Raw genomic sequence first — 57,671 nt, 5'->3', positions numbered from 1 at the left:
TACTTCGAGATACGGTCGCTGCGCGACAGCGAACCCGTCTTGATCTGACCGGCGTTCAGGCCGACCGCGATATCCGCGATCGTCGAATCTTCCGTTTCGCCCGAGCGGTGCGAGATCACGGCCGTGTAGCCTGCGCGCTTCGCCATTTCGATGGCCGCGAACGTTTCGGTCAGCGTACCGATCTGGTTGATCTTGATGAGAATCGAGTTCGCGATGCCCTTCTCGATGCCTTCCTTCAGGATGCGCGTGTTCGTGACGAACAGGTCGTCGCCGACCAGCTGCACCTTCTTGCCGAGGCGGTCGGTCAGCAGCTTCCAGCCTTCCCAGTCGCTTTCGTGCATGCCGTCCTCGATCGACACGATCGGGAACTTGTCGGCGAGCGTCGCGAGGTAGTCGGTGAATTCGGCCGACGACAGTTGCAGGCCTTCGCCCGCGAGCTGGTACTTGCCGTCGTGATAGAACTCGGATGCAGCGCAGTCGAGCGCGAGCAGCACGTCTTCGCCCGCGCGGTAGCCGGCCTTCTCGATCGCCTGCAGGATCGTCGACAGGCACTCGTCGTTGCTGCCGAAGTTCGGCGCGAAGCCGCCTTCGTCGCCGACTGCCGTGCTCATGCCGCGGTCGCTCAGGATCTTCTTCAGTGCGTGGAACACTTCCGCGCCGCAACGCAGGGCTTCACGGAACGTCGGCTGGCTCACCGGGACGATCATGAATTCCTGGATGTCGAGGCTATTGTTCGCATGCGCGCCGCCGTTGACGATGTTCATCATCGGCACCGGCAGCTGCATCGCGCCCGAACCGCCGAAATAGCGGTACAGCGGCAGGCCGGCCTCTTCAGCCGCTGCCTTCGCGACGGCCATCGACACGGCCAGCATCGCGTTCGCGCCGAGGCGCGACTTGTTGTCGGTGCCGTCCAGCTCGAGCAGCGTCTTGTCGAGGAACGCCTGTTCCGACGCGTCGAGGCCCATGATGGCTTCGGAGATTTCGGTGTTGATGTGCTCGACCGCCTTCAGCACGCCCTTGCCGTTGTAGCGGCCGGCTTCGCCGTCGCGCAGTTCGATCGCTTCACGCGAGCCGGTGGACGCGCCCGACGGCACGGCCGCGCGGCCCATCGTGCCCGATTCGAGCAGCACGTCGCATTCGACGGTGGGGTTGCCGCGCGAATCCAGAATCTCGCGGCCGATGATATCTACGATTGCACTCATGGGTTTCCTCTGAGAATGACGATGGATTCTTCAAACTGCGACGGCGCACGCGCCTGAACCGCTTTCGCTACTGACGCGCGAAACCGTCGCAAGGTTCATTCGATCTTTAATTGAAATCGTTTTCCAGGAACGGATGGCGCTTCACCGCCTGGTCGAGCGTGACGAGGGTCTCCAGCAGCGCGCTCATCCGGTTCAGCGGTACCGCGTTCGGGCCGTCCGATTTTGCCTCGGCCGGATTCGGGTGCGTTTCCATGAAGAGGCCCGCGACGCCCGTCGCGACTGCCGCACGGGCAAGCACCGGCACGAATTCGCGCTGGCCGCCCGAGCTCGTGCCCTGCCCGCCCGGCAACTGCACCGAGTGGGTCGCGTCGAACACGACCGGGGCGCTCGTCTCGCGCATGATCGCGAGCGAACGCATGTCCGACACGAGATTGTTGTAGCCGAACGAGACACCGCGCTCGCACGCCATGAAGCGGTCTTCCGACAGCCCCGCTTCACGTGCGGCGTCGCGCGCCTTGTCGATCACGTTCTTCATGTCGTGCGGCGCGAGGAACTGGCCCTTCTTGATGTTGACGGGCTTGCCCGAGCGCGCGCACGCCTGGATGAAATCGGTCTGGCGGCACAGGAACGCGGGCGTCTGCAGCACGTCGACGACCGACGCGACCTGCTCGATCTCGTCGATCGAATGCACGTCGGTCAGCACCGGCAGGCCGAGCTGGCGCTTCACCTCGGACAGGATCCGCAGGCCCTCGTCCATTCCGAGGCCACGAAACGACTTGCCCGAGCTGCGGTTCGCCTTGTCGTAGGACGACTTGTAGATGAACGGAACGTTCAGCTTCGCGCAGATTTCCTTCAGGCGGCCTGCCGTGTCGATCGTCATTTGCTCCGACTCGACGACGCAGGTACCCGCGATCAGGAAGAAAGGCTTGTCGAGACCGACCTCGAAATCGCACAGCTTCATGCTTGCACTCCGCGCGCTTGCTTGTTGGCGAGCGCGGCTTCGACGAACGACTTGAAGAGGGGGTGACCGTCACGCGGCGTGGACGTGAATTCCGGGTGGAACTGGACGCCGACGAACCACGGGTGCATCGAACGCGGCAGCTCCATCATTTCCGGCAGATCCTCGCTCGGGGTACGGGCGCTGATGATAAGGCCGCCGGCTTCGAGCTGGGGCACGAAGCGGTTATTGACTTCATAACGGTGGCGATGGCGTTCGTTCACGTCCTTGCCATAGATTTCTTCGGCCATCGTGCCCGGCTTGATCGGGCAGCGCTGCGAACCGAGGCGCATCGTGCCGCCGAGGTCGGATTCCTCGGTGCGCGTCTCGACCTTGCCGTCGCGGTCATACCACTCGGTGATCAGCGCGACCACGCGTTCCGGCGTGTCCGGCTCGAATTCCGTGCTGTTCGCCTGCTTCAGGCCGACGACGTCGCGTGCGAATTCGATCACCGCGAGCTGCATGCCGAGGCAGATGCCGAGATACGGCACCTTGGCTTCACGCGCATAGCGGATCGCCGCGATCTTGCCTTCCGTGCCGCGACGGCCGAAACCGCCCGGCACCAGCACGGCGTCGAGGTGCTTCAGGCTGTCGACACCGTTCGACTCGATCTCTTCCGAGTCGATGTATTCGATGTTGACCTTGGTCGACGTATGCAGCGATGCGTGGCGCAGCGCCTCGATCAGCGACTTGTACGACTCGGTCAGGTCGACGTACTTGCCGACCATGCCGATCGTCACTTCGTGCTTCGGGTTCTCGAGCTTCTCGACGAGCTCCGACCACATGCTCAGGTCGGCGTCCTTCGGCGACAGCTTCAGTTCCTCGCAGATGATCCGGTCGAGGCCCTGGTCGTGCAGCATCTGCGGAATCTTGTAGATGCTGTCGGCGTCCCACACCGAGATCACGGCGTCTTCCGGCACGTTCGAGAACATCGAGATCTTCTTCGATTCGTCGTCCGGAATGCGGCGGTCCGCACGGCACAGCAGCACGTGCGGCAGGATGCCGATCTCACGCAGCTTCTGCACGCTGTGCTGGGTCGGCTTCGTCTTCAGCTCGCCGGCGGTCGCGACGTACGGCACCAGCGTCAGGTGCACGAAGCACGCGCTGTTGCGGCCGAGGCGCAGGCTCATCTGGCGCGCGGCTTCAAGGAACGGCAGCGATTCGATATCGCCGACCGTGCCGCCGATCTCGACGATCGCGACATCCGGCTCGCCGCAGGTGGCCGATGCCGCCCCGCGCTCGATGAACGCCTGGATTTCGTTCGTGATGTGCGGAATCACCTGCACGGTCTTGCCGAGATAGTCGCCGCGGCGTTCCTTGCGGATCACCGATTCGTAGATCTGGCCGGTCGTGAAGTTGTTGGCCTTGCGCATCTTCGTGCTGATGAAGCGCTCATAGTGGCCGAGGTCGAGGTCGGTCTCCGCTCCGTCTTCCGTCACGAACACTTCGCCGTGCTGGAACGGGCTCATCGTGCCGGGGTCGACGTTGATGTAGGGATCGAGTTTGAGGAGGGTGACTTTCAGACCGCGCGATTCTAGGATCGCGGCGAGGGAGGCGGCGGCAATACCCTTGCCGAGGGAAGAAACTACGCCGCCGGTGACGAAAACATATTTGGTCATCGCTGAATGCTCGCGGGAAAAACGGATTATACCGTAAAGCCCGCCCTTCTCTCAGCAATTGACTCGATGATCGCGCCCTTTCGCGCCGTCCCGCACCAGCCGTGGGCGCCGGGGCGAAGCCCCCACCGCCGGCCGGCGCAGCCGCACGCACCGGCGGCGCGGCCCGGTCACCGGGCCCGGGGTCAGGCGCGCTTCGCGAGCGGGGCGCTGCCCTGCGACACGTCGCCCTCGGCCGCCTTCAGCGAATTCAGCATCCGCTGCAATGCGCGGGCCGTCTCGAGCGGCCGCTCCATCGGGAACAGGTGGCTGCCTTCCAGCCATTCGACGCGGCCGCGCGCCGCTCGGCGCGTCGCATCGAGCCCGACCTGGCGCACCTCGCGCGAACGCGTGCCGGCGAGAAAACCGAGCGGCACCGGCGCGCCGTGCGCGAGCCTCGGGCCGAGCGTGTGCGGCAGCGTCCGGTAGATCAGGTATTCGACCTGCCGGTCGAACGCGAGCGCCCGCTCGCCGTCGGCCCCGGCCTGCGGGATCCCGTAGTCGATATAGTCGGCGAGCATCCGCTCGTCCCAGCGCGCGAACGCGGGCTTCTCGCGGAAGTGCCGCCACACTTCGTCGCGGCTCGTCCAGCGCGTGCGCCGGTTACGCGTCGCGGCGGCCGGCGACAGCCGCTCGTCGAGCCCCGCCCACTGGCTCGCACGCAATGCGCCGGCGCGCCAGCCCGCGATGATCGGCGAATCGATCATCACGACGCCGCGCACCCATTGAGGCTTCTTCAGCGCAGCCATCAGCGACAGGTAGCCGCCGAGCGAATGGCCGACGAGCCAGACGGGACGCTCGTAGCGGCTGCCGATGTCGTCGAGCAGTTGCTCGACGAGATGCGGCCAGTCGCGCGTCACCGGGTAGCGTCGGTCGTGGCCGATCCGTTCGATGTAGCGCAGCTCGTAGTCGTCGGCCAGTTCGGCGAAGATCGTGCGGTACGTCGACGCCGGAAAGCCGTTCGCATGCGAGAAATGGAGGATGTCCTTCAAACGCCGATGTCTCCCTTGTCGACCGGAATTGACGCGGCCCTTGCCGCGATCACCGATCCATCCAGTATCGCCGCCGGACGTCGCGATGACGCTCGAAGGCAAACCCGCCGTCGGCCGGCGCGACGTCGAACCGCACGGCGCCGTCGCGATCGGTGCGCGGCAGCGGAATCCCGCGCGCCTCGTAACGTGCGAGAACCGCCCGGTGCGGATGCCCGAAACGATTGCGATAGCCTACAGGAAATACCGCGACGCGCGGCCCGACCGAATCGAGGAAAGGCTCGACCGACGACGTGCGGCTGCCGTGGTGCGGAACGACCAGGATCTGCGCGGCCAGCGTGTCGCGCGCAGTGCCCACGAGTTGGCGTTCGACGGGCGCTTCGATGTCGCCCGTCAGCAGCGCGGACGTCCCGCCCGCGTCGATACGCAGCACGCAGGACTGCCCGTTCGACGAACCCGCGCCCGGACCGCCCGATGGCCAGAGCATCGTGAACACCACGCCGTCCCAGGTCCAGCGCTGCCCGGCCGCGCACGGCAGCCGGTCGGCAACGCCGGCGGCCATCGCATCGCGCCACAGCCCGCTCGTCGGCGGAATGCCCGCCAGCAGCTGGCGCACGTCGGCAGCCGCATAGACGGCCGGTGCGCCGCCCGCGTGATCGGCGTGCGCGTGACTGAGCACGAGCGAATCGACCACCGCGATGCCTCGCGAGCGCAATGCCGGCGCGACGATCCGCGCACCGGCATGCGTCGACTCCTCGCCCGGTCCCGCGTCGAACAGCAAGGTTCGTCGGGCGGTCTCCACCAGCACCGACGCGCCCTGCCCGACGTCGAGCACGGTCAGCCGGAAGCCGCCCGGCGGCGGCGCATCGGCTGCCGGCGCGACGAGCGGCAGCCACGTGAGCGGCGCAGCCCAGCGCAGCGGCCAGCCGCGCGGCATCAGCGCCCATGCGACGCCCACGCAGGCCAGCGCCAGCACCGGCCAGTCGGGTATGCGCAACCAGAACACGCCGGCCGGCCAGTCGGCGAGGTATCCCAATAACGTCATCATCGGTTCGAGCGCCGCGTGCGCAAGCCGGAACGCATAGGCGTCGAACGGCGCCGGCAGCGCGATGCCGGCCAGCACGACCGGCGTCACGACCGAGCTGACCCAGGGAATCGCGAACGCATTGCCGAACGGGCCCGACAGCGATATCTGCGCAAACCAGGCGGCCGTCAGCGGCGCGAGGCCGATCGTCACCGCGTACTGCACGCGCGTGGCCTCGGCGATGCGGCGCCCGGCGCGTGCACCCCACGCGCGCAACCGGCTGGACAAGCCCGCCGGGCCGTCGCCTTCGTCACCGTCATCGCCTTCCGCATCGGTTTCGCGCGCGGCGCGCCGGCCGGCAACCGCCAGCAGGATCACGGCAACCGCACCGAACGACAACCAGAACCCGGCCGACAGCACCGCCCACGGATCGGCGAGCAGGACGCCGCCGAGCGCCGCGCACAGCACCGCCGACGTCGGTACGCTGCGTCCGGCCAGATACGCGATGCCGCCGCCCGCGATCATCCACCACGCGCGCTGCGCCGGCACGTTGAAGCCGGCGAGCGCCGCATAACCGGCCGCGGCCGTCAGCGCGGCGAGCGCGGCCGCGTACGGCGCCGGCAACACGAGCGGCGCGGCCCGCGCGCGCCACCGCAGACGGCGCCAGACCATCGACACGAGCCCGCCCGCGATCGCGCCGACGAGCCCGACATGCAGGCCGGAGATCGCGACGAGGTGGCTCGTGCCCGTGTTGCGCAGCACGCGCCAGTCGTCGTCGCCGATGCCCGACTGGTCGCCGATCGCGAGCGCGGCGACGATGCCGCGATGGCCGGCGTCGCCGCCAAGCGTCTCGCCGATACGCGAGCGCAGCACGTCGCGCAGCCGATCGATCGATGCACGCCATCCCGACGCGCGCGCATCGAGTAATACCGCCCGCCGGGGCGCGCTGACGTAACCGACGGCGCGAATGCCCGCGGCAAGCCAGGCCGCCTCGCTGTCGCGCACGCCGGGATTGGATTCCGCATGCGGGCGCTTCAGGCGCACGACGAAACGCCAGCGCTGCGCGGCGCGCAGATCGGGCAGCGCGTCGCGCGTCGCGGCCGCGTCATACGCGCGCCACGACAGACGGATCAACGGCGGGAAACGGGCCAGCCCCGCATCGTTCGACTCGACCGCGAACAGCAGCCGCGCACCCGTGTCGTCGACCACGGGCAGCCCCCGGATCACACCGGTGACGACGATGTCGCGCCCTTCCCACTCGACGGGCAGGCTGTCGCCCAGCCGCCATTCGGCCCGTGCGGCCGCGTAGCCGAATCCGGCGACGCAGGCCGCGAGCACGCAAAGCATCCATCCGAGCGCGACGGTCATGCGCATACGCCGGCGGCGCACGCACCATGCGCCCAGGATCACGCAGCCCGCGAGCACGGCCGCACCGATCGTCCATGCGAACGCACCCGGCAGCGTCGCCTGCCGCTGCAGTACGACCACGCCGAGCGCGAACGCGATCCACCACACGCGCATCGCCCCTCCTCGTCGATCCGGCGCCGCCATTGCGAATACGGCGCCTTCCGGCAACGATTATGCGGACGAAAGGGCGAGTCGCGGCAGCGCGGCGAGCGCGTTAGCCGAAGTGCATAGGGAGAGCGCGCCGGTGTCGATCCCGCGCAGTTCGGCGAGCACGTCGCCGATGCGCGGCACCTGGTCGGGCGTGTTGCGGGATTTGTATGCCCATTCGGGCGCGATGTCGGGCGAGTCCGTCTCGACGACGATCGCATCGAGCGGCAACTGCGCCGCGAGCCGGCGGATCTGCAGCGCCCGCGTGAACGTCACGTTGCCGCCGAAGCCGAGATGCAGCCCATGCGCGAGATACGCTTCGGCCTGCTGAAAACTGCCGTTGAACGCATGCGCGATGCCGCGCCGCACGCCGAAGCGGCGCAGCCCGGCCAGTACGCGGTCCTGCGACTTGCGCACGTGACACAGCACGGGCAGGTCGAATTCGCGCGCCAGCTTCAGCTGCCCCTGGTAGAAGAACTGCTGCCGCGCGTCGTCGAGCCCCGGCACGAAATAGTCGAGTCCGATCTCGCCGATCGCGACGAAGCGCGGATCGTCGAGGCTCGCCTCGATTTCCATGCGCAACAGGTCGAGATCCTCGTCGCGTGCGCGCGGCGTGTACATCGGATGGATACCGAGCGCGTAGACCGCGCCCGGCGTGCGTTGCGCAAGCTCGCGCACCGTCGTGAAGTTGTCGCGCCCGACGCTCGGGATCACGATGCGCGACACGCCGGCCGCGTGCGCCGCCTGTACGACCGCATCGCGGTCGGCGTCGAACTCGGCGGCATCGAGATGGCAGTGCGTATCGATCCACATGGCGATGTTCCAGCACGCTGGCGCCGCGCCGGGACGAACCCGGCACCGGCCAGCGGCGATCACTTACACCGGCAACGCCGGCTCCTCGTGCAGCACGCCGTCGCGCAGCCGCATGATGCGGTCGCAGCGCGCGGCGAGATCGGGATCGTGCGTGACGATCACGAAGCTCGTTTCGAGCGTTTCCGACAATTCGAGCATCAGGTTGAACACCGTATCGGCCGTCGTGCCGTCGAGGTTGCCGGTCGGCTCGTCGGCGAGCACGCACGCGGGCTTCGTGACCAGCGCGCGCGCGATCGCGACGCGCTGCCGCTCACCACCCGACAGCTCGCCCGGCCGATGCTTCGCCCTCGGCCCGAGACCGACGCGCTCGAGCATCGCCTGGGCCTCGGCACGCGCGGCCTCGGTCGTCATCCGGCGGATGCGCAGCGGCATCGCGACGTTGTCGAGCGCGGTGAACTCGGGCAGCAGGTGATGGAACTGGTAGACGAAACCGAGCGCACGGTTGCGCAATTCGTTGCGCTCGCGCTCGGCGAGTTGCGTGAACGGCTTGCCGAGCAGCGACACCTCGCCCGCGCTCGGCTCGTCGAGCCCGCCCAGCACGTGCAGCAGCGTGCTCTTGCCGGAGCCCGACGCGCCGACGACCGCAAGCTTCTCGCCGCGCCGCACCGTCAGCTCGGTATTGTCGAGCACCTGCACGTTGAAGCCGCCCTGCACGAACGCCTTCGTGATCCCGCGCGCCTGAAGCACGTATTCCTGCATACCTGCCGAATCCTGTCTGTTGTGTTGTCGTGAATCCGCGAATGCGGTCGCGCGATCATTCATAGCGAAGGGCCTCCGCCGGCTTCACCTTCGCGCCGCGCCAGCTCGGATAGAGCGTCGCGACAGCCGACAGCGCGAACGCGATCAGCCCGATCCGGATCACGTCGCTCGCGACGAGTTCGGACGGCAGCTCGCTGATGAAGTACACGGACGGCGGCAGGAACTGCACACCGAACAGGTGCTCGATCATCGGGATCAGCCACGGGATGCTCCATGCGATCAGGCAGCCGAGCGCGACGCCCGACGCCGTGCCGACGAAGCCGATCGTCACGCCCTGCACGACGAAGATCTTCATGATCGACCCCGGCTGCGCGCCGAGCGTGCGCAGGATCGCGATGTCGGCCTGCTTGTTGGTCACCGTCATCACGAGCGACGACACGAGGTTGAACGCGGCCACCGCGATGATCAGCGTGAGGATGATGAACATCATCCGCTTCTCGATCTGCACGGCCGAGAACCACGTCTTGTTCTGCTGGGTCCAGTCGCGGATGTACAGGCTGCCCGACAGCGTATGCGACAGTTCGACCGCCACGTCCGGCGCCTTCTGCATGTCCTTCAGCCGCAGCCGCACACCGGTCGGCGCGGCCATCCGGAACAGTGCCTCGGCATCGCGGATGTTGATCATCGCGAGCGTGCTGTCGTATTCGTAGTGCCCGGACTCGAACACGCCGACGACCGTGAACTGCTTCAGCCGCGGCATCATGCCGGCCGGCGTGATCGAACCCTCCGGCGCGACGAGCGTCACCTTGTCGCCGACCGTCACGCCGAGGTTGCCGGCAAGCGCATCGCCGAGCACGATGCCGAACTGGCCCGGCACGAGCGCGGCGAGCTGGCCGGCCTTCATGTCCTTGCCGATGTCCGACACCTGCGGCTCGAGCGTCGGCTCGACACCGCGCAGCATCACGCCGCTCACCGCGTCCTGGCGAGTGAGCAGCGCCTGCGCGTCGACGTACGGCGCCGCGCCGATCACCGACGGATTGCGGCGCGCTTCCTGCGCGGTCAGCTGCCAGTCGGGCATCGAGCCCGTCGGCGAGAACACCTCGACGTGCGCGAGCACCGACAGCATGCGGTCGCGCACTTCCTTCTGGAAGCCGTTCATCACCGACAGCACGACGATCAGCGCCGCGACACCGAGCGCGATCCCGAGCATCGACACGAGCGCGATGAAGGAAATGAAGCCGTTACCGGTCGTGCGTTTGCCGGCGCGCGTGTAGCGCCAGCCGATCTGCCATTCGTACGGAAGTTTCAAGCGAATCCTTTCTGCTGGTTACGGCGGGGAGGCGCCCCGCGGCGGACCGCCGCCCGGTGGCGGGCACCGGCCCGGGCACGGTCGAAAAACGGCCGCCGGACGCGAACGGGCCGTCAGCCGGCCCGATCACGCGCGCAGTTTGCCATACAATGCGCACCATCATGCACGACCGACGCCTCCATTTTCTCGTTCCGTTCGCGCTGCCGTCGGCGGCCGATGCGGCCTCGTCCCTGCACACGCTGGACAGCCCCGCGCTCGAAAAGTTGCTCGCCCGCGCGAGCCTCGTCGAGCGCGTGGCTGGCGAGGACTTCCAGCGCACGCTGCCGCACGAGCGCTGGCTGGCCCGCCAGTTCGGCGCGACCCAGGGCAACGCCGCCGACGAGGCGCCGCTCGCGCCCTACATGCTGCTGGCGGACGGCGGCGATCCGGGTGCCCGGGCCTGGGCCTGCGTCGAGCCCGTGCACGTCGAAATCGCGCACGATCACCTGGTGCTCGTCGATCCGGCGGCCCTTGCGCTCGACGACGGCGACGCGGCCGCGCTGCTCGCGGTCGCCCGGCCGCTGATCGAGGAGCTCGGCGTACGGCTCGAAGCGCCGAACCCGTCACGCTGGTACCTGTCGAGCGAGCAGCTCGCCCGGCTCGCCGGCGCCGCGCCGCTGCGCGCGAGCGGCCGCAACATCGAAATCTGGCTGCCGCACGAGGCGCATACGGGCGAACGCTCGCGGATGTGGATGAAGCTGCAGAACGAAGTGCAGATGGCCTGGTTCCAGCACCCGGTCAACGAAGCGCGCGAAGCGCGTGGGCTGCCGGCCGTCAACTCGATCTGGTTCCATGCGCAGGGCACGCTGAAACCGGTCGGCCAGCCGTTCGCGCGCGTGCTGTCCGCATCGCCCGCGGCGCTCGGCCTTGCGCGTGCCGCGCGGATCGACGCCTCGGGCGTGCCCGCCGCATTCGGCGCACTGCCCGCTGCCGACGGCGCGACGCTCGTCGAACTGCCGGCGCTGACCACCCCGTTCATCGAGCAGGACTGGGCGCGCTGGCACGACGGACTCGCCGCGCTCGAGCGCGACTGGTTCGCGCCGGCCCTCGCCGCGCTGCGGAACGGCGAACTGGCGGGCGTCGATTTCACGCTGTGCGGCGACACGAGTTCCGTGACGCTGCGTGCGACGCGCTCAGACCTGCGCAAGTTCTGGCGCCGCCGCGCGCTGGCCTCCCTGTTCGAATAACAACAAGCACACCCCGTATGACCCGGATCGTTACCCGCCCCGTCGCGCCCGCCGACGCCGAAGCGCTCGCGCGCCACGGCCTGCATCCCGTGCTCGCGCGCCTGTACGCGTCGCGCGGCGTGCAGTCCCCCGCCGACATCGAGACCGCGCTGGCGCGGCTCGTCCCGCCCACCGAGCTGAAAGGCTGCGCCGACGCGGCGTCGCTGCTCGCCGACGCGATCGCCGACAAGCGGCGCCTGCTCGTCGTCGCCGACTACGACTGCGACGGCGCGACCGCTTGCGCGGTCGCGGTGCGCGGCCTGCGGATGTTCGGCGCGCAGATCGACTACCTGGTGCCGAACCGCTTCGAATACGGCTACGGCCTCACGCCCGAGATCGTCGAACTCGCCGCCGCGCGCAAGCCCGACCTGCTGATCACCGTCGACAACGGGATCGCGAGCGTCGCGGGCGTCGAGGCCGCGAACGCACGCGGCATCGACGTGCTCGTGACCGATCACCACCTGCCCGGCGACGCACTGCCCGCCGCACGCGCGATCGTCAACCCGAACCAGCCGGGCTGCGCGTTCCCGAGCAAGCACCTCGCCGGCGTCGGCGTGATGTTCTACGTGCTGCTCGCGCTGCGCGCCGAGCTGCGCCGCCGCGGCGCCTTTGCGAGCAAGGAAGCCGAGCCGCGCCTCGACGGCCTGCTCGACCTCGTCGCGCTCGGCACCGTCGCCGACGTCGTGCGGCTCGACGGCAACAACCGCGTGCTCGTCGCGCAGGGGCTGCAGCGCATCCGCAACGGCCGCATGCAACCGGGCGTCGCCGCGCTGTTCCGCGCCGCCGCGCGCGAGGCGCGCACGGCATCGGGCTTCGACCTCGGTTTCGGCCTCGGCCCGCGCCTGAACGCCGCCGGGCGGCTCTCCGACATGTCGCTCGGCATCGAGTGCCTGATCACCGACGACATCGGCCGTGCATGGGACCTGGCGCAGCAGCTCGACGTGATGAACCGCGAGCGTCGCGAGATCGAGGCCGGCATGCAGCAGCAGGCGCTCGCCGATCTCGCCGACGTCGACCCGGCCGACGCGTGCACGATCACCCTCTTCAACCCCGAGTGGCACCAGGGGGTGATCGGCATCGTCGCCGGCCGGCTCAAGGAAAAATTCCACCGCCCGTCGTTCACGTTTGCGCACGCGGACGACGAAGGCAAGCGGGTCAAGGGTTCGGGGCGGTCGATCCCGGGTTTCCACCTGCGCGACGCGCTCGACCTCGTGTCGAAACGCGAACCGGACCTGATCGTCGCGTTCGGCGGCCACGCGATGGCGGCCGGCCTCACGCTCGACACCGAGAACGTGCCGCGCTTCGCCGCCGCGTTCGAGGCGGTCGCGCGCGAATGGCTGTCCGACGACGCGCTCGCCCGCGTGATCGAGACCGACGGCGAACTCGAGGACGCCTACTTCACGCCGCAGTTCGTCGGGCTGCTCGACGAGGCCGTCTGGGGGCAAGGTTTTCCGGCCCCGCTTTTCTCGGGCGAATTCGACGTCGTGTCCCAGTCGCTCGTGAAGGAAAAGCACCTGAAACTGCAGCTTGCACGTGGCCGCCAACGCTTCAACGCGATCTGGTTCAACCACACGGAGCCCCTGCCGGAAAGCGCGCTGGTCGCGTACCGGCTCGTCGCCGACACGTGGAACGGCGTCACGCGCGTCCAGCTGATCGTCGAACACGCGGCCGGCTGAGCGCGGGCCGCCCGGCCCGCGGCGCCCGCCGATGCATGCGCGCCGCGCCGGACAGGGCCGCGGTGCGCGTGCGAGCACCGTTTGCGTCACCGGGCAACCCTGCCGATCGGCTATAATTCCGCTTTTTTACGAAGCAAGAATAGCGAGCGATCATGGAAGCGGAACGTCTCAACGCGATCGAAAGCTCCCTGCTCGACCTGCGCAATCGCGCGGGCGAGCTCCGGGGGTATCTTTGACTACGACGCCAAAGCTGCGCGTCTGACCGAAGTCAACAAGGAACTCGAAGACCCGAACGTCTGGAACGATTCGAAGAACGCCCAGGCGCTCGGTCGCGAGAAGAAGCTGCTCGAAGGCGTCGTCACGACGCTCACCGCGCTTGATGGCGACCTGCGCGACGCGCTCGACCTGTTCGAGCTGGCCCGCGAGGAAGGCGACGAAGACACCCTCGTCGCGTCGGAAGAAGACGCCGCGAAGCTCGAGGCGCGCGTCGGCGACATCGAGTTCCGCCGGATGTTCTCGAACCCGGCCGACCCGAACAACTGCTTCATCGACATCCAGGCCGGCGCCGGCGGTACCGAGGCGTGCGACTGGGCATCGATGCTGCTGCGCCAGTACCTGCGCTACTGCGAGCGCAAGGGCTTCAAGGCCGAAGTGCTCGAAGAGTCCGACGGCGACGTCGCCGGCATCAAGAACGCGACGGTCAAGGTCTCGGGCGAATACGCATACGGCTTCCTGCGCACGGAAACGGGCATCCACCGCCTCGTGCGCAAGTCGCCGTTCGACTCGTCGGGCGGCCGCCACACGTCGTTCTCGTCGGTGTTCGTCTATCCGGAAATCGACGACTCGATCGAAGTCGAGATCAACCCGGCCGACCTGCGCATCGACACGTACCGCGCATCGGGCGCGGGCGGCCAGCACATCAACAAGACCGACTCCGCGGTGCGGATCACGCACATGCCGACCGGTATCGTCGTGCAGTGCCAGAACGACCGCTCGCAGCACCGCAACCGCGCCGAAGCGATGGCAATGCTGAAGTCGCGCCTGTACGAAGTCGAGATGCGCAAGCGCCAGGCCGAACAGGACAAGCTCGAATCGAGCAAGACCGATGTGGGCTGGGGCCATCAGATCCGCTCGTACGTGCTCGACCAGAGCCGCGTGAAGGACCTGCGCACGAACGTCGAAATGAGCAACACGAGAGCCGTCCTCGACGGCGACCTCGACGACTTCATCAGCGCGAGCCTCAAACAGGGCGTGTAAGCGCCGCGGCGCGGCCTGGCCAGGCCGCGCCCCCTTGCCCTTCCCCCGTTTGCGTTGCCGCACCCACTCCGAATTCCGACCATCATGACCGAACCGACCCAAACGCAGCCCGCCGTCACCGCGGACGAAAACCAGATCATCGCGGAGCGCCGCGAGAAGCTGCGCGCCCTGCGCGAGCAAGGCGTCGCCTACCCGAACGATTTCCGGCCCGAGCACCACGCAGCCGACCTGCAGGCGAAATTCGCCGACTCGGACAAGGCCGCGCTCGAAGCGAACCCGGTCGAGGTGTCGGTGGCCGGCCGCATGATGCTCAAACGCGTGATGGGCAAGGCGAGCTTCGCGACGGTGCAGGACGGGTCGGGCCAGATCCAGTTCTTCGTGACGCCGAACGACGTCGGCGCGGAAACCTACGACGCATTCAAGAAGTGGGACCTCGGCGACATCGTCGCCGCGCGCGGCGTGCTGTTCCGCACCAACAAGGGTGAGCTGTCGGTCCAGTGCAAGGAACTGCGCCTGCTGTCGAAGGCACTGCGCCCGCTGCCGGACAAGTTCCACGGCCTGTCCGACCAGGAAATGCGCTACCGCCAGCGCTACGTCGACCTGATCGTCACGCCGGAAACGCGCGACACGTTCCGCGCCCGCACGAAGACGATCGCATCGATCCGCAAGTTCATGGACAACGCCGAGTTCATGGAAGTCGAAACGCCGATGCTGCACCCGATCCCGGGCGGCGCAGCGGCGAAGCCGTTCGTCACGCATCACAATGCGCTCGACATGCAGATGTTCCTGCGCATCGCGCCGGAGCTGTACCTGAAGCGCCTGATCGTCGGCGGCTTCGAACGCGTGTTCGAGATCAACCGTAACTTCCGGAACGAAGGCGTGTCGCCGCGTCACAATCCGGAATTCACGATGATGGAGTTCTACGCCGCGTACACCGACTACCGCTGGCTGATGGACTTCACCGAGCAACTGATCCGCCAGGCGGCAATCGATGCGCTCGGCACCGCGACGATCCAGTATCAAGGCCGCGAGCTCGACCTCGCGAAACCGTTCCATCGCCTGACGATCACGCAGGCGATCCAGAAGTACGCACCGGACTACACCGACGGCCAGCTGTCGGACGACGCGTTCCTGCGCACCGAACTGAAGCGCTTCGGCGTCGACGTGTCGCAGCCGGCGTTCCTGAACGCGGGTACCGGCGCACTGCAGCTCGCGCTGTTCGAGGAAACGGCCGAAGCGCAGCTGTGGGAGCCGACCTTCATCATCGATTACCCGGTCGAAGTGTCGCCGCTCGCACGCGCATCGGATACGGTGCCGGGCATCACCGAGCGTTTCGAGCTGTTCATGACCGGCCGCGAAATCGCGAACGGCTTCTCGGAGCTGAACGATCCGGAAGACCAGGCCGCACGCTTCAAGAAGCAGGTCGAGCAGAAGGACGCAGGTGACGAGGAAGCGATGTTCTTCGACGCCGACTACATCCGCGCGCTCGAATACGGGATGCCTCCGACCGGCGGCTGCGGGATCGGCATCGACCGTCTCGTGATGCTGCTGACCGACAGCCCGACGATCCGCGACGTGCTGCTGTTCCCGCATCTGCGCCGCGAAGACTGATCGCCGCGCCCGCGTGTGCGCCGCGCCCTGCGGCGCGCACGCGTCAGCTTTGTAACGACGCGTAAATCCCTTCGGCCGGTGTCCGTCGGCTCTCGATCCTCCCCTGTTTTATTCCCCCGTCGCGACGGCCTTCTCCGGGTTTTCCCTGCCATGGTCGCCAGCGCCCCGCTGCAATTCGTTACACCTTGATACGGCGCGCCGCTTGCCGGTGGACGACACTCCGTTTGCGTCACCACGCATGACCACGGGCCCAGAACGAGGCGCAGGAACGCCAAGTCTGCTCGAGCCCGCAGCGTGGGATCAGGCCCGGCGCCGCAGTGCCGATCCGGATCGACATCGGAGAAAAAAATGGACAACCAGAATCAGACCACGCCGCAAAAGCAACGCCTTCACCCGCTTATCGCCACCGCCGCCGGCGCCGTCATCGTCGCCAGCCTCGCGGCGACGGCTGCGATCACGGGCATCTTCCCGAAGGCCAGCAGCAGCAACGCACAGAACGGCCAGACCCAGGCCGCGCTGATTGCATCGCAGCCGGCCGTCGATACGGCCGCGGCCGCCAGCGCCGCGCTGGCCGCGCAAGCCCAGCAGCAGGCAGCCGAACAGGCCGCCGCGCAGCAGAAGGCGGCCGAACAGAAGGCTGCCATCGCGCAGGCCGAGCCGAAGCCGGCGCCGCGCCCGGCTGCACCGCACCGCCGTCATACGACGGCACCGCAGCCGCCGCAATACGCGCAGCAGCCGTCGGCGCCGGCCCAGACCTACTGCCAGAGCTGCGGCACGGTCGTCGCGATCACGCAGACGCGCACGCCGGGCCAGAGCTCGGGGATCGGCGCCGTGGGCGGCGCTGCAGCCGGCGGCCTGCTCGGCAACCAGTTCGGCCACGGTAACGGCCGCACCGCGATGACGATCATCGGCGCGCTGGGCGGCGGTCTCGCCGGCAACCAGGTCGAAAAGCAGGTGCGCGCGGAAACCGACTATCAGGTGCAAGTGCAGATGGAGAGCGGCGCGACGCGCACGTTCACGTACCACAACCCGCCGCCTTTCGGCCAGGGCCAGCGCGTGCGGATCGAGAACGGCACGCTGGTCGGCGCCTGATCGCCTGATCGCATCGGTGCCCCCTGCCCGCATGTCGTGCGCGGGCAAGCGGCCTGAAAACGAAAACGGCTCGTGAGCGATTGCTCACGAGCCGTTTTTTCATGACCGGCCGTCTGCGCCGTTGCGGCGCAAGCGGTGTTCAGTCTTCGTCGTCGAAATCCGATTCGTCGATCCAGTGGGCCTGGATCGCTTCGAGGATCTTCTCGCCCGAGTGCTTGGGATCGTCGTCGAAACCGTCGAGTTCGAGCACCCACTGGCGCAGATCGACGAAGTTGATCCGCTGCGGGTCGATGTCGGGGTGCTTGTCCGCCAGCGCAATGGCTATTTCACGCGAATCGGTCCATTTCATCGCCTGCCTCCGGTTCCTGTCAGTGATTTTCCTTCGCGTGGTTGATCGAGTACTTAGGAATCTCGACCACCAGGTCCGAATCTTCCTTCACGATCGCCTGGCACGACAGGCGCGACGTCGGCTCGAGGCCCCACGCCTTGTCCAGCAGATCGTCCTCGTCCTCCTCGGACGGTGTCAGATCGTTGAAGCCTTCGCGGATCACCACGTGGCACGTCGTGCACGCGCACGACTTCTCGCATGCATGCTCGATCTCGATCCCGTGTTCGAGCAGGTTGTCGCAGATACTCTTGCCGGGCGTCGCGTCGATCACCGCGCCGTCCGGGCACAGTTCGACGTGAGGCAGCACCACCAGTTGAGGCATGTCCGTTCCGTCAGTCAGGGTGCGGCGCCAGGCGCCGCACGGTTCAATGTCGCGCGGGCCGTTACCGGCCGATGCGCAGTTCGTGAGTTCAGATCTCGTCGAGCCGGCGGCCCGACAACGCGCGCTTGATGCTCTTGTCCATCCGGCGCGCCGCGAATTCGTCGGTGCCGTCGGCCAGCGCCTTGGTCGCGGTTTCGATCGCGTCCGTGTCGTCGCCCTGCGCGATCGTGCGCAGCGCCGCGGCCAACGCATCGACCTGCGCGCGCTCGTCCGTGTCGAGCAGCTCGCCGTCGGCCGCCAGCGCAGCCTGCGTCGCCTCGAGCATCCGCTCGGCCTCGACCTGCGCTTCGCGCAGCGCGCGGGCGCGCATGTCGATTTCGGCAGTCTTGAAACTGTCCTCGAGCATCTTCGCGATGTCGTCGTCGGCGAGACCGTACGACGGCTTCACGACGACCGACGCCTCGACGCCCGAATGCTGCTCACGCGCGAACACCGACAGCAGCCCGTCCGCATCGACCTGGTAGGTCACGCGAATGCGCGCCGCACCGGCCGTCATCGGCGGAATGCCGCGCAGCTCGAAGCGCGCGAGCGAGCGGCAGTCGGCGACGAGCTCGCGCTCGCCCTGCACGACGTGAATCGCCATCGCGGTCTGGCCGTCCTTGAAGGTCGTGAATTCCTGTGCGCGCGCGATCGGAATCGTCGAGTTGCGCGGGATGATCTTCTCGACGAGGCCGCCCATCGTCTCGACACCAAGCGACAGCGGAATCACGTCGAGCAGCAGCCAGTCGTCGCCGGTGCCGCGATTGCCTGCGAGCAGGTCGGCCTGGATCGCCGCGCCGAGCGCGACGACCTGGTCGGGATCGAGGTTCACGAGCGGCGGCTGGCCGAAATACTTCGCGACCGCGTCGCGAATCACCGGCATGCGCGTCGCGCCGCCGACGAGCACGACGCCCTTGATGTCGGCCGGCGTGACCTGCGCGTCGCGCAGTGCCTTGCGGGTCGGCGTGAGCGTACGCTGCACGAGCGGCTCGACGAGCGACGCGAACGTATCGTGCGAGATCGTCTGCACGAGGTGCGCGCCGCCCGACAGCGTGACGTCGAGCGACGCCTGCGGCGCGGACGACAGCGCTTCCTTCAGCACGCGCACACGGTCGAGCAGCAGGCGCACGTCCTCGGGCGCGAGCGTCTTCGCATCGATGCCGGCCTGCGCGAGCACGTGACCGAACAGCGCGTGGTCGAAATCGTCGCCGCCGAGCGCGGAATCGCCGCCCGCGGCCAGCACTTCGAACACGCCTTTCGTCAGCTTCAGGATCGACAGGTCGAACGTGCCGCCGCCGAGGTCGTACACCGCGTAGAGGCCTTCGGCCCCGTTGTCGAGGCCATAGGCAATCGCCGCGGCGGTCGGTTCGTTCAGCAGGCGCAGCACGTTGAGGCCCGCGAGGCGCGCGGCGTCCTTGGTCGCCTGGCGCTGTGCGTCGTCGAAATACGCGGGCACCGTGATCACCGCGCCGACGAGGTCGTCGCCAAGCGAATCTTCCGCGCGATAGCGCAGCGTCGCGAGAATCTCGGCCGACACTTCGACCGGGCTCTTCACGCCGTCGACGGTGCGGATCTGCACCATGCCCGGCGCGTCGACGAATTCGTACGGCGCGTTCGCCGCGCCTTCGACCTCGGCCTTGCCGCGGCCCATGAAGCGCTTGACCGACACGATCGTGTTACGCGGATCGGTCGCGGCCTGCTCCTTCGCTTCGTGGCCGATACGCCGGCCGCCCTTCTCGAGATAGCGGACCACCGACGGCAGCAGCACACGGCCCGCTTCGTCCGGCAGCACCTCCGGCACGCTGTTACGCACGGCCGCGACGAGCGAGTTCGTCGTGCCGAGATCGATCCCGACGGCGAGTCGCCGCTGATGCGGCGCCGGCGCCATGCCCGGTTCGGAAATTTGCAGTAAAGCCATCTTGGTTCGTTCGGGCGCTCGGCCCGTTTGCTGCGCGTGCCGCGAGGCACGCGGTTAAGTTTCGAGGCGCTCGATCTGCGCGCCCACTTCCGACGCGACCCGTTCGATGAACATCAGCTGGCGCACGGCCTCGGCGGCCGCCTGATCCGCGCCGCTGTCGAGCAGCGTGCCGAGACGTTCCACACGCACGCGCCGCTCTTCGCGCAACTCGGCGAGCAGCGCGTCGAGCGCGTCGACATTGCGGGCGGCCGCGGCATCCTCGATGCCCTCGCGCCACTCCATCTGCTGCATCAGGAACGCGGGCTCCATCGCGGTGTTGTTTTCCGCACCGATGTCGACACCACGCAGGGACAGCAGATACGATGCGCGCTTCAGCGGATCGCGCAGCGTGCGGTACGCCTCGTTCGCGCGGGTTGCCCATTGCATCGCGATGCGTTTCTGCGCATCGCCGGCCGCCGCGAAGCGGTCCGGATGCACCTGCGTCTGCACCGTCCGATAGGCGGCGTCGAGCGCCGTCTCGTCGAGCGCGAATTGCGCCGGCAGGTGAAACAGGTCGAAGTGGCTGTCTTTCAGCGAGACCATCGTCGCGTTCAATTCCGGTTCGTCGCACGGCAAACGCCGCACATTAAAAAGGCGGCCCGTGCCGCCTCTTGCCCGCATCGCGCGGAGATCCGCGTCACACGCGGAACGATTCGCCGCAACCGCACTCGTCCTTCACGTTCGGGTTGTTGAACTTGAACCCTTCGTTCAGGCCTTCGCGGGCGAAGTCGAGCTCGGTGCCGTCGATGTACGCAAGACTCTTCGGATCGACGATCACCTTCACGCCATGGCTCTCGAACACCTGATCCTCGGGAGCCAGCTCGTCGACATACTCGAGCTTGTACGCGAGCCCCGAGCACCCGGTCGTGCGAACGCCAAGCCGCAGGCCCATACCCTTGCCGCGACGGACGAGGTATTTCTGGACGTGCTGTGCTGCTTTTTCGGTCAGTGTAATTGCCATGATGTCCTTGCCGCGGCGCGCCACCGGGGCCCGCCGCGTTTCCTTCTCTAGCCGCTCGATGCCGCTCAGGCTGCTGCCTGATCGCCTTCCTTGGTGTCGTGGCGCTTCTTGTAGTCGGCCACGGCTGCCTTGATCGCGTCTTCCGCGAGGATCGAGCAGTGAATCTTCACCGGCGGCAGCGCGAGTTCTTCGGCGATCTGCGTGTTCTTGATCGACAGTGCTTCGTCGAGCGTCTTGCCCTTCACCCACTCGGTGACGAGCGAGCTCGACGCGATCGCCGAACCGCAACCATACGTCTTGAACTTCGCGTCTTCGATCACGCCGTCCGCGCCGACGCGGATCTGCAGCTTCATCACGTCGCCGCAGGCCGGCGCGCCGACCATGCCCGTGCCGACCGTGTCGTCGTCCTTCGCGAACGAACCGACGTTGCGCGGGTTTTCGTAGTGATCCAGAACCTTGTTGCTGTAAGACATGACTCAGACTCCTTGACTCGTTACGTCTGCGTGCGCGAATCCGCCCGCGGGTATGTTCAATCCGGCGCTCAGTGTGCGGCCCATTCGATCGTCGACAGATCGATGCCTTCCTGGTGCATTTCCCAGAGCGGCGACAGTTCGCGCAGTTTCGCGATCTTGCTGTTCAGCAGGTTGATCACGAAGTCGACTTCCTGCTCCGTCGTGAAGCGGCCGACCGTGAAGCGGATCGAGCTGTGCGCCAGCTCGTCGTTGCGGCCGAGCGCACGCAGCACGTACGACGGCTCCAGCGACGCCGACGTGCACGCGGAGCCCGACGACACCGCGACGTCCTTGATCGCCATGATCAGCGACTCGCCTTCGACGAAGTTGAAACTGATGTTGAGGTTGTGCGGGACACGGCGTTCCATGTCGCCGTTCACGTACGTTTCCTCGATCTGCGACAGGCCGCGCAGCAGCTTGTCTCGCAGCATGCGGACGCGCTCGTTTTCCGTCGCCATTTCTTCACGTGCGATGCGGAACGCTTCGCCCATGCCGACGATCTGGTGCGTCGGCAGCGTGCCCGAACGCATCCCGCGCTCGTGGCCGCCGCCGTGCATCTGCGCTTCGATGCGCACACGCGGCTTGCGGCGCACGTACAGCGCGCCGATGCCCTTCGGGCCGTACGTCTTGTGTGCCGAGAACGACATCAGGTCGACCTTCAGCTTCGCGAGATCGATCCCGACCTTGCCGGTCGACTGTGCGGCGTCGACGTGGAACACGATGCCCTTCTCGCGGCAGATTTCGCCGATCGTCTCGATGTCCTGGATTACGCCGATCTCGTTGTTCACGTGCATCACCGACACGAGGATCGTGTCCGGACGCAGCGCGGCCTTGAACACGTCGAGGTCGATCAGGCCGTCATCCTTGACGTCGAGGTAGGTGACTTCGAAGCCATCGCGCTCGAGCTCGCGGCACGTGTCGAGCACGGCCTTGTGCTCGGTCTTCACCGTGACGATGTGCTTGCCCTTGCCCTTGTAGAAGTTCGCGGCACCCTTGATCGCGAGGTTGTCCGACTCCGTTGCGCCGGACGTCCAGATGATCTCGCGCGGATCCGCGTTCACGAGCGCGGCCACTTGTTCGCGCGCTTCCTCGACCGCACGCTCGGCATCCCAGCCGTACGCGTGGCTGCGCGATGCCGGGTTGCCGAACTGCTCGCGCAGGTACGGCACCATCTTGTCGACCACACGCGGGTCGACCGGTGTCGTCGCGCTGTAATCCATGTAGATGGGCAGGTGGAGAGTCTCTTGGGTCATCTGTCGCTCCGGGAATTCTGTGCAGGGACTATGTGCGTTATGGGGGTTGGCGGGCGCCTTCGCGCTCACGAACTCGCGATGTTGAACACCGAATTGGGACCGAGCGGCATCGTGCGCACCGGTTCGGCCGGTGCAGCGACGGGCTCCGGCGTGCGGCGATCGCGCAACACCGCAGGGGCGCCCTCGCGTGCGCGCTGCTGATCGACGAGATCCTGCAGCGACACGGAGTCGAGGTATTCGACCATCTTCTGGTTCAGCGTCGACCACAGCTCGTGCGTCATGCAATGGCCGTCGGGCTGCTTCGAGCCGTCGCACGTGCCTTTGCCGCCGCACTGCGTGGCGTCGAGCGGTTCATCGACCGCGATGATGATGTCGGCAACGGTGACGTCCTGCGCGCGACGCGCGAGGTTGTAGCCGCCGCCCGGGCCGCGCACGGATTCGACGATTTCATGCCTGCGCAGCTTGCCGAACAGCTGTTCGAGATACGAGAGCGAAATCCGCTGGCGCTGGCTGATGCCTGCAAGCGTCACCGGGCCCTGCTCCTGGCGCAGTGCCAAGTCAATCATCGCCGTGACGGCGAAACGGCCTTTGGTGGTGAGTCTCATGGTGTCTAGGGGACTGCAATCTTGACGATTTTGGTCAAGTATAAATATTTGACGTTTTTAGTCAAGTATCCATGTCTTTGAAAGGGTATTCGCAGACCGCTGAATACCGCGCGATCAGCGCTCCGTGCGAGCCCGGAGCGTCTCGAGCAGGCCCGCGCACGCGCGCTCGACTTGGTCGAGCACCTGCTCGAAACCCTGCGCGCCGCCGAAATACGGATCGGCCACTTCGGTTTCAGTCGAATCCGGCGCGAATTCCATCAGCAGGCGCACCTTGTCGAGATGCTGCGGCGGACAGCGGCGGCGCAGCTCCGCGAGATTCGCGTCGTCCATCGCGAGCAGCAGGTCGAAGCGCTCGAAATCCGCCGCGCTCACCTGTCGTGCGCGCAGCGTCGACAGGTCGTAGCCGCGGCCGCGAGCGGCCGCCTGCGCACGCGCATCGGGCGGCTCGCCGACATGCCAGTCGCCGGTGCCGGCCGAATCGATCGCGATCCGGTCCGCCAGCGCGGCCGCATCGACCTGATGACGCATCACGCCTTCCGCGGTGGGCGAACGACAGATGTTGCCGAGACAGACGAAACAGATCGAAACGCGGGTCATCGCACTATCGGAAAGCCGCGGCGAACCGCGCGGGAGAAGAACGCGCCATTATACAAAGGCGACCGGAATCGCGCCGTCCGGCAAAGCGACGGCGCCGTGCATTACAGCGCCTTCGGCGCGACGAGCGCGACGTCGCCGGATGCCGCCGGCAGCGGCTTCGCCGCGTCGTCGACCAGCCCGAACGACACCGCACGCGCCAGTTCGGCAGATGCCTGGTGGACTGCGAGCGGGCCACGCGACGGCGCATCGGTCATCGCATGCAGATAGGCAGCCGCAGCCAGCGGAACGACGATTGCCAGCGGCCAGTACATCGATATTGTCTTTTTCATGATGCGGACCTCCTTGACCTCGTACCCCGAAACCCAATTCCGGGGACTACAGACGAGATTCTATAGACCGCACCTATCGAGATAAATATCCAAATAGCGAACGCAGTGTTGTCGCCGGATGAACAGTCGTCAGCCGAGGTGGCTTTGCGACGCCGCGTACAGTTCGCGGAACGTGCGCCCGGTCGGGGTCGGCATGTCGCGCGTGTCCATCCAGCCGCCCATCATCGGCAGGCGCCGCAGCGTGCCGCCGGCGCCCAGCCGCTCGAGGATGCGCACCGCGAGCTTCGTCGTCAGCGCGTACAGCATCGGCCGCCGCGCGACGAAACCCCATGCAGCGAGCGCCGCCCGCTCGCGCCACGGCCGCAGGTGCCGCTCGACCTGCTTCTCGCGCAGCGTGCGCAACAGGTGCGACAACGGAATCCCGGCCGGGCAGACGCTGTCGCATTCCCCGCAAAGCGTCGCCGCCTGAGGCAGATCCAGCGCGCGATCGAGCCCGACGTAACTCGGCGTCAGCACGGAACCCATCGGCCCCGGGTAGACCCAGCCGTACGCATGGCCGCCGACCTTCTGGTAAACCGGGCAATGGTTCATGCATGCGCCGCAGCGGATGCAACGCAGCATCTCCTGGAACTCGCCGCCGATCAGCCCCGTGCGGCCGCCGTCGACGAGCACCACGTAGTTGTGCTCGGGGCCGTCCTCGTCGTCCGGCCCGCGCGGCCCGGTCAGCAGCGAGAAATAGTTCGACGTCTTCTGCCCCGTCGCGGAACGCGGCAGCAGGCGCATCGCGGTCGCGAGGTCCTCGAGGGTCGGCAGCACCTTCTCGATGCCCGTCACCGCCACATGCACGCGCGGCATCACCGTGCACATCCCCTCGTTCCCTTCGTTCGTCACGATCGCGACCGACCCGGTCTCGGCGATCACGAAGTTGCCGCCGGTCACGCCCATGTCGGCCGACATGAAATGCGGGCGCAGCACCTCGCGCGCCTCCCGCGTCATGTCCGGAATCTCGGTGAGCCGCTCGCGGTGGTGCGTGCGCGCGAACAGGTCGGCGATCTCGTCCTTGTCCTTGTGGACGACGGGCGCGATGATGTGGCTCGGCGGCTCGTTGTCGTTGATCTGCAGGATGTATTCGCCGAGGTCCGTCTCGATCGATTGCACGCCCATTTCCGCGAGCACCGCGTTCAGGCGCATTTCCTCCGACACCATCGACTTGGTCTTGATGACCTTCTTCACGTCGTGACGGCGCGCGATGTCGGCCACGAGCCGCGCGGCGTCCGCCGTCGTCTCGGCGAACAGCACGGTCGTGCCGCGCCGCGTCGCCTCCTGCTCGAAGGCCTCGAGCCAGACGTCGAGATTCTCCAGCGCGCGGTTGCGGCGCGCCTTGAGCGCGGCCCGCGTGGCCGGGAAGTCGATCGCGGTCATCGCGTCGGCACGCGCGGACACGAACTTCGTCGACAGCTTCTTCAGGTTCTGCTGCAGGCGCTGGTCGGCCAGCTTCTGGCCGGCGCGCGCCTTGAAATGCATCGATTGGACTTGCATCGCGGTATCGGGGAAAAGTGAGCGGAACCGGGCGTCAGACGTCGCCCGCCAGCACCTGCGCGACGTGCAGCACGCGCGTGTCGCGGTCGCCGGTGCGGCGCAACCGCCCTTCGATGTTCAGCATGCAGCCGAGATCGCCGAGCACGACGGCGCCCGCACCCGACGCGCGCACGTTCGCGCACTTCTCGTCCGCGATGGCCGCCGAGATGTCGCCGTACTTCACCGCAAACGTGCCGCCGAAGCCGCAGCAGTGCTCGCAGTCCTTCATCTCGGTAACCGCGATGCCGCGCTGCGCGAGCAGCGCGCGCGGCTGCGCCTTCACGCCGAGTTCGCGCAGGCCCGAGCATGAATCGTGATAGGTGACTGGCCCCGTGAATTCACCCGGCGCGAGCGAGACCTTCGCGACATTCGCCAGGAAATCGGTCAGTTCGTAGACCTTCTGCTGGAACCGCGTGTAGCGCCCCATCAGTTCGGGGTCGTCGCGGAACAGGTCGCCGTAGTGCGCACGGATCATCCCGCCGCACGAACCCGACGGCGCGACGACGTAATCGAACTGCTCGAACTCGCGCAGCGTCTTTTCCGCGAGATCGCGGGCGAGCGCGCGGTCGCCCGAGTTGTAGGCCGGCTGGCCGCAGCAAGTCTGCGCGGGCGGCACGATCACCTCGTAGCCGGCGTCGCGAATCAGCTTGAGCGCCGAAAAACCGATTTCCGGACGCATCAGATCGACCAGGCAGGTCACGAACAAACCGACTCGCATACGCGCTCCTTCGAGAAAACGGCTCTCATTATCCGCCGTTTGGCCGGCGAGACCAACGCCGGCTCGCGCGCAAGCCCGCACTGCGCGAAACGAGGACTTCCTCGAACGGCGTTCGCTTTTTTCACGATACGAGATACAATCGTTGCAACACCGCTTGCCGCGTCAACCGATTTCTCCCCCGACATGAGCCAACCCACCCCGGATTCCAAAACGTCGATCCAGGTGATCGAACGCATGATGCGGTTGCTGGACGCGCTCGCCGCGCACAGTGACCCCGTGAGCCTGAAGGAACTTGCGCAGCGCACGGAGCTGCACCCGTCTACGGCGCACCGCATCCTCAACGACATGGTGACCTGCCGCCTCGTCGACCGCTCCGATCCCGGCACGTATCGCCTCGGCATGCGGCTGCTGGAGCTCGGCAACCTCGTGAAGGCACGCCTGTCGGTACGCGACGCGGCGCTGATGCCGATGCGCGAGCTGCACCGCCTCACCGGGCAGACCGTGAACCTGTCGGTGCGCCAGGGCGACGAGATCGTCTACATCGAGCGCGCGTATTCGGAGCGCTCGGGGATGCAGGTCGTCCGTGCGATCGGTGGCCGCGCGCCGCTGCACCTCACGTCGGTCGGCAAGCTGTTCCTTGCAGCCGACGAAACGTCGCGCGTGCGCGCCTATGCGACGCGCACGGGGCTGTCCGGCCATACGCAGAACAGCATCACCGACATCGCGAAGCTCGAGCGCGAGCTGACGATCGTCCGCCAGCAATCGTGCGCACGCGACAACGAGGAACTGGAGCTCGGCGTGCGCTGCATCGCGGCCGGCATCTACGACGATTCGGGCAAGCTCGTCGCGGGCCTGTCGCTGTCGGCGCCGGCCGATCGCCTTCAGGATGCGTGGCTCGGCCAGTTGAGCCGTACTGCCCTCACCATTTCGGAATCGCTCGGCTACCGGCCGGCGCCCACGAAGGATGCGGACGGGCTGCAGCGGCAGGCGTAAGCCGCTCCGCGCGCCCGCAGTAAAAAAGCCCCGCGATTGCGGGGCTTTTTTACTGCCATCGGCGCGGCGGCGAGCGGCCACGCCACCGTGCGATCAGGTCCCGCCGTTCGGCGTGTTGGCCGCCGTCAGGCGCTCGCCGCCGCCGGCGTCGAGCCAGTTGCGCAGGCGTGCCGCGTCGGCGAAGCGCGAATACTTGCCGAACGAATCGAGCAGCACCATCACCATCGGCCGGCCGTGGATCGTCGCCTGCATCACGAGGCATTCGCCCGCTTCGTTGATGAAGCCCGTCTTCTGCAGACCGATGTCCCACGAGCCGTTGCCGCGGATCAGCGCGTTCGTGCTGTTGTAGGCGAGATTGCGCTTGCCCGTGTACACCTCGTAGCTGCGATCGGTCGAGAACTGACGGATCATCGGGTACTGGTACGCCGCATTGACCATCTTCACCAGATCGCGCGCGCTCGACACGTTCGAGCTCGACAGGCCGGTCGAATTCTCGAAATGGGTATCGGTCATGCCGAGCGACTTCGCCTTCGCGTTCATCGCGGCGATGAACGCCGGACGACCGCCCGGGTAATAACGCGACAACGCGGCGGCCGCGCGGTTTTCCGACGCCATCAGCGCGATGTGCAGCATGTCTTCACGCGACAGCACCGAGCCGACCGACAGGCGCGAGCCCGTGCCCTTCTCGTAGTCGCGGTCTTCGTCGGTGACTTCGATCTGGTCGGCCATCGGCGCCTTCGAGTCGAGCACGACCATCGCCGTCATCAGCTTCGAGATCGACGCGATCGGCACGACGGCGTGCGAATTCTTGTCGAACAGCGGCTCGCCGGTGTTCTGGTCGACGACGTACGCGACGCTCGAACGCAGCGCGAGTGCGTCCGGCGTATCGTGCAGGCCGAACGCCTGGCCGACGCTCTGCCGGCGCGGCTGGAACGCGACCTTGCGAACCGCGCCGTGATGGCCGGCACGCACGCTGTTCGCCGCGAGCGTCACGCGCTTGCGCGACGCCTTTGCGCGCGGCGCATCGGCCGCGGCGACCTTGGCGGATTTGTCGGAGGTGGCCTTGGCCGACTTCTTCTTCGCGGACGAAGCAGGAGCGACAGCCTTTTTCTTGGCGGCTTGTTGGGTCTTCGCAGTGGCGGCAAAGGCGTCAGCGGGCGTGACGGACGCGGTGGTCGCCAGCAAGGCGACAGCGACCGACACAGCCGTGCCGAGCGTCATGCTCTGCAACAATCTGCGCGGTGAAAACGATTCGGCTTTCATTGGGGTCTGGACAAAGCGGGCGGGAGGTTTCCGCAAGTGTAGTTAAAGCTGAAAAAAAGAGCAATATTAGGCACTTACCGATCGTCGTTAAACCGGAATGTAAGGGTTGGCCAACCTCTGACCAATGAACCCTCCCGCTCCCATCGAAAAAATTCATGGGATGCGCTGCCCGACAGTACCCGTCTCCCGATTACACACGGTTAATTGAGATAACGTCACTTCGGAAGCGATTTAAAGCGGGGAAACTACGTATCCGGCGCTCGGGGTGCCTTGGGAGCCGGTCTCGGCCGTGGCGGCGGCACGTCGCCACGGTACGCGCATCGAAACGGCGCGTTTTCGACAGGAACAGAAGGATAACGTTCCATGACCCTGTCAGGTTTACCTGTGCATGATCATGGTGCGCCGCGTGCGCCCCGCGCCCGTGCGCACCATCTGGGAGACGCGCATGAAACCGATTCCGAACGGGCACGATAACTTGTTGTTTTATCGATAATTTGTCGCGATTGTGCAACGCACAAAAAATACTTGACATCCGTTTCCGCTGCCCTAAAATAGGCCTCATTGCTGCGTTGCACAAAGCACGCGCATCCGAGGTTCCCCGTCGTAGTGCCCTTTACCCTGCGATCGACGCGATCGCTTTTCAGGAGCTGGACATGTCCTTGCTGACCCCCGAGCAAATCGCCGCTGCACAGAAAGCCAACCTCGAAAGCCTGTTCGGTCTGACGACCAAGGCGTTCGAAGGCGTCGAGAAGCTGATCGAACTCAACCTGCAGGTCGTGAAGTCGACGCTGGCCGAAGGCCAGGAAAACGCACAGCGCCTGCTGTCGGTGAAGGACGCACAGGAACTGATCGCACTGCAAGCCAGCCTGTCGCAGCCGGTCGCGGAAAAGGTGCTGTCGTACGGCCGTCACCTGTACGAAATCGCATCGTCGACGCAAGCCGAGTTCGCGAAGGTTGCAGAAGCGCAATTCGAAGAGCAGAACAAGAAGGTCCAGGCACTCGTCGACAACGTCGCGAAGAACGCCCCGGCCGGTTCGGAAACGGCTGTCGCCGCACTGAAGTCGGCACTGAACGCTGCGAACACCACGTACGAAACGGTTCAGAAGGCCACGAAGCAAGCCGTCGAAATCGCTGAAACGAACTTCAACGCTGCTGCTGCCGTCGCAACGAAGGCTGCTACCGCCGCTGCCGCACGTCGTTCGAGCAAGCCGGCCGCGTAAGCGTCCCCTGCTCCTGAAAGAGCCGCGCACAGCGCGGCTTTTTCGTTTCTGGCGCCGCACCACGCCGGAATCGCCAAGCCGCCTGCCTTGCCCGAACGGTCGTTTGAGCATCGGCCGCCAGCAAAAGAAAACGCCGCCGCCCGGATTGCCCGGGAGGCGGCGTTTTTTGTGGCCGGCAACATGCCGGCTCCGCTCGCGTTACTTCTTGCGCTGCGGCGGCAGGTCCGTGCACACGCCTTCGTACAGTTCGGCGGCCATGCCGACCGATTCGCCGAGCGTCGGGTGCGGATGGATCGTCTTGCCGATGTCTTCCGCGTCCGCGCCCATCTCGACGGCGAGGCACACTTCGCTGATCAGGTCGCCCGCGTTCAGGCCGACGATCGCGCCGCCGATCACCCGATGGGTTTCCTCGTCGAAGATCAGCTTCGTGAAGCCTTCGTCGCGGCCGTTCGCGATCGCGCGGCCCGATGCGGCCCACGGGAACACGGCCTTGCCGTACTTGATGCCTTCGGCCTTGCACTGGTCTTCCGTCTTGCCGGCCCACGCCACTTCCGGATCGGTGTACGCCACCGACGGGATCTGCAGCGCGTCGAAGTACGCCTTCTCGCCGTGCGCGGCTTCCGCTGCGACGTGGCCTTCATGCACGGCCTTGTGCGCGAGCATCGGCTGGCCGACGATGTCGCCGATCGCGAAGATGTGCGGGACGTTCGTGCGCATCTGCTTGTCGACGTCGATGAAGCCGCGATCCGTGACGGCGACGCCTGCCTTGTCGGCGCCGATCTTCTTGCCGTTCGGGCTGCGGCCCACCGCGACGAGCACGAGGTCGTAGCGCTGCGCTTCCGCAGGCGCCTTCTCGCCCTCGAACTTCACGTAGATGCCGTCTTCCTTCGCTTCCGCGCCGACCGTCTTGGTCTTCAGCATCACGTTGCCGAAGCGCTTCGCGTTGTACTTTTCCCAGACCTTCACGAGATCGCGGTCCGCGCCCATCATCAGGCCGTCCATCATTTCGACGACGTCGATCTCGGCGCCGAGCGTCGAGTACACCGTCGCCATTTCGAGGCCGATGATGCCGCCGCCGATCACGAGCATGCGCTTCGGCAGCTGGCGCAGTTCGAGTGCCCCGGTCGAATCGACGACGCGCGGGTCTTCCGGCATGAACGGCAGCTTCACGGCCTGCGAGCCCGCGGCGATGATCGCCTGCTTGAACTTGACGACCTTCTTGCCGTTTTCGCCCTGCACTTCCATGTGGAACGGATCGACGAATGCGCCGACGCCCGTGACCACTTCGACCTTGCGCGCCTTGGCCATGCCGGCGAGGCCCGTCGTCAGTTTCTTGACGACGCCGCCCTTGAAGTCGCGCAGCTTGTCGAGATCGACTTCCGGCTTGCCGAACGTGATGCCGTGCGACGCGAGCGCCGCGGCTTCCTCGACGACGAGCGACGTATGCAGCAGTGCTTTCGACGGGATGCAGCCGACGTTCAGGCACACGCCGCCGAGCGTCGCGTAGCGTTCGACGAGCACGGTCTTCATGCCGAGGTCGGCTGCGCGGAACGCGGCCGAGTAGCCGCCGGGGCCGGCGCCGAGCACGAGCATGTCGCATTCGATGTCGGCGGCACCGCTGTAGCTGCCGGCTTGCGGCGCGGGCGCCGGGGCGGCCGGTGCCGGAGCAGCCGCTGCGGGCTTGGCCGGTTCGGGTGCTTTCGCGGGCGCGGCGGCGCCTGCGGATGCTTCGACGATGGCGATGACGGTGCCTTGCGAGACTTTCTCGCCGGCCTTGACCTTGACTTCCTTGACGGTGCCGGCGACGTCGCTGGGCACTTCCATGGAGGCTTTGTCGGATTCGAGCGTGATGAGCGTCTGCTCTTTTTCGATCACGTCGCCGGGTTTCACGTTGACTTCGATGACATCGACGCCGCTGAAATCGCCGATATCCGGAACCTTGACTTCGATGAGACTCATGACTGTCCCCTTCTTGATTAGCTGCAGACAGAGGGGGAGAAACCCGCGGAAGAACCCACTATTGCGACTACGGCCTGACAAGAGAACGCGACGCTGGGCAGGACCACCTTTGCCGTCCGCCCAAGGACGCGCCTTTCTTTTGGTTACTTTTCTTTGGAAGACAAAGAAAAGTGACCGCCGCCCCGCGCAGGGGCGACGCTAATAGACCGTTAGCGCAACAGGTTCAACGACAAGAGCGTGGAGAACCAACCAAAAACCACGCCCCCGCGAGCCCCACCCCGCTCATCAAAGAATGATGCGACGGAAATCCGCGAGCAACGCGCCGAGATACGCATTGAACCGCGCGGCTTCCGCGCCATCGATCACGCGATGGTCATACGACAGCGACAGCGGCAGCGTCAGACGCGGCACGAACTGCTTGCCGTCCCACACCGGCTTCATCTGGCCGCGCGACAACCCGAGGATCGCGACTTCCGGCGCATTGATGATCGGCGTGAAGTGGGTGCCGCCGATCCCGCCGAGCGACGAGATCGAGAAGCAACCGCCCTGCATCTGGTCCGGCTTCAGCTTGCCGTCGCGTGCGGCCTTCGACAGCTCGGCCATTTCCTTCGCGATATCGACGAGCCCCTTCTTGTCCGCATCGCGGATCACCGGCACGACGAGGCCGTTCGGCGTGTCCGCGGCAAAACCGATGTGGTAGTACTGCTTGAACACCAGGTTGTCGCCGTCGAGGCTCGCGTTGAAGGTCGGGAATTTCTTCAGCGCGGCGACGACCGCCTTGATCACGAACGCGAGCATCGTGAACTTCACGCCCGCCTTTTCGTGCTCCTTGTTCAGCTGCACGCGCAGCGCTTCGAGCTCGGTGATGTCCGCTTCGTCGTTGTTCGTGACGTGCGGGATCATCACCCAGTTGCGATGCAGGTTCGCGCCCGAGATCTTCTTGATGCGCGACAGCGGCTTCGCCTCGAACGGGCCGAACTTCGAGAAGTCGACCTTCGGCCACGGCAGCAGGTTCAGTTCGCCGCCGCCTGCCGGCGCGGCTGCCGCGCCCGGTGCCGCGCGCTGGCCGGTCATCACGCCCTTCACGAAGCCCGTGACGTCTTCCTTCGTGATGCGGCCCTTCGGACCCGAGCCCTGCACGCGCGCGACTTCGACGCCGAGTTCGCGTGCGAACTTGCGTACCGACGGCGATGCGTGGCTGGCGCGGTATTCGCCCGACGATGCCGCGGCCGGAGCCGGCGCAGCAGCGGCCGGTGCGGCCTTCGCGGGTGCCGGTGCGGGTGCTGCCGGTGCTGGCGCCGGCGCTGCAGCGGCGGGCGCCGGTGCGCTCGCCTGCGGTGCGGCAGCCGCTGCACCTGCGGCTTCGAGCAGGATGATCAGCGAGCCTTCCGACACGGAATCGCCCACCTTGACCTTGATTTCCTTCACGACGCCGCCTACCGGGCTCGGCACGTCCATCGTCGCCTTGTCCGACTCGAGCGTGACGAGCGACTGCTCCGGCTCGACCGTGTCGCCGACCTTCACGCCGATCTCGATCACCGGCACGTCCTTGTAATCGCCGATATCCGGCACCTTCACTTCGATCGCTTGACTCATCTGTTTCTGTCTCCATGGCTGCGCGCGCTTCTCGCGGAAGCGGCGCGCGGCATCACACGGCGTGTGCGTTAAACGGTCATCGGGTTGGGCTTCGACGGATCGAGGTTGTACTTGGCGATCGCGTCCGCGACCACCTTGCGCTCGATCGTGCCTTCGTCGGCCAGCGCGTTGAGCGCGGCGACGGTGACCCAGTGACGGTCGACTTCGAAGAAGTGACGCAGCTTCTCGCGGGTATCCGAGCGGCCGAAACCGTCGGTGCCCAGCACGACGAAGCGGCGATCGATCTGGCCGCGGATCTGGTCGACCAGCGCGCGGACGTAGTCGGTCGACGCGATGACCGGGCCCTGCGTGTCCTTCAGGCACTTCTGCACGTGCGACAGGCGACGCTCCTCGGTCGGATGGAGCAGGTTCCAGCGCTCGACCTGATGGCCTTCACGCGCCAGCTCGGTGAAGCTCGGCACGCTCCACAGGTCGGCGGCGACGCCCCAGTCGTTCTTCAGCAGGTCGGCGGCAGCGATCACTTCGTTGAAGATCGTGCCCGCGCCGAGCAGCTGGACGCGCGGCGCCTTCTTGTCGGCGTCGGCCTTCCTGAACGCGTACATGCCCTTGATGATGTCGGCCGCCACGTGCTCGCCCTGCGGAATCGCCGGGTGCTCGTAGTTCTCGTTCATCACCGTGATGTAGTAGTACACGTCTTCCTGGTCCTGCACCATGCGGCGCAGGCCGTCCTGGACGATCACCGCGAGTTCGTAGCCGAAGGTCGGGTCGTAGCTCACGCAGTTCGGCACCGATGCCGCCCACAGCAGCGAGTGGCCGTCTTCGTGCTGCAGGCCTTCGCCGTTCAGCGTCGTGCGGCCCGCGGTACCGCCGAGCAGGAAGCCGCGCGAACGCATGTCGCCCGCGGCCCATGCCAGGTCGCCGATCCGCTGGAAGCCGAACATCGAATAGAAGATGTAGAACGGCACCATGATCTCGCCGTGCGTCGAATACGACGTCGCCGCCGCGATCCAGTCGCACATGCCGCCCGCTTCGTTGATGCCTTCCTGCAGGATCTGGCCGGTCTGCGATTCCTTGTAGAACATCAGCTGGTCGGAATCTTCCGGCACGTACTTCTGGCCTTCCTGGTTCCAGATACCGATCTGGCGGAACAGGCCTTCCATGCCGAACGTACGCGATTCGTCCGGGACGATCGGCACGACGCGCTTGCCGAGCGCCTTGTCCTTCAGCAGGATGTTCAGGATCCGCACGAACGCCATCGTCGTCGAGATCTCGCGGCCCTCGCCCGTGCCCTTCAGCAGCGGTTCGAACGCGTCGAGCGCCGGCACCGGCAGCGACGTCGCCTTCTCGCGGCGATGCGGCAGGTAGCCGCCGAGATCCATGCGCTGCTTGCGCATGTATTCGAGTTCCTTCGAGCCTTCCTCGAACTTCAGGTACGGCACGTCGGCGATCTGCTCGTCGGTGATCGGCAGGCGGAACTGGTCACGGAACTTCTTCAGTTGCTCGACCGGCAGCTTCTTCTGCTGGTGCGTGATGTTCATCGCCTGGCCCGACTCGCCCATCCCGTAGCCCTTGATGGTCTTCGCGAGAATGACGGTCGGCGCACCCTTCGTGTTCGTGGCTTCGTGGAAAGCCGCGTAGATCTTGTGCGGATCGTGGCCGCCGCGGTTCAGCGCCCAGATGTCGTCGTCGGACCAGTCGGCGACGAGCGCCTTCAGTTCAGGCGTGTTGAAGAAGTGCTCGCGCACGAACGCGCCCGACTCCGACTTGTACGTCTGGTACTCGCCGTCGACGACTTCCATCATGCGGCGCATCAGCGCGCCCGTCTTGTCGCGTGCGAACAGCGCATCCCAGCGGCTGCCCCAGATGACCTTGATCACGTTCCAGCCGGCACCGCGGAATTCCGATTCCAGTTCCTGGATGATCTTGCCGTTGCCGCGCACCGGGCCGTCGAGACGCTGCAGGTTGCAGTTGATCACGAACACGAGGTTGTCGAGCTTTTCGCGGCTCGCCATCCCGATCGCGCCGAGCGATTCCGGCTCGTCCGTCTCGCCGTCGCCGAGGAATGCCCACACCTTGCGGCCTTCCGTCTTCGCGATGCCGCGCGCTTCCAGATACTTCATGAAACGTGCCTGGTAGATCGCCATGATCGGGCCGAGACCCATCGACACGGTCGGGAACTGCCAGAAGTCCGGCATCAGCCACGGGTGCGGGTACGACGAAATGCCGTTGCCGTCGACTTCCTGGCGGAAGTTGTCGAGCTGCTCTTCCTTCAGGCGGCCGAGCAGGAATGCGCGCGAGTACACGCCCGGCGACGAGTGGCCCTGCACGAACACGAGATCGCCGCCGTGCTGCTCGGACGCTGCGTGCCAGAAGTGGTTGTAGCCGACGTCATAGAGCGTCGCGGCCGACGCGAACGACGCGATGTGGCCGCCGACGTTCGTGTCCTTGCCGGCACGCAGCACCATCGCCAGCGCGTTCCAGCGCGTGTACGAACGGATGCGGTGCTCGATGTCCTGGTCGCCCGGGATCTTCGCCTGGGCTTCGACCGGGATCGTGTTGATGTACGGGGTATTGGCGGAGAACGGCAGGTGTTCGCCGTGCATGCGGGCGAACTCGATCTGCTTTTCGATCAGGTAATGCGCGCGGCCGGTGCCCACGGAGGAGATCACGCCATCGAGCGACTCCAGCCACTCGACGGTTTCTTGCGGGTCGTCGTCACGTTCGGCGGCGACATATTTCATCACTTCGTTCGGTACAGCGGACATTCTCGTCTCCTGGGTCCTGGAATGTGAGGATCGCTCTCGTGCAGACGACGCGACGCGACCGGCTGCGGGCAAGCTCCAGCGGATTGTAATGAGCGTGCGCGGGCCTGCGCAACAAAATTTTCGAATTGTGAGATCTTTTCTCGCAATACGAAATATTGCTGCGCTGCACCCATATTTCGGGGCTCTCCGGCGCGTCCCGGCGGAACAAATCCGTTTCCGTTCAACATATCCGGTATAGGTTTTCCATGTATTGCGCTGCGCTACAATCCTGCCATGTTGACCGATCGGCTTTTCGCACGCTCGGCGCGACCGTCGGGCCCGCCGGCGGAGTCGCAGCCGTCCCGTTGGCACCACGGACCGTGGTGGTCCAATTCCTATTTGCTGACGCCACTGCTGTCGATCCTCGTGTTCCTGGTGGTGATGAGCCTCATCCTGTGGAGCCTCAACCGCCGCGAACAGCAGCAGCAGGAAGACACCCTCTTCCGGAACGTCGCGTGGGCGCAGCAGCAGATCCGCCTGTCGATGACGGGCGCGCAGGAACAGCTCCAGGCAGTATCGCGCGACCTCGCGTCCGGCCGTCTCGACCAGAACGCGTTCCAGATGGCCGTCGCGGACGTGATGCAGACGCACCCGGAAATCCTCTACCTGAACTGGTACACATCGCCCGGCGTACAGCGCTGGCCGACCGTGCATCCGCCGCTGCTCGGCCAGCGGCTCGCGAAGCCCGGCGAAGCGCAGATGCAGGACGCCGTGCGCGGCGCGTACGACGAGGCGCGCAGCACGCGGCGCCAGGCCTATTCGCCGCTGATCTACGACGACTTCGGCAACGGCTTCATCACGCTGCAGACACCCGTCATGCGCGGCGACCGCGAGTACCTCGGCTCGATCGCCGCGGTGTTCTCGGTCGAAGGCATCCTGAAGCACGACATTCCGCAGGAACTGTCGTCGAAGTACAAGATCTCGATCACCGACGCGAACAACCGCGAGCTGTCGTCCACGTCGACGCGCCCGCGCCTGCCGCGCGACTCGCACTACGACCTGCCGCTCGATCCGCCCGGCCAGGGGCTGACCGTGCGCGTGTACGCATTCCCGCAGCTCACGAACCTCACCAACAACACGCTCGTGTGGCTCGTGGCGGGCCTGTCGTGCTTCGTGCTGTGGAGCCTCTGGAGCCTGTGGAAGCACACGCGCCAGCGCTTCGAGGCGCAGCAGGCGCTGTACGCGGAGGCGTTCTTCCGCCGCGCGATGGAGAATTCGGTGCTGATCGGCATGCGCGTGCTCGACATGCACGGCCGCATCACGCACGTGAACCCCGCGTTCTGCCGGATGACGGGCTGGGACGAAACCGACCTCGTCGGCAAGGTCGCGCCGTTCCCGTACTGGCCGCGCGACGCTTACCCGGAAATGCAGCGCCAGCTCGACATGACGCTGCGCGGCAAGGCGCCGAGCTCGGGCTTCGAGCTGCGCGTGCGGCGCAAGAACGGCACGCTGTTCCATGCGCGCCTGTACGTGTCCCCGCTGATCGACAGTTCGGGCCGCCAGACCGGCTGGATGTCGTCGATGACCGACATCACCGAGCCGAAGCGCGCGCGCGAGGAACTCGCGGCCGCGCACGAGCGCTTCACGACGGTGCTCGAAAGCCTCGACGCCGCGGTGTCGGTGCTGGCCGCCGACGAAGCCGAGCTGCTGTTCGCGAACCGCTACTACCGCCACCTGTTCGGCATTCGCCCGGACGGCCATCTCGAGCTGTCGGGCGGCGGCTTCGACCGCGCGCAGGCATCGTCCGACTCGATCGACATGGTCGACGCGTTCGCGGGCCTGCCGGCCGCCGCGCTGACGAGCAGCACGGCCGATGCGCAGGAGGTGTACGTCGAGAGCATCCAGAAGTGGTTCGAGGTGCGCCGCCAGTACATCCAGTGGGTGGACGGCCACCTCGCGCAGATGCAGATCGCGACCGACATCACGACCCGCAAGAAGGCGCAGGAGCTCGCGCACCAGCAGGAAGAGAAGCTGCAGTTCACGAGCCGATTGATGACGATGGGTGAAATGGCGTCGTCGATTGCTCACGAATTGAACCAGCCGCTCGCCGCGATCAACAACTACTGCTCGGGCACGCTCGCGCTCGTCAAGAGCGGCCGCGGCACGCCCGAGACGCTGCAGCCCGCGCTGGAAAAGACTGCGCAGCAGGCGCTGCGCGCCGGGATGATCGTCAAGCGGATCCGCGAATTCGTGAAGCGCAGCGAGCCGAAGCGCCAGCCGGCCCGGGTCGCGGACATCGTCGCCGACGCGGTCGGGCTCGCTGAAATCGAGGCCAGGAAGCGCAGGATCCGGATCGTCACGGAAATCCTCGCAAGAATGCCTATTATTTATGTCGACCCCGTGCTGATCGAGCAGGTGCTCGTGAACCTGATGAAGAACGCGGCCGAGGCGATGGCCGACGTGAAGCCGGCGTCGGCGGACGGCGTGATCCGCGTCATCGCCGACATCGAGGCGGGATTCGTCGACATCCGCGTGATCGACCAGGGCCCGGGCGTCGACGAAGCGACCGCCGAGCGCCTGTTCGAACCGTTTTACAGCACCAAGTCCGATGGCATGGGCATGGGGCTGAACATCTGCCGTTCGATCATCGAATCGCATCGGGGGCGTCTGTGGGTGGTCAACAACGTCGAGCCGGATGGCCGCATTTCCGGCGCGACGTTCCACTGCAGCCTGCCCATTGGGGAACCCGCTGATCTCGGCCAAGGGGGGCGCGAGGCATCGGCATCACATACCGTTACGGGAGAACTATGAATAGCCCTGTCACCACCACTCAGGAAACCGTCTTCGTCGTCGACGACGACGAGGCCGTACGGGACTCGCTGCGCTGGCTGCTGGAGGCGAACGGCTATCGCGTGCAATGCTTCTCGAGCGCCGAGCAGTTCCTCGATGCGTACCAGCCGGCGCAACAGGCCGGCCAGATCGCGTGCCTGATCCTCGACGTGCGGATGTCGGGCATGAGCGGTCTCGAGCTGCAGGAACGCCTGATCGCCGACAATGCCGCGCTGCCGATCATCTTCGTCACGGGTCACGGCGACGTGCCGATGGCCGTGTCGACGATGAAAAAGGGTGCGATGGACTTTATCGAGAAACCGTTCGACGAAGCCGAGCTGCGCAAGCTCGTCGAGCGGATGCTCGACAAGGCCCGAAGCGAAAGCAAGAGCGTCCAGGAGCAGCGTGCCGCGAGCGAACGCCTGTCGAAGCTGACCGCGCGCGAGCAGCAGGTGCTCGAACGGATCATCGCGGGCCGCCTGAACAAGCAGATCGCCGACGATCTCGGCATCAGCATCAAGACGGTCGAAGCGCACCGCGCGAACATCATGGAAAAGCTCAACGTCAATACGGTGGCCGACCTGCTGCGCCTCGCGCTGTCGAAGAAGCAGGCCTGAGCGTCGCGTGCGGCTCCGGGTAGCCCTGCCCGGCCGGCCGCACCATCGGCTACCGCGCCGCGCGATGCGGCCCACTCGCGCGGCATGGCCCGGCGCTTCCTCCCGGAGCGCCGGCACCGGCGCCATGACGCTTTCCTTGTATTCACTGTCGGACGACGGCAGGCGACCGGTATAATTGCGTGCTTTGCTGCGGCGCTTCGCGTGCCGCACGCCCGCATTCCAACTTCCCGGCAGGACCACCACCATGACAGCCCTCCTCATCGACGGCAACGCCCTCTCGAAGACCTTGCGCGCGCAGGCCGCCGAACGCGCCGCCGCCCTGACCGCACGCGGCCACCAGCCCGGTCTAGCGGTGATCCTCGTCGGCGCCAACCCGGCGAGCGAAGTCTATGTGCGCAACAAGATCAAGGCGTGCGAGGACAACGGCTTCTTCTCGCTGAAGGATGCGTACCCGGCCACGCTGTCGGAAGCCGACCTGCTCGCGCGCATCGACGAGCTGAACCGCGACCCGAAGATCCACGGCATCCTCGTCCAGCTGCCGCTGCCCGCGCACATCGACAGCCACAAGGTGATCGAGGCGATCGCGCCGGAGAAGGACGTCGACGGCTTCCACATCGCGAACGCCGGCGCGCTGATGACCGGCAAGCCGCTGTTCCGGCCGTGCACGCCGTACGGCGTGATGAAGATGTTCGAGGCGCACGGCATCCCGCTGCAGGGTGCGAACGCGGTCGTGATCGGCCGCTCGAACATCGTCGGCAAGCCGATGGCGATGATGTTGCTCGACGCCGGCGCGACCGTGACGATCTGCCACAGCAAGACGCGCGACCTCGCCGCGCATACGCGGCAGGCCGATGTCGTGGTCGCCGCGGTCGGCAAGCGCAACATCCTGACCGCCGACATGGTCAAGCCCGGCGCGACGGTGATCGACGTCGGCATGAACCGCGACGATGCGGGCAAGCTGTGCGGCGACGTCGACTTCGCGGGCGTGAAGGAAGTGGCCGGCTACATCACGCCGGTGCCGGGCGGCGTCGGCCCGATGACCATCACGATGCTGCTGATCAACACGATCGAGGCCGCCGAGCGCGCGGCCGACGCAGCAGCCTGACCCTGCCCGTTCAGCCGGCGTGCGGTTCCGCGCGCCGGCGCCTCGCCGGCCGCACCTGGCCGGCCACCCCATCCCGCATTCGACCCCGCGCCAATCGCGTCGTTAGAAACTAACGATTGGAAAGCGCGCGATGCGCCCCAATAATGTCGATATCGGGCGCCGCGCTGTCGTGCGCGCCTTACCCTTTTCACTCCGGTTCATCCGGCAACAGACAGGGAGTCTTATGTCCGCCAGCGCCAACACCAACCCGCTTCTCGACTTCTCGGGCCTGCCCCGCTTCGGCGAGATCCGCCCGGAACACGTGACGCCCGCGCTCGACACGTTGCTCGATGCCGCCAGCCGCGCGGTCGAGACCGCAAGCGCCGCCGCGACGCCGGCAACCTGGGCGGATGTCGTCGAGACGGTCGAGCACGCGACGGAGCCGCTCGGTCGCGCGTGGGGTATCGTGGGCCACCTGAACGCGGTCGCCGATACCCCCGAACTGCGGGCCGCCTACGGCGAAAACCTGCCGCGCGTGACCGAATTCTGGTCGAGCGTCGGCCAGAACCTCGCGCTGTACGAGAAGTACAAGGCAATCGCCGCGAGTGCCGAATACGCAACGCTGTCCACCGAACGCAAAAAGATCCTCGACAACGCGCTGCGCGATTTCCGCCTGTCGGGCGCCGAGCTGCCCGAGGACCAGAAGCCGCGCTTCGCCGAACTGCAGGAACAGCAGGCCGCGCTGTCGAAGGCCTTCTCCGATCACGTGCTCGACGCGACCAACGCGTACGCGTACATCGTGCAGGACGACGCCGAACTGGCCGGCCTGCCCGGCGACGCGATCGAGGCCGCCCGCGAAGCCGCGCAGAAGGACGGCAAGGAAGGCTGGAAATTCACGCTGCACTTCCCGTCGTACTTCCCGGTGCTGCAATACGCAGACAACCGCGCACTGCGCGAGACGCTCTACCGCGCCTATGCGACGCGCGCGTCGGAACTCGGGCCGCAGTACGGCGACGGCAAGGCCGAATGGGACAACACGGCGATCGTCGCCGATGCGCTGAAGCTGCGCCGCGAAGAGGCGCAGATGCTCGGCTACCGCAACTTCGCCGAAGTGTCGCTCGCGCCGAAGATGGCCGAATCGCCGCAGCAGGTGATCGCGTTCCTCGAGGATCTCGCAACGCGCGCACGCCCGCACGCGGACAAGGACTGGGACGAGCTGCGCACGTTCGCCGCGAAGGAACTCGGCCTCGCCGAACTCGCGCCGTGGGACGTCGCATACGCGGCCGAGAAGCTGCGCCAGCAGCGCTACGCGTTCTCGGAAAACGAGGTCAAGCAGTACTTCCCGGAGCCGGCCGCGCTGAAGGGGCTGTTCACCGTCACCGAGACGCTGTTCGGCGTCCAGATCAAGCCGGACGATGCGCCGGTGTGGCACAAGGACGTGCGCTTCTTCCGCGTCGAGAACCGCGACGGCTCGCTCGTCGCGCAGTTCTATCTCGACCTGTACGCGCGCGAAGGCAAGCGCGGCGGTGCGTGGATGGACGACGCGCGGTCGCGCGCGAAGCGCGGCAGCACCGTGCAGACGCCGGTCGCGTACCTGACCTGCAACTTCTCGGCACCGGTCGGCGGCAAGCCCGCATGCTTCACGCACGACGAAGTCATCACGCTGTTCCATGAATTCGGTCACGGGCTGCACCACATGCTCACGCGCGTCGACGAGCTCGGCGTGTCGGGCATCAACGGCGTCGAATGGGATGCCGTCGAGCTGCCGTCGCAGTTCATGGAAAACTTCTGCTGGGAATGGGACGTGCTGTCGTCGATGTCGTCGCATGTCGATACGGGCGCCGCGCTGCCGCGCGAGCTGTTCGACAAGATGATCGCCGCGAAGAACTTCCAGAGCGGGCTCGGCACGCTGCGCCAGATCGTGTTCTCGATGTTCGACATGCTGCTGCACGTCGACTTCGACCCGGCAGGCGCCACCGGCGTGACCGCATTCGCGCGCGAGATCAACGAACGCTATCACGTGATCCCACAAGCCGCGTTCTCGCGCTGGCCGAACACGTTCAGCCACATCTTCGCGGGCGGCTACGCGGCCGGCTACTACAGCTACAAGTGGGCCGAGGTGCTGTCGGCCGATGCGTACGCGGCGTTCGAGGAAGCGGCCGCCGCGAGCGGCAGCGTGCTCGACGCGGCGACCGGCACGCGCTATCGGCGCGAAATCCTCGAGGTCGGCGGCAGCCGTCCGGCGATGGACTCGTTCAAGGCGTTTCGCGGCCGCGAGCCGCAGATCGATGCGCTGCTGCGCCACAACGGGATGGCCGCACCCGCGCACTGAGCGCCCGCTGTCCGGCTCGTCCAGCTGCATCGAAAGGCACCGCCGCGGCGGTGCCTTTTTTTCATGGTGCCGGGGGTTCGTCGGCTGCGTCGCCGGCGTGTCCGGTTTCGTCGTCGAACAGCGAGAACTGCCCGTGGCGCTCGGCGGTATCCTCGTCGATGCGCACGCCGACGCCGAGCAGCCGCACCGCCTGCGCACGCCGTTGCAGCCCCTTCGCGAGCAGCGTGACGGCCGTATCCGCATGCGTCGCGTCGGCCACGCACTCGACCGTCGTCCGCTGGAAATCGGCGAAGCGGATCTTCACGTACAGCTTGCGGATCGACCGTGCGGCGCCCGCCCGCGCGATACGCGCGTCGAGCTGCACGACGAGCCGGCGGATTTCTTCCGCGCACTGCTCGAGCGTCGTCAGATCGGTGACGTAGGTCGTCTCGACGCTGACCGACTTGCGCTCCTGGTCGGCCTGCACCGGCCGCTCGTCGATCCCGCGCGACAATTCGTACAGCCGCCGCCCGAACGCGCCGAATTCGCGGTGCAGGTCGATCAGCGGCCAGTCGCGCAATTGCGCGCAGGTCTGGATGCCGAGCCGGTCGAGCCGCGAGGCCGTCACCTTGCCGACGCCGTGCAGCTTGCGCACCGGCAGCGCCGCGACGAACGCGTCGATCTCGTGCGGCCGCACGACGAACAGCCCGTCGGGCTTGTTCCAGTCGGACGCGATCTTCGCGATGAACTTGTTCGGCGCGACACCGGCCGACACGGTCACGCCGACCGTATCGTGCACGCGCTGGCGGATCTCCCGCGCAATCAGCGTCGCACTGCCCTGGCATCGCTCCGACCCGCTGACGTCGAGGTACGCCTCGTCGAGCGACAGCGGCTCGACGTCGGGCGTGTAGTCGCGATAGATCGCCATGATCTGCCGCGATGCCGCGCGGTACTTGTCCATCGCGGACGGCAGGATCAGCAGGTCCGGACACTTGCGCATCGCCAGCGCCGACGACATCGCCGAATGCACGCCGTAGCGCCGCGCCTCGTAGTTGCAGGTCGCGATCACGCCGCGCTGGTCGGGCCGGCCGCCGACCGCGAGCGGCCGGTTGCGCAGCGACGGGTCGTCGCGCATCTCGACCGACGCGTAGAAGCAGTCGCAATCGCAATGAATGATCTTGCGCATGCGCGGCAGCACGTCACCCGGTGGTGGCGCGTGCGGATCGGCAGGCGGAATGATGGTCGGGTTCACGGTGCCGATACTGTACAAAAACACAGTGCCGGTTTCAACTGTCGCGTGCGGTCGCGCCCGGCTGTGCCGTACCGGCCCGCTTTGCACGGATCGTACCGGCCGGCGCGGGCAGCGGCGCCTATACTCGTCTGCCGCAATACACGAAACGCAAAGGTAACGAATGAAGACGATCGGACTGATCGGCGGGATGAGCTGGGAATCGTCGGCCGAGTACTACCGGATGATCAATCGCCATTCGAAGGCGCTGCACGGCGGGCATCACAACGCGAAAAGCGTGCTGGTCACGGTCGATTTCGCGGAGATCGAAGCGCTGCAGCGCACGCACGACTGGGCCGCGCTCGGCGAGCGGATGGCCGGCGCCGCGCGGCAGCTCGAAGCGGCCGGCGCCGATCTCGTCGTGCTGACGACCAATACGATGCATCGCGTCCACGCCGCGATCGAAGCCGCGGTGACGCTGCCGTTCCTGCACATCGCCGACCCGACCGGCGCCGCGCTGCGCGATGCGGGCATCGAGCGCGTCGCGCTGCTGGGCACGCGCTACACGATGGAGTTGCCGTTCTACGCGGAGCGATTGCGCGACAGGTTCGGCATGGAGGTACTCGTGCCGGACGAACGCGGGCGCGACGACGTGCACCGGATCATCTACGACGAGCTGTGCCACGGCATCATCGCGCCGCAATCGCGCGCGACGTACGTGACGATCATCGAGGAACTGGCGACACGCGGCGCCCAGGCGGTGATCCTCGGCTGCACGGAAATCACGCTGCTGATCGGCGCGGATGACTCGCCGCTGCCGGTGTTCGATACGACCGCGCTGCATGCGAAGGCGGCGGTCGAGTGGGCGGCGCAATAGCGGCGCCGCGCGCAGAAAACAAAAAACCCGGCACGGGGCCGGGTTCCTGTCGACGAAGCGCGCATCGGTCACTTGCGCTGCACATCGTCTGGTGTGCTTGGTTGCGGGGGTAGGATTTGAACCTACGACCTTCGGGTTATGAGCCCGACGAGCTGCCAGACTGCTCCACCCCGCGTCAGAGAAATAAATTATAGGGTGAGGAAGTACTCACGTCAATACTTTTGTCACAATTTCTTCCCGATTCCCCGTGATGGCGGTGCGACGCACCGCCCCGCCCCGCACGACGGGCGCGTTCGCATCGCGTGCTCGCGGTAAGATGGCGGCCTTCGCATTTACCCCGCACGCACACTCCCGTTCATGAAAATCGCCACCTGGAACGTCAACTCGCTCAACGTCCGCAAGCAGCACGTACTCGACTGGCTCGCGCAAAGCGGCACCGACGTGCTGTGCCTGCAGGAACTGAAGCTGCCGGACGAGAAATTCCCGCGCGCCGATCTTGAAGCCGCCGGCTACCGCAGCTGGTTCACGGGCCAGAAGACCTACAACGGCGTCGCGATCCTCGCGCGCGATACGCTGTCCGTCGACGAATCGGACATCGTGCGCAACATTCCGGGCTTCGACGATCCCCAGCAGCGCGTGATCGCCGCGACGGTCGACGGCGTGCGCATCGTGTCCGCGTATTTCCCGAACGGCCAGGCGCCCGACTCGGACAAGTTCGTCTACAAGATGCAATGGCTCGACGCGCTGCAGGCGTGGCTGCGCACCGAGCTGCAGCGCTACCCGAAGCTCGCGCTGCTCGGCGACTACAACATCGCGCCGGAAGACCGCGACGTGCACGACCCCGCGAAATGGGAAGGCCAGAACCTCGTGTCGCCGCAGGAGCGCGCCCACTTCGCGCAACTGATCGAACTCGGCTTCGTCGATGCGTTCCGCCGCTTCGAACAGCCGGAGAAGACCTTCACGTGGTGGGACTACCGGATGATGGCGTTCCGCCGCAACGCGGGGCTGCGCATCGACCACGTGCTGCTGTCGCCGGCGCTCGCGCAAACCTGCACGTCGTGCGAGGTCGATCGCACGCCGCGCACGTGGGAACAGCCGTCCGACCACACGCCCGTGGTCGCGGTCGTCGGCTGACCGGGGGCCGCCCGCGCGCGTTCAGCGCCGCGCGGGCGCCGGCCCGAGATGGGCCCACAGGAACCCGAATTCCGCCGCGTCGGCTTCCGCGCGTTCCAGATCGTCGGCACTGCCGTGGCCGCCGTCGGTGTTCTCCCAATACCACACCCGTTCATGACCGAGCGCATGCATGCGCGCGGCCATCTTGCGCGCATGCGCGGGATGCACGCGGTCGTCGCGCGTCGACGTCGTCAGCAGTAACGGCGGATACGCGACGCCCTCGCGCACGCGGTGATACGGCGAATACGCGGCCAGCGCCGCACCTTCGTGCGGATCCTCCGGGTCGCCGTATTCGTCGAGCCACGCGGCGCCCGCGTGCAGCTTCGGATAACGCCGCATGTCGAGCAGCGGCACGCGACAGAGCACCGCGCCGAACAGCTCCGGCCGCTGCACCATGCACGCGGCAACCAGCAGCCCGCCGTTGCTGCCGCCCTCGACGCCGAGCTGAGCGGCGCTCGTCACGCCGGTCGCGGCCAGATCCTCGGCCACCGCGATGAAATCGTCGAACGAGCGCTGGCGGTGTTCGCGCTGCGCGTCGACGTGCCAGCGCGGCCCGAACTCGCCGCCGCCGCGGATGTGCGCGAACGCCATCACGCCGCCGCGCTCGAGCCATCCGATGCCGAACGCGTCGCTGTAGCCCGGCAGGTTCGGGATCGCAAAACCGCCGTAGCCCGACAGCAAACACGGCCGCGCGACGCGCGCGGTGCCTTCGGCCGGATCGAGTGCATCGCGCGGCCCGATCAGCGTGTACGGCACCATCGTGCCATCTTGCGAGCGCGCGCTCGCACGGCGCACGACGAGCCCCGTCGCGTCGAACTGCACCGGCGGCCGGTCGAGCAGCACGCGGCGCGACGACGCATCGTCCACGCGGTCGGCCAGATCCGCCAGCCAGCATTCGGGCGGATCGAGATAGGTGTCGACGTCGACGTACACCTCGTCGTTCAGCGTCGCCTCGACGGGCTCGACGTCGATCTGCGCGTCGCCCGCCCACTCGAACGGCCGCGCATCCCATGTCCACGTACCGTCGTCGACCTGTCGCGGTTGCCACAGCATCGTGCGGTTGTGCACGTCGTCGAGCCAGCTCGCGATCAGCGTCGTGCGCGTGTGCGTCCACGTGCACGCGGACGTCGTCGGCTGCGGCGCGAACAGCGTCGTGAGTTCGCGCGACCCCGCCAGGAATGCCTGCTCGCGGATCGCCAGCAGCGAGCCGCCCGCATGGCGCACACCGCCGCAATCCCAGTCGAGGCGCGGCTCCAGCATGAGCCAGCCTTCCCAGAACCCGACCTCGACATGGGGCGGCACGTCGTAGCGCGCCCACTCGCCCGCATCGGTCAGCCGGTACGCATGCGCGTCGAAGAAGTCGACGCTGCGCCACGCGACGTGGCGGTTGTCGATCGGATCGAACCCCGCGCCCGCACTGATGTCGTCGGGTTCGCCGCTGAAGACGACGGGCGCATCGGCAAGCGCGGTGCCGCGCACCCAGCGCCGCGCTTCATACGGATAGCCGGCCGCGGTGGCATGCGCGTCGCCGCGATCCCAGCTCACGTAGACGGTATCGCGATCGATCCAGCCGACCGTGTGATGCCCCGGCTCGTCGATCGTGAAGCCGCCGTCGACGAAACGACGTTCGACGAGATCGAATTCGCGCACGACGACCGCGTCGGCACCGCCCGGCGACAGCGACAGCAGCGCGCGATCGCCGTCCGGATACAGGATCGCGTCCTGCTCGAACACCCACGATTCGCCCTCCTCCGCGCCGAGCGCGTCGACGTCGAGCAGCGTTTCCCACGCCGGCCGGCCCGCACGCCAGTCGTCCCAGCGCGTGCGGCGCCACAGCCCCTTCGGATGGAGATCGTCCTGCCACAGGTCGTAGGCCCAGTCGCGCCAGCGGGTTGGAATCACCGGGCGTTCGCGCGGCAGGTACGCTTTCGCGAGGCGCGCCGTGAGCGCGCGATAGGCATCGTCGTCACGCAGCGCGGCGCGCGTGCGCGCGTTCTGCTCGTCGACCCACGTGCGGGCACGCTTGCTGTCGAGCGCTTCGAGGAAACGGAACGGGTCGGCCCCGGCGGGCCAGCGGAAGGAATCGGACATTGCGGATGGGCGGAATGGCAAACGGCGTGCAAACCGCGATTATGTCCGATCGCGGCATGCGCGATGCCCGCGCATGCCGCAAATCGTGCTCAGGGCTCCAGATGGAGTTCCTGGATCTTGCGCGTGATCGTGTTGCGGCCGATGCCGAGGCGCTCCGCGGCCTCGACCTTGCGACCGCGCGTGAAGTCGAGCGCCTCGCGGATCACGGCCGCCTCGAAGCGGCGTGCGAGTTCGTCCATCACGTCGGCCGAATTCTCGCGCAACAGCCGTGCAACCTCGGTGCGCAAACCATGCTCCCACACCGGATAGCCGGCCGGCGCGCTGCCGTTCGGCGCGGCCGCGACTGGCGCGGACGCCACCGGCGCCGTGCCGGTCACCGGTGCCGAGAGTGCCGTATCGCCACCACCGACGTGCGTGCCCGCACCTTCGCCTGCAGCGACGACCGGCGCGCCGGCTGGCACGAGGTCGGGCGGCAGGTCCTTGATCTCGACCGTCTGCGCGGGCGCCATCACGGTCAGCCAGTTCGCGAGGTTCTCGAGCTGGCGCACGTTGCCGGGAAACGCGAGCGACGTCAGGTAGGCCAGCGCCTCGTCGGACACGCGTTTCGGCTCGACGCCGAGATCGCGCGCGCTCTTCTGCAGGAAGTGGCGCGTGAGCAGCGCGATGTCCTCGCTGCGCTCGCGCAGCGGCGGCAGCCGCAGCCGGATCACGTTGAGCCGGTGGTAAAGGTCTTCGCGGAACAGGCCCTGCCGCACGCGCGATTCGAGATTCTGGTGCGTCGCGGCGATCACGCGCACGTTCGCGCGCAGCGGGTTGTGCCCGCCGACCCGATAGAACTGCCCGTCCGACAACACGCGCAACAGGCGCGTCTGCAGGTCGAACGGCATGTCGCCGATTTCGTCGAGAAACAGCGTGCCGTTCTCGGCCTGCTCGAAGCGGCCCTGCCGCGTCGACTGCGCGCCGGTGAACGCGCCGCGCTCATGGCCGAACAGCTCGGATTCGAGCAGGTCCTTCGGAATCGCCGCTGTGTTCAGCGCGATGAACGGCCCGTTCGCGCGGGGGCTGTGACGGTGCAGCGCACGCGCGACGAGCTCCTTGCCGGTGCCCGATTCGCCGGTGATCAGCACGGTCGCGGCCGAGTGCGACAGGCGGCCGATCGCGCGGAACATGTCCTGCATCGCGGGCGCCTGGCCGAGCATCTCGGGCGCCTCGGCCACGCGCTCGTCCTGCGGCACGCCGCCGCGCAGGCTTTCCTCGACGGCGCGGCGGATCAGTTCGACCGCCTTGTCGACGTCGAACGGCTTCGCGAGATATTCGAACGCGCCGCCCTGGAACGCCGCGACGGCGCTGTCGAGATCGGAGAACGCCGTCATGATGATGACGGGCAGGCCCGGCAGGCGCTCGTGCATCGCCTGCAGCAACTCGAGGCCCGAGCCGCCCGGCATCCGGATGTCGGATACGAGCACCTGCGGCGTCTCGTGGTCGAGCGCGGCCAGCGCGTCGCGCACGTTCGCGAAGCTCTTCGTCGCGAAGCTGTCCCGGGCGAGCGCCTTTTCAAGCACCCAGCGGATCGATTGGTCGTCGTCTACTATCCAGATCGGCTTCATAGGTCGGTCAGATATTGGTGAATCCGGTGAATCGCCATGCTGCCGCTCAATGATCGAGCGGCAGCAGGATCTGAAATTCGGTACGTCCGGGCCGGCTTTCGACCTCGATCGTCCCGTCGTGCTGCTGCACGAACGTCTGCGCGAGCGTCAGGCCGAGGCCGCTGCCGTCGTCGCGCCCGGACACGAGCGGGTAGAAGATCCGGTCGCGGATGTCTTCCGGGATGCCGGGCCCGTTGTCGATCACGTGCAAGTCCAGTGCCAGCCGGTACAGGCGCTTCGCGATCGTCACCTTGCGCGCGATGCGCGTGCGCAGCTCGATCTTCGCGTCGCCCTGCGCGATCCGTTCGCGCAGCGCCTGCGCCGCGTTGCGCACGATGTTGAGCAGCGCCTGGATCAGTTGTTCCTTGTCGCCGCGCAGGTCCGGCACGCTCACGTCGTAGTCGCGCTCGATCGTGAGCCCGCGCGGGAATTCCGCGAGCATCACCGCGCGCACGCGTTCGCACACTTCATGAATGTTCACGTCGCCGACGATGTGCGGATGCCGGTGCGGCTCCAGCAACCGGTCGACGAGCGTCTGCAGGCGGTCGGACTCCTTGATGATCACCTGCGTGTATTCGCGCAACTCGCCGCGCTCGCGCTCGCCGAGTTCGAATTCGAGCAGCTGGGCTGCGCCGCGAATGCCGCCGAGCGGATTCTTGATCTCGTGCGCGAGGTTGCGGATCAGCTGCTTGTTGACCGCGGTCAGGTCGTGGATGCGCTCCTCGCGATCGGTGCGCGACTGCCGTTCGTTCTCGAACAGCTCGACGAGCACGAAATCGGGCGCGGTCTCGAGGAAGCCGACGATCGCGTGCACGTGCAGCGGTTCGCGGCCGGGCCGGTCGAGCACGGTATCGAGGTGCGTCGCGTGAAAGCGTTCCTCGCCGATCGCGGTGATCGTCGACGCCAGTTCGTTCGCATTCGGAAAGATCTCGCCCCACGGCCGCTGCGCGAGCTGCCGGCGCGAGATGTCGAGCATCGCCTCCGCGGACGGGTTCGCGAACGCGATCCGCAGCGTCTTGCGGTCGAGCACGAGCACGACCGTCGGCAGCGCTTCCAGCCCCGCCAGCAGGCCCGAGCGTGCGAGCCGCTCGTCGTCCGTCAGTCGCTCGGGCTGCCCCGTTTTCGCCTTGATCAGATTCTTCAGAACCATCTGCGTGCTTGTCGCGCCTCAACGGGCCAGAAAAGGAAAATCACCGGAACAAAAAAGGGACGGCTGAACGCCGCCCCTTTCAGGCTCCGCCGCCCCCGCCGCCAACCGCGCGGCGGGAACGAACCGGCAAAACGGCGCTGAATCGAAGCGCCATCGCCGATTACAGCGAGTAGTACATCTCGAACTCGATCGGGTGCGTCGTCATGCGGAACTTCGCCAGCTCCTGCTCCTTCAGCGCGAGGTACGCGTCGATCATGCCGTCCGTGAACACGCCGCCGCGCGTCAGGAACTCGCGATCCTTGTCGAGCGCTTCGAGTGCCTGGTCGAGGCCCGCGCAGACGGTCGGGATCTTTGCATCTTCTTCCGGCGGCAGGTCGTACAGGTTCTTGTCCGCTGCTTCGCCCGGATGGATCTTGTTCTGGATCCCGTCGAGGCCGGCCATCATCAGCGCCGTGAAGCACAGGTACGGGTTCGCCATCGGATCCGGGAAGCGCGTTTCGATACGGCGGCCCTTCGGGTTCGACACGTGCGGAATACGGATCGATGCCGAACGGTTGCGCGCCGAGTACGCGAGCTTGACCGGTGCCTCGAAGTGCGGGACCAGACGCTTGTACGAGTTCGTCGTCGGGTTCGTGATCGCATTCAGTGCACGGGCGTGCTTGATGATGCCGCCGATGTAGAACAGCGCCAGTTCCGACAGGCCGGCGTAGCCGTTGCCCGCGAACAGGTTCTGGCCGTCCTTCCAGATCGACTGGTGAACGTGCATGCCCGAACCGTTGTCGCCGACGACCGGCTTCGGCATGAACGTCGCCGTCTTGCCGTACGAGTGCGCGACGTTGTGGATGATGTACTTCGACCATTGCGTCCAGTCGGCGCGCTGAACCAGCGTCGAGAACTTCGTGCCGATTTCGTTCTGGCCCTGGCCCGCCACTTCGTGGTGGTGCACTTCGACCGGAATGCCGAGCTGTTCGAGCAGCAGGCACATTTCCGAACGCATGTCCTGGAACGTGTCGACCGGTGCGACCGGGAAGTAGCCGCCCTTCGTGCCCGGACGGTGGCCCGTGTTGCCGCCTTCGAATTCCTTGCCTGCCGACCACGGCGCTTCTTCCGAATTGATCTTCACGAAGCAGCCCGACATGTCCGTGTTCCACTGGACCGAGTCGAAAATGAAGAATTCGGGTTCCGGACCGAAGTAGGCCGTGTCGCCGATGCCCGTGCTCTTCAGGTACGCTTCGCCGCGCTTCGCGAGCGAACGCGGATCGCGCTCGTAGCCCTTGCCGTCGGCCGGCTCGACCACGTCGCAGGTCAGCACGAGGGTCGACTCTTCGTAGAACGGGTCGACGAAAGCGGCGCTCGGGTCCGGCATGAGCAGCATGTCCGACGCCTCGATGCCCTTCCAGCCGGCGATCGACGAGCCGTCGAATGCATGGCCGCTTTCGAACTTGTCTTCGTCAAACGCCGAAACCGGCACCGACACGTGCTGCTCCTTGCCGCGCGTATCCGTGAAGCGGAAATCGACAAACTTGACGTCCTCGTCCTTCACGAGCTGCATGACGTCGGCGACGGTTTTACTCATAACCTCTTCTCCTGATTAGAACAATTCCGGCGGACTGGGAACCGCCTCGTTTATCGAGCTGACCGGGGTCTTGCTTTGGCGCAGCGCGCCCCGATTCGACCGAATTCTATATAGCAGCTTCCGTGCCACCTTTGCGAACGACGGGCGCAAATCGCGCCGGGGCTCGCCACGACAGGGCCGGGCTGCGCGATTCCGGGGCCTTGCGCCGCACCGGTCGCTCGCCGAAAGCACTGTGATGGTGCAATTCCGGCGACCCGCCGCAGTCAAGGAATCATTCTGGTGCATGCGTGCCATTCTGCACTTTTTTGGTGAACGCGTGGGCCACGCGTGCACCGCACCGCACGCGGCCATCCGTGCCGCGACGCCGCGCTAGAATGCTCGTTTGACCGATACGGAGACTCCCTGCCATGAGTACGCTCGACCAGCTTTACGCGAAGGCCGACGAACGCCGCGCCCAAGGCGCGCTCAACTACGCCGGGGCGCTGCTGCCGGCCGAAGCCTTCGAACTGCTGCAGCTCGATCCGTCGGCGCGCCTCGTCGACGTGCGCACCCGCGCCGAACTCGACTGGATCGGCCGCCCGCTCGTCGGCGACGGCCAGTACCTGCACCTCGAATGGACGCGCTACCCGGGCGGCGTGCCGAACGCCGAATTCGTCAACGAACTGAAGGCGGCCCTCCCGCCCGATACCCCCATCCTGTTCCTGTGCCGCAGCGCCGCGCGCTCGAAGCTCGCCGCGGTCGCCTCCGCGCAGGCCGGCTTCACGAAGGCGTTCGACCTGCTAGAAGGCTTCGAGGGCGCGAAGGACGCCGAAGGCCACCGCAAGACCGTCGATGGCTGGTGCTTCCGGAAACTGCCGTGGATCGGCGCCTGACGGCGCGCCGCGCCCGCCGGTGACGACAGCCTCATCGTCGAGCCGGGCGATGACATGCCGATGACGGGCCGCGTTGCGCTGCCCGTGGTTTTTGTGCGGCCGGCCGGCACGCCGCTCAGGCGCGCGACGCCTCGGCTTCGACGACGTCGCCGCCGAGCAGGTGCACGCCCTCGCGCAGCTTCACGTACGCGGCCGCGACCGCTTCCGGCTCGCCCTTCACGCCGAGGTCGATGTGACGGCGCGCGAAGATCCCGCCACGCTCCGCATCACCCACGCTCGGCAGGCTGAACACGCGCACGCCCGGGAAATCGCGCTCGATGCGCTCCATCAACGGCGTGAGCGTCGATTCCGGCAGCTCGAACACGTACAGCGAACGCTCCGCGTGCGGCGTCGCGTGATGCAGGTGCGCGTACTTCGTATCGAGCACCCATTCGATCATCGGCCACGCCATCACCGGGAAGCCCGGCACGAAGTGCAGGTCGCCGACCGAGAAACCGGGAATCCGGTTGTAGCCGTTCGGGATGATCGTCGCGCCCACCGGAAACACGCCCATGTTGAAGCGGTGCTGGTTCTCCGGGGAATCGAAATCGACCGGCGTGGCCGGGTCGGTGTGGGTTTCGCGGATCCGCTCCGAAATCAGCACCTTCGCTTCCGGGTGCAGCTCGAGCGTCACGCCGAGCGCGGCGGCCGCGCACTGGCGCGTGTGGTCGTCCGGCGTCGCGCCGATCCCGCCCGTCGAGAACACGATGTCGCCCGACGCGATCGCGCGCGCGAGCGTCGCCGTGATGCGCGCGGGATCGTCGCCGACGTATTCGGCCCAGTCGAGCGCGAGGCCGCGTGCGCCGAGCAGCTCGATGACCTTCGCCAGATGCTTGTCCTGCCGGCGCCCCGAAAGGATTTCGTCGCCGATGATGATGATGCCGATGCTCATGCCTGCCCCATGTCGATTGCGGTGGCGCGCGAACTCGCACGCAGGTCCTCCAGCGCGCGCAGGCAATAATGCCCGAACCACAGCGCCGAGAAGACGAGGATGAAAGCGTAAACCCAGATCATGGCCGCCGCGACGAACGGGAACAGCACCATCATCCAGACCGACGATACCCACACGAAGGTCGGCACGGTGCCGAGCAGCCCGGTCGCGACGCCGATGCCGATCAGCGGCCAGCGGTGCCGGCGCACGAGCGCCCGGCGCTCGTCGCGGCTCGCATGCAGCGCGAGTGCGTCGTAGGTCATCACGCGGTACGTGAGCCAGCCCCAGATCACGGGCGGCAGCAGCGCGAAGAACGGTGGAATCAGCCACAGCGGGATCGTGACGACCAGCACGACGACGCCGGCCAGCGCCGCCCACAGCGAATTGAACACGCTGCCGAAGAAGGTGCCGCCCCGCTTCGGCTCGAGCGCCGCGAACTGCCGGTTCGACAGGTGCTTGATCACGACCGGCATCGAAATCGTCGCGATCAGCAACAGCACGGTCAGCACGATCAGCGGAATCGCGAGCGACACGACCACGAACGGCGCGACGACCGCATGCAGCTGCGACATGCCGATCGCGTCGAACGCGCGGTACAGCAGGGCCGTCAGCACGAAGCCGTCGAGCGCGCCGCGTGCGAGGTCCAGCAGCGTCTGCCACGAGAACCACAGCACGACGCCCCACAGGACGGCCGAGACGAGAAACGGCATCAGGGTGAGCCAGAGCATGCGCGGATGCAGTGCGCTCGCCAATGCCCGGACGAAGGAACGCAGCAAGTCGTTCATGCGAGCCTGTATCGACGGAGAAAAACGGGGAAAGGATAAACCACGCGGCCCGCATGCGCCAAAGCACATGCGGGCCGCGTGAGAGAGCCGCTCAACGTAGGAATGGCCGGATCAGGCCGACGCCGCGCCGCGCTTGGCGGGGAACAGGCGCCGGAAGATCCGCACGAACGCGAGGCCGTGCTGCGCCCAGAAGCCTTCGCCGTAGGACACGCCCTCGACCTGGTCGCGGATGCCGGTCGGCTCGACCGTGCGGTTCCACGACGCGGTGCCGAACATCATGTCCCACCACGGGAACAGCACGCCGAAGTTGCAGCCGTACTTCGTGCCTTCGTGGCCGTAGCCGACCGCGTGGTGGCGCCGATGGAAGATCGGGCTCACGAACAGGCGCTCGCCGAGCCAGCCGAACGACAGGCGCGCATTCGTGTGCTGAATGCTCTGCATGAAGTTGGTGAACGCGGTCAGCACGACGAACTGCGACGGCGTCACGCCGATCACGAGCGCGATCGCCGCGAAGAAGCACGACTGGATCACGTCGTCGAGCACGTGGTTGCGGTCGTCGCACCACAGCGACATCTGGCGCTGGCTGTGATGCACGGCGTGCAGTTCCCACCAGACGCCGAACTTGTGCTGCCAGCGGTGATACCAGTAGCCGGCGAAATCGAGCACGACGAGATAGATCGCGAACGCGACGATCGGCTTCGAGGTCACGCCCGGCCACAGGTAGTCGAGGTTGACGTTCGCGACCCCGTGCAGGCGCAGCCACGCCTGGAAGTTGTCGAACAGCGGCTGCAGCGCGAAGAAGAAGAACAGCGAATAGATGCCGAGCTTCGCGATCGCGGTGTAGATCACGTCGACCCGCACGGCACGGCGGTTCGTCCAGCGCTCGACGGGCCGCAGCGCCTCGAGCGGGCGCAGCAGCACGAACATCAGCACCATCTGCAGCGCACCGACGATCACCCAGTACAGCGCGTCGTAGGTGTCCTCGTCGTAGTCCATCAGGTTGAACTTGAAGAGGAGCGGCTGCACGACGTCGACGTACAGCCAGGTCTGGATGTCCGATACGAACGCATCGATCAGGTGCAGCATCGTTCTCCCCCGCCCGTCACGCGCCGTTCGCGGCGCGCCACGGCGCGCGGTCGTAGAAGTAGATCCCGTGCGGCGAACGGCCGACGGCGATCGTCTGCACCAGCTTGCGCGACGCCAGGTCGATGATCCCGACCTTCTTCGCGAAGCGGAACGTCACCCACAGCGTCTTCTTGTCGGCGGACAGCTCCATGTCGTCCGGGCCCGGCAGCAGGCCGGTGATGTCGCCGACGTTGGTGAGCGTGTTCTCGTCGATAATGCTGATCGTGTTCGCGACCCGGTTCGTCACCGCGACGTGGGTGCCGTCGGCGAGCGAACGGAAGTTGTGCGCGCCCTTGCCGGTGTAGATCTGCTTGACGACCTTCTGGTTGCGCCAGTCGACCACCGCAACGTAATCCGCGCCCGTCATGCCGACGAGCAGGTACTTGTCGTCCGGCGTAAGCCACAGGCCGGCCGGCACCTTGCCGACCTTCATCTTCCACTTGACCGTCTGCGTCGGCAGGTCGATCGCCGCGATCTCGCCGGACACCTGCAGCGACACGAGCAGCGTCTTGCTGTCCTTCGTGAACGCGAGGTGGCTCGGCATGACTTCGAGCGGCACGCGCTTCACGAGCTTCAGGTCGCGGCCGTCGTAGCCGTAGATGTCGACGCGGTCGAGGCGCAGGCCGGCGGCCGCGAACCACTTGCGGTCGGGCGAGAAACCGAGCTGGTAAGGATCGTCGATCCCTTCGACGGTGCGCTGCAGCTTGCCCGTCTTCGGATCGAGGAACATCAGGCTGTTCGAGACCGAATTTGCAACGATCAGCGACGAATTGTCGGGCGTTGCCATCAGGTGGTGCGGTTCCTTGCCGGTCGGCATCGTGCCGACGACCTCACGGGTCTGCTGGTCGATCAGGGAAAGCGTCGCTTCGGCCGAATTGAGGATGATCACGTTATTCGCGTGGGCGGCGGGCGCCAGCACGGCGGCGGCCAGCGCGAGCGTGCGGCCGAGGGAAAGGAAAGTGCGCATGAAGACTCACGTCGTGGAACAACCGTCATTGTAAAACGTTCAACCGGCCCGGCCGGTTGACCTGGGCCGGCATTGCGCCACTTCGACGCACGCGGCGGCGGCCCGGCCGGGCGGCGCGGCAAGCGCCGCGCGG

46 protein-coding genes, 1 tRNA gene and 1 pseudogene (1 of these 48 running past the window's edge) are annotated in these 57,671 nt (G+C 66.7%); 14 read left to right on the top strand and 34 right to left on the bottom strand.

The window, feature by feature from the left end:
* The 8 genes from eno to L810_RS07155 all read right to left on the bottom strand — a co-directional run.
* Positions 1 to 1,202 carry the 5' portion of a phosphopyruvate hydratase gene (eno, locus tag L810_RS07190; protein ID WP_011352544.1) on the bottom strand. It extends 82 nt beyond the left edge of the window, so only the first 1,202 of its 1,284 coding nucleotides appear in the window; it begins with the start codon at positions 1,200 to 1,202; its stop codon lies off the left edge, out of view.
* Positions 1,203 to 1,308: 106 nt separating this feature from the next.
* Positions 1,309 to 2,163: a 3-deoxy-8-phosphooctulonate synthase gene (gene kdsA / locus L810_RS07185; protein WP_021157688.1), complete on the bottom strand. Its 855-nt coding sequence runs from the start codon at positions 2,161 to 2,163 to the stop codon at positions 1,309 to 1,311.
* Positions 2,160 to 3,818, bottom strand: coding sequence for a CTP synthase (locus L810_RS07180; protein ID WP_021157687.1), 1,659 nt, complete (start codon positions 3,816 to 3,818; stop codon positions 2,160 to 2,162). Before L810_RS07180 ends, kdsA begins: the two co-directional genes overlap by 4 nt.
* 182 nt (positions 3,819 to 4,000) lie before the next feature.
* Positions 4,001 to 4,846, bottom strand: a complete 846-nt coding sequence (locus L810_RS07175) for an alpha/beta fold hydrolase (protein WP_021157686.1) — start codon at positions 4,844 to 4,846, stop codon at positions 4,001 to 4,003.
* Between the two features lie 49 nt (positions 4,847 to 4,895).
* Positions 4,896 to 7,388, bottom strand: coding sequence for a DNA internalization-related competence protein ComEC/Rec2 (locus L810_RS07170; protein ID WP_021157685.1), 2,493 nt, complete (start codon positions 7,386 to 7,388; stop codon positions 4,896 to 4,898).
* Between the two features lie 57 nt (positions 7,389 to 7,445).
* Positions 7,446 to 8,234, bottom strand: coding sequence for a TatD family hydrolase (locus L810_RS07165; protein ID WP_021157684.1), 789 nt, complete (start codon positions 8,232 to 8,234; stop codon positions 7,446 to 7,448).
* Positions 8,235 to 8,297: 63 nt separating this feature from the next.
* Entirely contained in the window at positions 8,298 to 9,056 is a 759-nt protein-coding gene (gene lolD, locus L810_RS07160; protein WP_021157683.1) for a lipoprotein-releasing ABC transporter ATP-binding protein LolD, read from the bottom strand.
* Positions 9,049 to 10,302, bottom strand: a complete 1,254-nt coding sequence (locus L810_RS07155; protein WP_021157682.1) for a lipoprotein-releasing ABC transporter permease subunit — start codon at positions 10,300 to 10,302, stop codon at positions 9,049 to 9,051. The genes lolD and L810_RS07155 overlap by 8 nt, the downstream gene beginning before the upstream one ends.
* A gap of 161 nt (positions 10,303 to 10,463) precedes the next feature.
* Between L810_RS07155 and L810_RS07150 the strand changes: the two genes are divergently transcribed.
* The 5 genes from L810_RS07150 to L810_RS07130 all read left to right on the top strand — a co-directional run bounded on the left by L810_RS07150 (position 10,464) and on the right by L810_RS07130 (position 17,203).
* Complete coding sequence (locus L810_RS07150) at positions 10,464 to 11,528, top strand: regulator (protein ID WP_124475798.1); 1,065 nt, start codon at positions 10,464 to 10,466, stop codon at positions 11,526 to 11,528.
* Between the two features lie 17 nt (positions 11,529 to 11,545).
* The gene (gene recJ, locus L810_RS07145) at positions 11,546 to 13,243 is read left to right on the top strand and encodes a single-stranded-DNA-specific exonuclease RecJ (RefSeq protein ID WP_021157680.1); all 1,698 of its coding nucleotides are present in this window, start codon (positions 11,546 to 11,548) and stop codon (positions 13,241 to 13,243) included.
* A 152-nt stretch (positions 13,244 to 13,395) separates the two neighbouring features.
* A protein-coding gene (gene prfB / locus L810_RS44790) for a peptide chain release factor 2 (protein WP_111941483.1) occupies positions 13,396 to 14,500 on the top strand; the annotation gives its coding sequence in 2 pieces (ribosomal slippage) (positions 13,396 to 13,476 and positions 13,478 to 14,500; 1,104 coding nt in all).
* An 84-nt stretch (positions 14,501 to 14,584) separates the two neighbouring features.
* On the top strand, positions 14,585 to 16,111 hold the full coding sequence (lysS, locus tag L810_RS07135) for a lysine--tRNA ligase (protein WP_021157678.1): 1,527 nt from the start codon (positions 14,585 to 14,587) through the stop codon (positions 16,109 to 16,111).
* Between the two features lie 348 nt (positions 16,112 to 16,459).
* Positions 16,460 to 17,203, top strand: coding sequence for a glycine zipper 2TM domain-containing protein (locus tag L810_RS07130; RefSeq protein ID WP_021157677.1), 744 nt, complete (start codon positions 16,460 to 16,462; stop codon positions 17,201 to 17,203).
* A 139-nt stretch (positions 17,204 to 17,342) separates the two neighbouring features.
* Here L810_RS07130 and iscX read toward each other — a convergent pair whose 3' ends face one another.
* The 12 genes from iscX to L810_RS07070 all read right to left on the bottom strand — a co-directional run bounded on the left by iscX (position 17,343) and on the right by L810_RS07070 (position 26,462).
* Entirely contained in the window at positions 17,343 to 17,552 is a 210-nt protein-coding gene (gene iscX / locus L810_RS07125) for a Fe-S cluster assembly protein IscX (RefSeq protein WP_021157676.1), read from the bottom strand.
* Positions 17,553 to 17,571: 19 nt separating this feature from the next.
* Positions 17,572 to 17,913 (bottom strand): ISC system 2Fe-2S type ferredoxin, encoded by a 342-nt coding sequence (gene fdx / locus L810_RS07120; RefSeq protein ID WP_011352558.1) that lies wholly within the window; start codon positions 17,911 to 17,913, stop codon positions 17,572 to 17,574.
* A gap of 88 nt (positions 17,914 to 18,001) precedes the next feature.
* Complete coding sequence (gene hscA, locus L810_RS07115; protein ID WP_021157675.1) at positions 18,002 to 19,870, bottom strand: Fe-S protein assembly chaperone HscA; 1,869 nt, start codon at positions 19,868 to 19,870, stop codon at positions 18,002 to 18,004.
* Positions 19,871 to 19,924: 54 nt separating this feature from the next.
* On the bottom strand, positions 19,925 to 20,452 hold the full coding sequence (hscB, locus tag L810_RS07110; protein WP_042973645.1) for a Fe-S protein assembly co-chaperone HscB: 528 nt from the start codon (positions 20,450 to 20,452) through the stop codon (positions 19,925 to 19,927).
* A gap of 94 nt (positions 20,453 to 20,546) precedes the next feature.
* Positions 20,547 to 20,870, bottom strand: coding sequence for an iron-sulfur cluster assembly protein IscA (gene iscA / locus L810_RS07105; protein WP_012492710.1), 324 nt, complete (start codon positions 20,868 to 20,870; stop codon positions 20,547 to 20,549).
* Positions 20,871 to 20,935: 65 nt separating this feature from the next.
* On the bottom strand, positions 20,936 to 21,343 hold the full coding sequence (iscU, locus tag L810_RS07100; RefSeq protein WP_006481982.1) for a Fe-S cluster assembly scaffold IscU: 408 nt from the start codon (positions 21,341 to 21,343) through the stop codon (positions 20,936 to 20,938).
* 68 nt (positions 21,344 to 21,411) lie between these two features.
* A complete protein-coding gene (locus L810_RS07095; RefSeq protein WP_021157672.1) occupies positions 21,412 to 22,635 on the bottom strand; it encodes an IscS subfamily cysteine desulfurase in 1,224 nt (407 codons plus the stop codon).
* 65 nt (positions 22,636 to 22,700) lie between these two features.
* Positions 22,701 to 23,240: a Fe-S cluster assembly transcriptional regulator IscR gene (gene iscR, locus L810_RS07090; RefSeq protein WP_009691731.1), complete on the bottom strand. Its 540-nt coding sequence runs from the start codon at positions 23,238 to 23,240 to the stop codon at positions 22,701 to 22,703.
* Positions 23,241 to 23,354: 114 nt separating this feature from the next.
* Positions 23,355 to 23,837 (bottom strand): low molecular weight protein-tyrosine-phosphatase, encoded by a 483-nt coding sequence (locus L810_RS07085; RefSeq protein WP_021157670.1) that lies wholly within the window; start codon positions 23,835 to 23,837, stop codon positions 23,355 to 23,357.
* A gap of 101 nt (positions 23,838 to 23,938) precedes the next feature.
* Positions 23,939 to 24,166, bottom strand: a complete 228-nt coding sequence (locus tag L810_RS07080; RefSeq protein ID WP_021157669.1) for a hypothetical protein — start codon at positions 24,164 to 24,166, stop codon at positions 23,939 to 23,941.
* A gap of 129 nt (positions 24,167 to 24,295) precedes the next feature.
* Positions 24,296 to 25,705, bottom strand: coding sequence for a lactate utilization protein B (locus tag L810_RS07075; protein WP_021157668.1), 1,410 nt, complete (start codon positions 25,703 to 25,705; stop codon positions 24,296 to 24,298).
* A 34-nt stretch (positions 25,706 to 25,739) separates the two neighbouring features.
* Positions 25,740 to 26,462, bottom strand: coding sequence for a (Fe-S)-binding protein (locus L810_RS07070; RefSeq protein ID WP_021157667.1), 723 nt, complete (start codon positions 26,460 to 26,462; stop codon positions 25,740 to 25,742).
* A gap of 183 nt (positions 26,463 to 26,645) precedes the next feature.
* Here L810_RS07070 and L810_RS07065 point away from each other — a divergent pair, with 183 nt between their 5' ends.
* On the top strand, positions 26,646 to 27,455 hold the full coding sequence (locus tag L810_RS07065; RefSeq protein ID WP_027786965.1) for an IclR family transcriptional regulator: 810 nt from the start codon (positions 26,646 to 26,648) through the stop codon (positions 27,453 to 27,455).
* A gap of 93 nt (positions 27,456 to 27,548) precedes the next feature.
* Here the strand turns inward: L810_RS07065 and pbpG are convergent, their stop codons facing one another.
* Complete coding sequence (pbpG, locus tag L810_RS07060; RefSeq protein WP_021157665.1) at positions 27,549 to 28,718, bottom strand: D-alanyl-D-alanine endopeptidase; 1,170 nt, start codon at positions 28,716 to 28,718, stop codon at positions 27,549 to 27,551.
* A 653-nt stretch (positions 28,719 to 29,371) separates the two neighbouring features.
* Here pbpG and L810_RS07055 point away from each other — a divergent pair.
* Positions 29,372 to 29,938, top strand: coding sequence for a phasin family protein (locus L810_RS07055; RefSeq protein ID WP_006481973.1), 567 nt, complete (start codon positions 29,372 to 29,374; stop codon positions 29,936 to 29,938).
* Between the two features lie 198 nt (positions 29,939 to 30,136).
* Here the strand turns inward: L810_RS07055 and lpdA are convergent, their stop codons facing one another.
* From lpdA to aceE, 3 genes and pseudogenes are all read right to left on the bottom strand, one after another.
* A complete protein-coding gene (gene lpdA / locus L810_RS07050; protein ID WP_021157664.1) occupies positions 30,137 to 31,897 on the bottom strand; it encodes a dihydrolipoyl dehydrogenase in 1,761 nt (586 codons plus the stop codon).
* A gap of 285 nt (positions 31,898 to 32,182) precedes the next feature.
* A pseudogene (gene aceF / locus L810_RS07045) lies at positions 32,183 to 33,499 on the bottom strand (dihydrolipoyllysine-residue acetyltransferase); the annotation flags it as partial.
* 62 nt (positions 33,500 to 33,561) lie between these two features.
* A complete protein-coding gene (gene aceE, locus L810_RS07040) occupies positions 33,562 to 36,258 on the bottom strand; it encodes a pyruvate dehydrogenase (acetyl-transferring), homodimeric type (protein WP_021157662.1) in 2,697 nt (898 codons plus the stop codon).
* A 273-nt stretch (positions 36,259 to 36,531) separates the two neighbouring features.
* Here aceE and fixL point away from each other — a divergent pair, with 273 nt between their 5' ends.
* The 4 genes from fixL (at position 36,532) to L810_RS07020 (ending at position 43,099) form a co-directional block, all read left to right on the top strand.
* Positions 36,532 to 39,048, top strand: coding sequence for an oxygen sensor histidine kinase FixL (gene fixL / locus L810_RS07035; protein ID WP_042973631.1), 2,517 nt, complete (start codon positions 36,532 to 36,534; stop codon positions 39,046 to 39,048).
* Positions 39,045 to 39,683 (top strand): oxygen response regulator transcription factor FixJ, encoded by a 639-nt coding sequence (gene fixJ, locus L810_RS07030; protein ID WP_006493245.1) that lies wholly within the window; start codon positions 39,045 to 39,047, stop codon positions 39,681 to 39,683. The genes fixL and fixJ overlap by 4 nt, the downstream gene beginning before the upstream one ends.
* 244 nt (positions 39,684 to 39,927) lie before the next feature.
* The gene (folD, locus tag L810_RS07025) at positions 39,928 to 40,788 is read left to right on the top strand and encodes a bifunctional methylenetetrahydrofolate dehydrogenase/methenyltetrahydrofolate cyclohydrolase FolD (RefSeq protein WP_042973627.1); all 861 of its coding nucleotides are present in this window, start codon (positions 39,928 to 39,930) and stop codon (positions 40,786 to 40,788) included.
* 223 nt (positions 40,789 to 41,011) lie between these two features.
* Positions 41,012 to 43,099 carry a M3 family metallopeptidase gene (locus tag L810_RS07020; protein ID WP_021157659.1) on the top strand — a complete coding sequence of 696 codons (2,088 nt, stop codon included), beginning with the start codon at positions 41,012 to 41,014 and terminating at the stop codon, positions 43,097 to 43,099.
* Between the two features lie 61 nt (positions 43,100 to 43,160).
* Here the strand turns inward: L810_RS07020 and dinB are convergent, their stop codons facing one another.
* Complete coding sequence (gene dinB, locus L810_RS07015) at positions 43,161 to 44,354, bottom strand: DNA polymerase IV (RefSeq protein ID WP_021157658.1); 1,194 nt, start codon at positions 44,352 to 44,354, stop codon at positions 43,161 to 43,163.
* Between the two features lie 136 nt (positions 44,355 to 44,490).
* On the opposite strand from dinB, the gene L810_RS07010 reads away from it, so the two are divergent.
* Positions 44,491 to 45,183 (top strand): aspartate/glutamate racemase family protein, encoded by a 693-nt coding sequence (locus L810_RS07010; RefSeq protein ID WP_021157657.1) that lies wholly within the window; start codon positions 44,491 to 44,493, stop codon positions 45,181 to 45,183.
* A 98-nt stretch (positions 45,184 to 45,281) separates the two neighbouring features.
* On the opposite strand, the gene L810_RS07005 is transcribed toward L810_RS07010, so the two are convergent.
* Positions 45,282 to 45,358: transfer RNA gene (locus tag L810_RS07005), tRNA-Met, on the bottom strand.
* A gap of 182 nt (positions 45,359 to 45,540) precedes the next feature.
* On the opposite strand from L810_RS07005, the gene xth reads away from it, so the two are divergent.
* A complete protein-coding gene (gene xth, locus L810_RS07000; protein ID WP_021157656.1) occupies positions 45,541 to 46,317 on the top strand; it encodes an exodeoxyribonuclease III in 777 nt (258 codons plus the stop codon).
* 21 nt (positions 46,318 to 46,338) lie between these two features.
* On the opposite strand, the gene L810_RS06995 is transcribed toward xth, so the two are convergent.
* From L810_RS06995 to glnA, 4 genes are all read right to left on the bottom strand, one after another.
* Positions 46,339 to 48,447: a prolyl oligopeptidase family serine peptidase gene (locus L810_RS06995; protein WP_021157655.1), complete on the bottom strand. Its 2,109-nt coding sequence runs from the start codon at positions 48,445 to 48,447 to the stop codon at positions 46,339 to 46,341.
* A gap of 89 nt (positions 48,448 to 48,536) precedes the next feature.
* Positions 48,537 to 50,054: a nitrogen regulation protein NR(I) gene (gene ntrC, locus L810_RS06990; protein WP_021157654.1), complete on the bottom strand. Its 1,518-nt coding sequence runs from the start codon at positions 50,052 to 50,054 to the stop codon at positions 48,537 to 48,539.
* 46 nt (positions 50,055 to 50,100) lie between these two features.
* Positions 50,101 to 51,243: a nitrogen regulation protein NR(II) gene (gene glnL / locus L810_RS06985; protein WP_021157653.1), complete on the bottom strand. Its 1,143-nt coding sequence runs from the start codon at positions 51,241 to 51,243 to the stop codon at positions 50,101 to 50,103.
* Positions 51,244 to 51,403: 160 nt separating this feature from the next.
* Positions 51,404 to 52,819, bottom strand: a complete 1,416-nt coding sequence (gene glnA / locus L810_RS06980; RefSeq protein WP_017331833.1) for a type I glutamate--ammonia ligase — start codon at positions 52,817 to 52,819, stop codon at positions 51,404 to 51,406.
* A gap of 407 nt (positions 52,820 to 53,226) precedes the next feature.
* On the opposite strand from glnA, the gene L810_RS06975 reads away from it, so the two are divergent.
* Positions 53,227 to 53,691, top strand: coding sequence for a rhodanese-like domain-containing protein (locus L810_RS06975; protein ID WP_021157651.1), 465 nt, complete (start codon positions 53,227 to 53,229; stop codon positions 53,689 to 53,691).
* Between the two features lie 115 nt (positions 53,692 to 53,806).
* Here L810_RS06975 and L810_RS06970 read toward each other — a convergent pair whose 3' ends face one another.
* The 4 genes from L810_RS06970 to L810_RS06955 form a co-directional block, all read right to left on the bottom strand.
* Positions 53,807 to 54,622 (bottom strand): competence/damage-inducible protein A, encoded by an 816-nt coding sequence (locus L810_RS06970; RefSeq protein WP_021157650.1) that lies wholly within the window; start codon positions 54,620 to 54,622, stop codon positions 53,807 to 53,809.
* A complete protein-coding gene (locus tag L810_RS06965; protein ID WP_021157649.1) occupies positions 54,619 to 55,446 on the bottom strand; it encodes an EI24 domain-containing protein in 828 nt (275 codons plus the stop codon). The genes L810_RS06970 and L810_RS06965 overlap by 4 nt, the downstream gene beginning before the upstream one ends.
* Before the next feature lie 111 nt (positions 55,447 to 55,557).
* Positions 55,558 to 56,532 carry a sterol desaturase family protein gene (locus L810_RS06960; protein WP_021157648.1) on the bottom strand — a complete coding sequence of 325 codons (975 nt, stop codon included), beginning with the start codon at positions 56,530 to 56,532 and terminating at the stop codon, positions 55,558 to 55,560.
* Positions 56,533 to 56,548: 16 nt separating this feature from the next.
* Entirely contained in the window at positions 56,549 to 57,538 is a 990-nt protein-coding gene (locus tag L810_RS06955) for a YVTN family beta-propeller repeat protein (protein WP_021157647.1), read from the bottom strand.
* Positions 57,539 to 57,671 lie beyond the last annotated feature (133 nt).

The organism is Burkholderia sp. AU4i, from assembly GCF_000466765.1.
GTDB lineage: Bacteria > Pseudomonadota > Gammaproteobacteria > Burkholderiales > Burkholderiaceae > Burkholderia > Burkholderia cepacia.
This window is presented reverse-complemented; position numbering and strand designations above follow the sequence as displayed.

Coding starts and splice junctions, on each gene's coding strand:
- iscR (WP_009691731.1), bottom strand. CDS start 23,240: ATGAGACTCACCACCAAAGGCCGTTTCGCCGTCACGGCGATGATTGAC.
- aceE (WP_021157662.1), bottom strand. CDS start 36,258: ATGTCCGCTGTACCGAACGAAGTGATGAAATATGTCGCCGCCGAACGT.
- L810_RS07080 (WP_021157669.1), bottom strand. CDS start 24,166: ATGAAAAAGACAATATCGATGTACTGGCCGCTGGCAATCGTCGTTCCG.
- pbpG (WP_021157665.1), bottom strand. CDS start 28,718: ATGAAAGCCGAATCGTTTTCACCGCGCAGATTGTTGCAGAGCATGACG.
- lolD (WP_021157683.1), bottom strand. CDS start 9,056: ATGAATGATCGCGCGACCGCATTCGCGGATTCACGACAACACAACAGA.
- iscX (WP_021157676.1), bottom strand. CDS start 17,552: ATGAAATGGACCGATTCGCGTGAAATAGCCATTGCGCTGGCGGACAAG.
- fixJ (WP_006493245.1), top strand. CDS start 39,045: ATGAATAGCCCTGTCACCACCACTCAGGAAACCGTCTTCGTCGTCGAC.
- L810_RS06975 (WP_021157651.1), top strand. CDS start 53,227: ATGAGTACGCTCGACCAGCTTTACGCGAAGGCCGACGAACGCCGCGCC.
- L810_RS07075 (WP_021157668.1), bottom strand. CDS start 25,705: ATGCAAGTCCAATCGATGCATTTCAAGGCGCGCGCCGGCCAGAAGCTG.
- L810_RS07070 (WP_021157667.1), bottom strand. CDS start 26,462: ATGCGAGTCGGTTTGTTCGTGACCTGCCTGGTCGATCTGATGCGTCCG.
- iscA (WP_012492710.1), bottom strand. CDS start 20,870: ATGGCAATTACACTGACCGAAAAAGCAGCACAGCACGTCCAGAAATAC.
- L810_RS07085 (WP_021157670.1), bottom strand. CDS start 23,837: ATGACCCGCGTTTCGATCTGTTTCGTCTGTCTCGGCAACATCTGTCGT.
- L810_RS07180 (WP_021157687.1), bottom strand. CDS start 3,818: ATGACCAAATATGTTTTCGTCACCGGCGGCGTAGTTTCTTCCCTCGGC.
- L810_RS06960 (WP_021157648.1), bottom strand. CDS start 56,532: ATGCTGCACCTGATCGATGCGTTCGTATCGGACATCCAGACCTGGCTG.
- L810_RS06955 (WP_021157647.1), bottom strand. CDS start 57,538: ATGCGCACTTTCCTTTCCCTCGGCCGCACGCTCGCGCTGGCCGCCGCC.
- glnL (WP_021157653.1), bottom strand. CDS start 51,243: ATGGTTCTGAAGAATCTGATCAAGGCGAAAACGGGGCAGCCCGAGCGA.
- hscA (WP_021157675.1), bottom strand. CDS start 19,870: ATGGCTTTACTGCAAATTTCCGAACCGGGCATGGCGCCGGCGCCGCAT.
- xth (WP_021157656.1), top strand. CDS start 45,541: ATGAAAATCGCCACCTGGAACGTCAACTCGCTCAACGTCCGCAAGCAG.
- L810_RS06970 (WP_021157650.1), bottom strand. CDS start 54,622: ATGAGCATCGGCATCATCATCATCGGCGACGAAATCCTTTCGGGGCGC.
- L810_RS07130 (WP_021157677.1), top strand. CDS start 16,460: ATGGACAACCAGAATCAGACCACGCCGCAAAAGCAACGCCTTCACCCG.
- ntrC (WP_021157654.1), bottom strand. CDS start 50,054: ATGAAGCCGATCTGGATAGTAGACGACGACCAATCGATCCGCTGGGTG.
- L810_RS07170 (WP_021157685.1), bottom strand. CDS start 7,388: ATGCGCGTGTGGTGGATCGCGTTCGCGCTCGGCGTGGTCGTACTGCAG.
- kdsA (WP_021157688.1), bottom strand. CDS start 2,163: ATGAAGCTGTGCGATTTCGAGGTCGGTCTCGACAAGCCTTTCTTCCTG.
- lysS (WP_021157678.1), top strand. CDS start 14,585: ATGACCGAACCGACCCAAACGCAGCCCGCCGTCACCGCGGACGAAAAC.
- L810_RS06965 (WP_021157649.1), bottom strand. CDS start 55,446: ATGAACGACTTGCTGCGTTCCTTCGTCCGGGCATTGGCGAGCGCACTG.
- fixL (WP_042973631.1), top strand. CDS start 36,532: ATGTTGACCGATCGGCTTTTCGCACGCTCGGCGCGACCGTCGGGCCCG.
- L810_RS07065 (WP_027786965.1), top strand. CDS start 26,646: ATGAGCCAACCCACCCCGGATTCCAAAACGTCGATCCAGGTGATCGAA.
- iscU (WP_006481982.1), bottom strand. CDS start 21,343: ATGTCTTACAGCAACAAGGTTCTGGATCACTACGAAAACCCGCGCAAC.
- recJ (WP_021157680.1), top strand. CDS start 11,546: ATGACCCGGATCGTTACCCGCCCCGTCGCGCCCGCCGACGCCGAAGCG.
- L810_RS07150 (WP_124475798.1), top strand. CDS start 10,464: ATGCACGACCGACGCCTCCATTTTCTCGTTCCGTTCGCGCTGCCGTCG.
- L810_RS07020 (WP_021157659.1), top strand. CDS start 41,012: ATGTCCGCCAGCGCCAACACCAACCCGCTTCTCGACTTCTCGGGCCTG.
- L810_RS07010 (WP_021157657.1), top strand. CDS start 44,491: ATGAAGACGATCGGACTGATCGGCGGGATGAGCTGGGAATCGTCGGCC.
- L810_RS07055 (WP_006481973.1), top strand. CDS start 29,372: ATGTCCTTGCTGACCCCCGAGCAAATCGCCGCTGCACAGAAAGCCAAC.
- fdx (WP_011352558.1), bottom strand. CDS start 17,913: ATGCCTCAACTGGTGGTGCTGCCTCACGTCGAACTGTGCCCGGACGGC.
- folD (WP_042973627.1), top strand. CDS start 39,928: ATGACAGCCCTCCTCATCGACGGCAACGCCCTCTCGAAGACCTTGCGC.
- lpdA (WP_021157664.1), bottom strand. CDS start 31,897: ATGAGTCTCATCGAAGTCAAGGTTCCGGATATCGGCGATTTCAGCGGC.
- L810_RS07095 (WP_021157672.1), bottom strand. CDS start 22,635: ATGACCCAAGAGACTCTCCACCTGCCCATCTACATGGATTACAGCGCG.
- L810_RS07165 (WP_021157684.1), bottom strand. CDS start 8,234: ATGTGGATCGATACGCACTGCCATCTCGATGCCGCCGAGTTCGACGCC.
- L810_RS06995 (WP_021157655.1), bottom strand. CDS start 48,447: ATGTCCGATTCCTTCCGCTGGCCCGCCGGGGCCGACCCGTTCCGTTTC.
- hscB (WP_042973645.1), bottom strand. CDS start 20,452: ATGGTCTCGCTGAAAGACAGCCACTTCGACCTGTTTCACCTGCCGGCG.
- glnA (WP_017331833.1), bottom strand. CDS start 52,819: ATGAGTAAAACCGTCGCCGACGTCATGCAGCTCGTGAAGGACGAGGAC.